This window comes from Actinoplanes sp. NPDC049548 (genome assembly GCF_040676695.1).
Lineage (GTDB): Bacteria > Actinomycetota > Actinomycetes > Mycobacteriales > Micromonosporaceae > Actinoplanes.
This window is the reverse complement of record NZ_JBFAPM010000005.1, coordinates 173,015-229,189: the sequence shown is the minus strand read 5'-3', so window position 1 is coordinate 229,189 and position 56,175 is coordinate 173,015. Positions and strand designations below refer to the sequence as shown.

The following is a 56,175-nucleotide window of genomic DNA, read 5'->3' as shown; positions in this document are numbered from 1 at the left end:
GGTCCGCCGTCATGCTTCCAGCGCTGTCCCGAGTAGCCGCGGCGTGGCCGGCCGGTCCACCGAAGGGCACGCGCGGCGACCGCCGTCCTCAGCGTCGACCCGCTCCCATGTCACGCCTGCGTTCACCGCCGTACCTCCGGCCGGCACACACCGCGGCTCTCTGCCGGAGCGGTCACCCGTTCCGGCGGGCACCGCCAGGTCCGTCCTCAACCCTGGCGATGGTTCGTGGGTGGTGCGCCCGCGGCGGCGGCCGGACCGGAGCCCGGGCCGCGTCGTCGGGGTGACCGCACCACTCGCCATGACGGAAGCGTGCCGGTGGGTAATTTCGGCCTTGCGTCCCTCATGTTTCGAGCACGCTAAGAGGCGTCCGGGTCCCGGATGGGCCACGGTGGGTGGAATCACGTCACCCGCCGTCGGCGTGCCGTCGGTCACCGCCTATCCTGGGACCGATAAGTTATGCGGTCCGTCGGCTCGACGGGCCTCCTAGCCCGTTTTGACCGCGCGCCGCGCAGCCGGGTATTGTTGCCTGCTGTTGTGCGACAGCTGCAGGCGTTCCCTCCCGGGGATGCTTGACGTTCGTTCTCGAGCGACCAGCGCGCGCCCCCAGACCGACGACGAGACAAGGTAATTCTGTGCGTACGTACAGCCCGAAGCCGGGTGAGATCGAGCGTCAGTGGCACATTATCGACGCTTCTGACGTCGTTCTGGGCCGCCTGGCCACCCACGCCGCCACTCTCCTGCGCGGCAAGCACAAGCCGACGTTCGCCCCGCACGTCGACACCGGCGACTTTGTGGTGATCATCAACGCGGGCAAGGTCGCGCTGACCGGCAACAAGCGGCAGACCAAGGTCGCCTACCGGCACTCCGGCTACCCGGGCGGCCTCAAGCAGGTCGGCTACGAGGAGCTGCTGACCAAGCGCCCCGAGCACGCGGTCGAGCTGGCCGTCAAGGGCATGCTCCCGCACAACAAGCTCGCCCGTCAGATCATCAAGAAGCTGAAGGTCTACCCGGGCGCCGAGCACCCGCACGCCGCGCAGCAGCCGGTGCCGTTCGAAATCAAGCAGATCGCGCAGTGAGCGAGGGCGAAGGAAACAGCATGTCCGACATCGTCGAGCCCGAGGTCGTCGAGACCGTCGAGGCACCCGCTGAGACCCCCGCGGAGACCGTGGTGGTCGTCGAGGCCGCGCCGGTCACCGTCCGCGCCCCGCGCCCCGGTGACCGTCCGATCCAGACCGTCGGCCGCCGCAAGGAGGCCATCGTCCGGGTCCGCCTGGTGCCCGGCTCCGGCAAGATCATCTGCAACGGCCGCGAGCTCGAGAACTACTTCCCGAGCAAGGTGCACCAGCAGCTCATCCGCGAGCCGCTGACCACCGCCGAGAAGGCCGAGCAGTTCGACGTGATCGCCAACCTCCGTGGCGGCGGCATCACCGGCCAGGCCGGCGCCCTGCGCCTCGGCATCGCCCGCGCGCTCGTCTCGAACGACGGCGACGACCGCCCGGCGCTGAAGAAGGCCGGCTTCCTCACCCGTGACGCGCGGGTCAAGGAGAGCAAGAAGTACGGCCTCAAGAAGGCCCGCAAGGCTCCGCAGTACTCGAAGCGCTGATCGCCGCGCTCGCCTTGCACCACGTCTGACCGGTACGGCCGGGTGCGCCCCCAGCGGGCGTGCCCGGCCGTTTCGCATTTCCTCCCCCGAACAACGCACCGGTTCGCCTTTACTGAGCAGGAACCGGCGAAAGGAACGACCGCCATGGGGCGACTCTTCGGCACGGACGGCGTACGCGGGCTCGCGAACGGTGACCTCCTCACCCCGGAACTGGCGCTCTCGGTCGCCGTAGCGGCCGCCCGGGTGCTCATCGAGAGCGACCGCAGCCACCAGCCGCTCGCCATCGTCGGCCGCGACCCGCGAGCCAGCGGCGAGATGCTCGAGGCCGCCGTGGTGGCCGGCCTGACCAGCGCCGGCGCCAACGTCGTCCGGGTGGGGGTGCTGCCCACGCCGGCGGTCGCCTACCTCGTCGGCCAGGCCAACGCCGACCTCGGCGTGATGCTCTCGGCCTCGCACAACCCGATGCCGGACAACGGGATCAAGCTCTTCGCCCCGGGCGGCCAGAAGCTCCCCGACGAGATCGAGGCCCGCATCGAGGAGGCGGTCGAGGACGGCCACGGACTCGTCGGCCGCCCCACCGGCGCCGGCGTGGGCCGCGTCCACGACCTCCTCGACGGCGCGGAGCACTACGTCAAGCACCTCGTCGCCGCCACCCCGCACAGCCTGGCCGGCATCAAGGTCGTGGTCGACTGCGCGAACGGCGCGGCCAGCGAGGTCGGCCCGGCCGCGTACGAGCAGGCGGGCGCGGAGGTCATCGCCATCCACGCCGAGCCGGACGGGCTCAACATCAACGACGGCTGCGGCTCCACGCACCTGGACACGGTCCGCGAGGCCGTCCTCCGCGAGGGCGCCGACCTGGGCCTCGCCCACGACGGCGACGCGGACCGCTGCCTCGCGGTCACCGCCTCCGGCGAGGTGGTCGACGGCGACCAGATCATGGCGATCCTGGCCCTGGCGATGCGCGACGCGGGCACGCTCTCCGACAACACCCTCGTGGCGACGGTCATGAGCAACCTCGGCCTGCGGCTCGCGATGAAGCAGGCGGGCATCCGCCTGCTCGAGACCAAGGTCGGCGACCGGTACGTGCTGGAGGAGCTGACGGCGGGCAACTACGCCCTCGGCGGCGAGCAGAGCGGCCACATCGTGATGCCGGCGTTCGCGACCACCGGCGACGGCGTCCTGACCGGCCTGCACCTCATGGCCACCATCGCCGCCACGGGCAAGTCCCTGGCCGACCTCGCGGCCGTGGTGCACAAGCTGCCCCAGGTCCTCATCAACGTCCAGGTGAAGGACCGCGAGGCGGGCGCCCAGGCGCCCACGGTCCAGGCCGCGGTGGCGCTGGCGGAGGACGAGCTGGGCGAGACCGGGCGGGTGCTGCTGCGGCCGTCGGGCACGGAGCCGCTGGTGCGGGTGATGGTCGAGGCGGAGACGCAGGACCAGGCACGGGCGGTGGCCGAGCGGGTGGCGGCCGAGGTGCGCGCAGCCAGCCCGGCCTGACCGCGCCCACCGAGCCGGGCGGTCCGCCCGGCTCGACCCCGTTCTCAGGCCAGCGTGCGCAGCCGGCGGGCGGCCTCGTCGATCACGTCCTCGCGCTTGCAGAAGGCGAACCGGATCAGGTGCCGCCCCTGCTCGCGGTGGTCGTAGAAGACCTGGGTGGGCACCGCCACCACCCCGCACCGCCCGGGCAGCGTACGGCAGAAGTCGACCCCGTCCGTCCCGCCCAGCGGCCGGATGTCCGCCGTCACGAAGTAGGTGCCCTCGGACGGCAGCACCCCGAAGCCCGCGTCCGTCAGCCCCGCCACGAGCCGGTCGCGCCGCGCCTGGAGCCCGTCCCGGAACGTGGTGAAGTACGCGTCCGGCAGGCCCAGGGCGACCGCCACGGCGGGCTGGAGCGGGCCGGCGTTGACGAAGGTCAGGAACTGCTTGACGCGCGTCATGGCGGAGACCAGCGGGGCCGGTCCGGTGGCCCAGCCGACCTTCCACCCGGTGCAGGAGAAGGTCTTGCCCGCCGACGAGATGCGCAGGGTGCGCTCGCGCATGCCCGGCAGGGTGGCCAGCGGTACGTGCGCAGTGGCGGCGTCGGTGTACACCAGGTGCTCGTAGACCTCGTCCGTCACGGCGTACACGTCGTGCTCCTGGCAGAGCCGCGCCACCAGCGCCAGCTCGTCGGTGGTGAACACGGTGCCGGTCGGGTTGTGCGGTGAGTTGAGCAGCACCATCCGGGTCCTCGGCCCGAACGCGGCGCGCAGCTCGGCCTCGTCGAAGCCGTACCGGCCGTCCGGCCCGGGCCGCAGCGTCACCGGTCGCCGCACGGCCCCGGCGAGCGCGATGGACGCCGCGTACGAGTCGTAGTACGGCTCGAAGCACACCACCTCGTCGCCGGCCTCGCACAGCGCGAGAATGGCCGCCGCGATCGCCTCGGTGGCGCCGGCGGTCACCACGACCTCGGTGTCCGGGTCCCGGGTGAGTCCCCAGAACCGCTCCTCGTGCGCCACCACGGCCTGGCGCAGCGCCGGGATGCCGGGCAGCGGCGGGTACTGGTTGGCGCCCGAGGCCAGCGCCTCGGCCGCAGCGGCGAGCATCTCGGGCGGGCCGTCGGTGTCGGGGAAGCCCTGTCCCAGGTTGACCGAGCCGGTCCGCGCGGCGAGCGCGGACATCTCGCTGAAGATGGTGGTGCCGAACGGGCGCATGCGGCCGACGAGCGGGTCCGCCGAGATCGACGTCGTCACGCCCGCCAGCCTACGGCCCCGCGCTAGGAGACCACCTTCATGCAGGAGGCGGTGATGAAGGAGCCGGTGCTCGTCTTCTGGGCGACTTCCTCGCCGTCGACCTTCGCGCTGCAGCTGATCGTGCCCTCCGAGATGCTGCCGCGGACGGCGACCACGGAGACGAGCGCGGAACCGTGCAGTTTCACCTTCTTGTGCCAGGGCAGGGAGACGTTTCGTTCCCGTTTGGCCTGCTTGCCCAGCTCCTCCAAGTAGATGATCTCCACCGGGCCGTCCCCGGTCACCTCGTACTCGACGGTGATCTCCTCGCCCTCGCCCGGCAGCTGCGGGATGCCCGTCGGCAGGTCGGTGGGCAGCGTCGGCAGGTCGGTCGGCAGGTCGGTGGGCAGGTCCGGAATCTCCGTCGGCACGTCGATCGGCGGGTCGGTGGGGAGGCTGTCGAGGGCCTCCTTCGCCTTGTCGGTGGCCCGGTTCACCAACAGCACCGCCGAGGTCACGCCACCCGCGCAGAGCAGCAGCGTCACCGCGATCAGCACGGCGACCAGCGGGGTGTTGCTGCGCTTCGGCGGCGGCGGAGGCGGCGCGCCGTAACCGGGCGGCGGTCCATACCCCGGGGGCGGCCCGTATCCGGGAGGAGGCGCGCCGTAGCCGGCGGGTGGCCCGTAGCCGGCGGGCGGGGCATAGCCGGGCTGCTGATACTGCGGCGGATCCACCGACGGGAACTGCGACGTCGCGGGGTGGCCCTCCGGCGGCCCGCTCACCGGATCGGACTGGGGAAGGGGTGCGTAACCGGGCTGGTACTGCGGGGGGCCCGGCGGTGGCGCAGGCTGCGCGGACAGGGGGTCGCCCGACGGTGACGACCAGGGCTGACCCGACGGCGGCTCCTCAGGCGGGAGCGGGCGCGTGGGGTCGGAAGGCGGTGGATAGCTCAATCGTCTCTCCCGAGCAGGCGTCGGCCCGACGGTACGCCCTCCCCGCCAGGAATGGATCACCCGGACGTGTCAGGGAGGGCCGGGACCTGGCCCGGAGGCGGGACACCCCTGTCCGAACGGCTGTTTCGATCACGTACGATGCGCGAAAGTATGCTTCTCGAGCACATGCCATGAGCGAAAGTCCGCTACGCTGCCCCACATGTGTGGGATCGTGGGTTACGTCGGCAATCGTCCGGCGCTGCAAATCGTCCTCGACGGGCTCCGACGCCTGGAGTACCGCGGATATGACTCGGCCGGCGTGGCGGTCATCGACGACACCGTCATCCTGACCGAGAAGCGCGCCGGAAAGCTGGCGAACTTGGAAAAGGCCCTGGCCGATCGGGCGGGCGACGGGATCGCCGCCGGGCCGACGGCGATCGGGCACACCCGGTGGGCGACGCACGGCGGACCCACCGACCGTAACGCCCACCCCCACCTGTCGGCCGACGGCCGGGTCGCGGTGATCCACAACGGGATCATCGAGAACTTCTCCCGGCTCCGCGCCGAGCTGGAGGCGACGGGGATCGAGTTCGTGAGCGACACCGACACCGAGTGCGCCGCGCACCTCTTGGCCGCCGAGATGCGGGCACTGCGCGACTCCGGCGCGGACGCCGACGGGCCGCACCTGCTGGCCGAGGGTATGCGCCGTGCCGTGCGCCGCCTCGAGGGCGCCTTCACCCTGCTGGCGATCGACGTGGACATCCCGGACGCCGTCGTGGCCGCGCGCCGCAACTCGCCGCTGGTGGTCGGCCGGGGCGACGGCGAGAACTTCCTGGCCAGTGACGTCTCGGCCTTCATCGAGCACACCCGGGAGGCCATCGAGCTGGGCCAGGACCAGGTCGTGCTGATCACGCCCGGCGCCATCGAGATCACCGACTTCGCCGGTCAGCCCGCCACCGGCAAGGAGTTCCACATCGACTGGGACGCCTCGGCCGCGGAGAAGGGCGGCTACGACTACTTCATGCTCAAGGAGATCGCCGAGCAGCCGCAGGCCATCGCCGACACCCTGCTCGGCCGCCTCTCGGAGCGCGGCGAGATCGTGCTCGACGAGGTCCGGCTCACCGACCAGGACCTGCGCGACGTCGACAAGGTGTTCATCATCGCGTGCGGCACCGCCTACCACTCCGGGATGGTCGCCAAGTACGCCATCGAGCACTGGACCCGCATCCCGTGCGAGGTGGAGCTCGCCAGCGAGTTCCGCTACCGCGACCCGGTCCTGGACCGCTCCACGCTGGTGATCGCGATCAGCCAGTCCGGCGAGACCATGGACACGTTGATGGCGCTGCGCCACGCCAAGGAGCAGAAGGCGCGGGTGCTGGCCATCTGCAACACCAACGGCTCGACCATCCCGCGGGAGTCCGACGCCGTGCTCTACACCCACGGCGGCCCGGAGATCGCCGTCGCCTCCACCAAGGCGTTCCTCACCCAGCTCGTCGCCTGCTACCTGATCGGCCTGCACCTCGCCCAGATCCGCGGCGTCATGTACGCCGACGAGGTCGCCGCCGTGGTCTCGCGCCTGCGGCGTACGCCGGACAACCTCCGCGAGCTGCTCGGTCAGATGGAGGACGTCCGCGAGCTGGCGCGCGACCTCAAGACCGCGTCGACGGTCCTCTTCATCGGCCGGCACGTCGGCTTCCCGGTGGCGCTCGAGGGCGCGCTCAAGCTCAAGGAGCTCGCCTACATGCACGCCGAGGGCTTCGCGGCCGGCGAGCTCAAGCACGGACCCATCGCCCTGATCGACGAGGGCACGCCGGTGGTGTGCGTGGTGCCGTCACCGGCGGGCCGGGGCGTGTTGCGCGACAAGGTCGTCTCGAACATCCAGGAAGTCCGCGCCCGGGGTGCCCGGACGATCGTCATCGCCGAGGAGGGCGACGACGCGGTCGGTGCCTACGCCGATCACCTGATCCGGGTGCCGCGTACGCCCACCCTGCTGGCGCCGCTGATGACCACGGTGCCGCTGCAGATCCTCGCGTGCGAGATCGCGGCGGCCCGGGGCCACGACGTCGACCAGCCGCGCAACCTGGCCAAGTCCGTCACCGTGGAATGACATCGGTCCGTCCCAGCGTGATGTTGGTGAGCGCGTCGAGCGCCGGGCCGCCCTCGTCCCAGTAGCCGAGGTGCCCGGCGCCCGCCTGGCTCGCGAACGTCCGGGCGCCGAACGCCGGCCCGGCGGGATTGCCGCCGAACCACAGGTCGTCCTCCGGCCGGCCGAACGCGAGCGCGGCCGCGGCCGGCCACACCTGGCTCACCACCACGTCCTCGGCGAGGCTGCGCGGCGACACGGCCGCCCACTGGATCACGTCGGTCACCGAGGTGGTGGCCCACACCTCGCCGGGTGGCACGGACAGATCGCGAGCGTGGTCGACACCGACGCCGGGCGAGCCGACGAAGACGACGCTGTCGGCGGCGAGCCCCGGACGGGCCGCCGCCATGCCCACGACCAGGGATCCGTAGCTGTGCCCGAGCACCGTCTGGCGGGCGGGACGTCCCTCGTGCGTGGCCCGGAGCCCGTCCTGGAAGCGGCGGAGTGCGGGCGCTCCGGCCTGCGCGGCGGCGCGACCGGACGCCTCGCCCAGGAAGTCGGGGGCGTCGTAGCCGAGCCACAGCACGGCACTGGTCGCCTCCTCCGGCGCCAGCTCGCCCGCCCGGACCGCCAGCCGTCGCGCGCGAGCCAGCTCGCCGCCGAGCGACGCCAGGTCGGCGGTCATGCCGGGCACCTGGGTGACGACGTGGTCGGCACGGTCGGGGTCGCCCAGTGCGACGACTGCGCGTCCCTCACCGGCCGGGTCGATCCGCAACAGGTACGCCCGGGGCCCTTCTCCGTCGGCGAGCCAATCCCGCAGCGAGCCCTCGATCCGCAGGCCGTCCAGCAGGAGCCGGTTGGCACGGTCGCGCGCGGCGGCCGGAACCCCGTCGAGCGACCCGATCGAACCGGGCTCCGTGACCAGCAGCCAGTCCTGCTGTGCCGGACTCAGTGCCCTCCAGCACCTGCTCACTTCGGCAGGAGAGGCGGTGCAGGCCGGGGGAGCGATGGCCGGGGGCGCCGCCGAGGTCAGGAACAACTCGTCCAGGAGGCGTGACGCCTCGGCGGCCGCCGCCATGGCCGAGGACAGGTCATCGCGCGGACGGGCGCGGGCCACGGCGGCGGCGAACTCGCTCAACGCCTGGTCCGCGGCCCAGCACCCGAGCCGGAAGAGGTCCAGCCGGCGCAGCAGCCGGCCGAGCCGGGCAGCGACCGCGTCCGCCGCGGCGCCGGTCCACACCGACCGCAGCCGGGCCGCGCACGCCCGCACGTCGGCCGCCCAGCGGCCGGCGGCGCCGGCCCAGCTCCGCCACACCGATGCCGCCTCGCGCCACCGGGCCGGATCCGTTGCTAGCAGGACTGTCAACGGAGCCTCCGCAGACCGGCCGCCGCCCGGTCGTCGGCACCGTCGTAGTCGTCCGCCGTCGTGCTCGCCGCACGTCCCGTGGCCAGGATGTCGTCGGCGATCGCGGCCAAGGTGCGGCGTGCGGCCGCTGTGGCGACCGTGACGGCGTCGGTGACCGCCCAACGCGGACCCGGAACCGGTGGCAGTGGCGGGAGATGGAAGCCGCTGCCGGCGGTCACCAGCGCCGCGGCCCAGGCACGCACGCCATCGGTGTCGACGTCGAGATCGGGCCTCATCGGCAACCTCCAGAAAGCGTCATCGGCAACCTCCAGAAAGCGTCATCGGCGGCCTCCGGAAAGCGTCACGGCAGCCCCCGGAAGGCGAAAGGAAGGGCAAGAGAAGGGGAAGGACTCGGGCCGACGACGGTAGGCAATCCGCCGGGCCCGTGGTTCCGGCCTGTGGACAACGGCCCGGCCGAGACCCCGTTGTGGATAACCGGCACCGCTAGGGTGGCGTGTGTGATCGTGTCTGTCGGGATCGACGTGGTGCTGGTCGACCGGTTCGCCAAGGCGCTGGATCGCACGCCGCTGCTGGCGGACCGGCTCTTCACCGACGCGGAGCGGATGACGGCGTCCGGCACCCCGCGCTCGGCGGAGTCGCTGGCCGCCCGGTTCGCCGCCAAGGAGGCGGTGGCCAAGGCCCTCGGCGCCCCCGCGGGGATGCGCTGGCACGACTGCGAGATCGTCTCCGATCCGGACGGGAGGCCCTGGCTGACCGTCTCCGGTACGGTCGCGGCGGTGGCGACCGAGCGGGGCATCAGCCGGTGGCACCTCTCGCTGTCCCACGACGGCGGCATCGCCTCGGCCATGGTGGTCGCCGAGGCCTGACACGACGAGGATGAGGAGCACGGATGCGGCAGGCATGGCGCGTCGCGGACGTACGCGCGGCGGAGAAGGCCCTGATGGCGACCCTGCCGGACGGCACTCTCATGCAGCGCGCGGCGGCCGGTCTCGCCCGACGCTGTGCGCTGATGCTGCGGGAGAGCGGCGGCGTCTACGGCTCCGACGTCGTGCTGCTGGTCGGCAGCGGTGACAACGGCGGCGACGCGCTCTACGCGGGTGCCCGCCTGGCCGCGAGGGGCGCCGCCGTGCAGGCCATCCTTCTGAGTCCCGACCGGGTCCACGCCGCCGGCCTCACCGCCTTGCGACGCGCCGGAGGCCGAACGGTGGTCGATCTTCCCGCGCGCGCGGACCTGGTCGTCGACGGCATCGTCGGCATCGGTGCGAGCGGTGGGCTCCGGCCGCCCGCCGCCGGCCTCGTCGGAGCCCTGCCCGGGCTGCGGACCCGTGAAGGTGCGAGAACGCCGGTCGTCGCGGTGGACGTGCCCAGCGGGGTCGCCGTGGACACCGGTGACGTCCCCGGCGACGCGGTGCACGCGGATGTCACGGTCACCTTCGGCTGCCTCAAGCCCGCGCACGTCGTGGGCCCGGCCGCGGCTCTGGCGGGCCACGTCGAGCTGGTGGACATCGGGCTGGGTGCGACGCTGCACGCCTCCGCCGCCGTGCGCGTTCCCGACGCGTCCGACATCGCCGCGTGGTGGCCGCGTCCCGGTGCGGCGTCGGACAAGTACAGCCGGGGTGTGGTCGGCCTGGCCACCGGCTCGGCGATGTATCCGGGCGCCGCGATGCTGTCGGTCGCGGGTGCGCTCGCCGGTCCGACCGGCATGGTGCGCTACGCGGGCAGCGCCGACCGCGAGGTGGTGCGGCAGCATCCGTCGGTGGTCGCCGCCAAGCGGGTCGCCGACGCCGGCCGGGTGCAGGCCTGGGTGTGCGGCTCCGGGCTGGGGACGGGGGATGAGGCGCGGACGGAGCTTCGCAGCGTACTGGCGACCTCGCTGCCGGTGCTGCTCGATGCCGACGCGCTGACCCTGCTCGTCGACGGGCAGCACGCGACCGACCTGCGTCGCGACGCCCCTCTGGTGGTCACACCGCACGACCGGGAGTTCGCCCGGCTGGCCGGAGAGGCGCCGGGCGCCGACCGGGCGGGCGCCGCCTGCCGGCTCGCGGCCTGGATCAACGCGGTCGTCCTGCTCAAGGGCGATCGGACGATCGTCGCCACTCCGGCGGGCGAGGTGTGGGCCAACCCGACGGGTAGCGCGGACCTCGCCACCGCTGGATCGGGTGATGTGCTGGCCGGCCTGCTCGGTTCGCTGCTCGCCGCCGGGCTGGCCCCGGCGCGGGCCGCGGTCGCCGCCGCGTACGTCCATGGCCTGGCCGGACGCCGCGCCGGGCGGGAGGGTCCGGCCACCTCCGCCGACGTCGCCGCCGCGCTCCGGCCGGTTCTGGCCGACCTGCTGGGACACGGTCGTGTCCAGGGGGATCAGTAGGCTGGTGACCATGTGGCAGGCCGAGGTCCGGATCGATCTGGACGCGATCCGGGACAACGTGGCGACCCTGCGCGCGGGCACGACCGCCGAGGTCATGGCGGTCGTCAAGGCCGACGGGTACGGGCACGGCATGCTGCCGGCCGCCCGCGCGGCCCTCGCGGGCGGGGCGACGTGGCTCGGCGTGGCCACCCTCGACGAGGCCCTGGCGCTGCGCCGGGCCGGACTGACCGCACCCGTGCTCGCCTGGCTGCAGACTCCCGGCCTGCCGCTGCACGAGGGCGTCGAGGCGGACGTCGACCTCAACGCGGGCAGCCTCGGGCAGCTGGGCGAGCTGATCGGTGCCGCCCGCCGGGTGCGCCGTGCGGCGCGGGTGCACCTCAAGCTCGACACCGGCCTGGCCCGCGGCGGCGCGACACCCGCGGACTGGCCGGCGCTGCTCGAGGCGGCTGCGAAGGCGCAGGCCGACGGCGAGCTGGAGGTCGTCGGCGTATGGAGCCACTTCATCTACGCCGACGCGCCGGGCCACGAGACGATCGACCATCAGCTCGCCGTCTTCGCCGAGGGCCTGGCGACGGCGGAGCGGTACGGCATCGAGCCGCGTTACCGCCACATCGCCAACTCGGCCGCGACCCTCACCCGACCCGACGCCCACTACGACCTGGTCCGCCCGGGTGTGGCGGTCTACGGGTTGTCGCCGCTGCCGGGGCCGCCGCCTCCCGGCCTGCGTCCGGCGATGACGGCCCGGGCCCGGGTCGCCCTGACCAAGCGGGTGCCCGCCGGCCAGGGCGTCTCGTACGGCCACGCCTACTTCACCACGCGCGAGACGACGCTGGCCCTCGTGCCGCTCGGCTACGGCGACGGGGTGCCGCGGCACGCCTCCAACGTGGGACCGGTGCTCCTTGGTGGCGCCGTCCGCCGGATCGCCGGCCGCGTCTGCATGGACCAGTTCGTGCTCGACTGCGGCGACGACCCGGTCGGCGCGGGCGACGTGGCGACCCTGTTCGGGCCCGGCGACGACGGCGAGCCCACGGCGACCGACTGGGCCGAGGCGATCGGCACCATCAACTACGAGATCGTGACCCGCTTCGGCGGGAGCCGCGTGCCGCGGGTCTATGACGGCACGGCCGGCGTGCCACCGATGTCGGCTACCCCTGGGGAGGTGGGATGAGCCCGGCCAAGCCGTCCGGCCCGCGCCGCCGCGCCAAACAGGTCGGCATCGCCGGTGCCGTCATCGGCGTGGCGGCCGCGGGCCTCGCCACGGCGTTCGCGGTGGAGCGGGCACTCGTCCGCAAGTCGCTGAGCGCACCCGGCGACCCGCACGCCGAGGAGGAGTTCGGCGACCAGCCGTACGACGAGCAGCTGACCGTCACCGCGGCCGACGGCACCGACCTGCACGTCGAGATCGTCGAGCCGCGGGAGCCGAGCAGCAAGCCCACGGTCGTCTTCGTGCACGGCTTCGCGCTGGACATGGGGACGTTCTACTTCCAGCGGCAGGCGCTCACCGAGCGCGGTGACCAGCGGCTCGTCTTCTACGACCAGCCCGGTCACGGCAGGTCCGGCCGGCTGCAGTCGGGCGACTACGACATCGCCGCCCTGGGGAAGTCTCTGGCCGCCGTGCTCGACGCCACCGTGCCGGAGGGGCACATCATCCTGGTCGGGCACTCGATGGGCGGCATGACGATCATGGCGTTCGCCGAGCAGTATCCGGAGTGGTTCGGCAAGCGCGTCACCGGCGTGGTCCTGATGTCCACGTCGGCGGGGCTGATCGACAAGACCAAGCTCGGGCTGCCCTCCCTGGTCGCCCGGGCCAGCGCGCCGTTCTTCCCGCTGTGGGGCGGCGCCGCCCGCATCGGCGGCCCGGCCATCGACCGGGCCCGGGTCGCCTCCTCGGATCTTGCCTGGCTGCTCACCCGCCGGTACGGCTTCGGCGACGCCAGGCCCAGCCCTTCGCTGGTCACGTTCGTGGAGCAGATGAACTCGAGGACCTCTGTCGAGACGCTCACCAGGTATCTGCGCACGCTGTACACGCACAACCGCTTCCCGGCGTTGTCGGCGCTCAAGGGCGTACCGGTGCTGGTGCTCGTCGGCACCAAGGACTACCTGACGCCGGTGACGCACTCGGAGGAGATCCTCAAGCACCTTCCCGACGCCGAGCTTTTGAAGATCGACAACAGTGGTCACGTGGTGATGCTGGAGAAGGCGGACGAGGTCAACGCCGCGCTGATCCCGTTCCTGGAGCGCATCTCGTGATCCGGCTGCCCACTGTGGACGACACGCGTGCGTTCGGCCGGCGTCTGGCGGCGGTCGTGCGTGCCGGTGATCTGCTGCTGCTGACCGGTCCGCTGGGTGCCGGGAAGACCGCGCTGGTGCAGGGGCTCGGCGACGGGCTCGGGGTGCTCGGCGCCATCACGTCACCCACGTTCGTGATCGCGCGGGTGCATCGGCCCGACCCCGCGCGCGGGGGTGAGGTGCCGTTGGTGCACGCGGACGCGTACAGGCTGGGCGATGCCGCCGACCCGCGCGCGGAGATCGACGACCTCGACCTGGACGCCTCCGCCGAGGAGGCGGTCACCGTCGTCGAGTGGGGTGCGGGGCTGGTCGAGCAGCTGAACGACGAGTATCTCGCCGTCCGTATCGACCGCCTCGACGACGACACCAGGGTGATCGACCTGGTGCCGCACGGCGGGGACTGGGCGGACCGCGTGGAGAAGCTGTGATGCGGAGATGATGTGAACCTGCCCGACCTGCTTCCGCCCGCCTGGCGCGCGGAGCTCACGCCGTTCCTCGACCCGGCCGCCACGGAGGCGCTGGGTGCGTTCGTCGGCGAGCAGTACGCCCAGCACACCGTCTACCCGCCGGTCGAGGACCTCTTCGCGGCATACCGGCTGTGCCCGCCCGAGGAGACGCGGGTGCTGATCCTCGGCCAGGACCCGTACCACGGGCCGGGGCAGGCGCACGGCCTGAGCTTCAGCGTCCGTGACGGGGTGCGGGTGCCGCCGTCGCTGCGCAACGTCTACAAGGAGCTCGCCGCGGACGTCGGTGTGCCGCCGCCGGCCGGTGGGGACCTGACCGGCTGGGCGCGGCAGGGGGTCCTGCTGCTCAACGCGGTTCTGACGGTACGGGCGGGGGCGGCGGCGTCGCACAAGGGCAAGGGCTGGGAGGTCTTCACCGACGCGACGATCCGTGCGCTGGACGCCCGGCGGGAACGGGTGGTGTTCCTGCTGTGGGGCTCGTACGCCCGCAAGAAGGCGGCGCTGGTCACCAACCCGGTCCACACGGTGATCGAGTCGGGGCACCCGAGCCCGCTGAACGGCGGCAAGGACTTCTTCGGTGCCCGCATGTTCAGCGCGGCCAACAAGGCCCTCGCCGACGCCGGCCGCCCGCCGATCGACTGGGACCCCCGAGCCTGACGGGAGCCTGCCGCTAGGGTTTGGTGGTGCTCGTACTCGCTCTGGACACCTCCACGCCCGCGGTCACCGCCGCTCTGGCCGAGGTGACCGACCGCCGGCTGACCGGTCTCGGGGAGCGGCGCGTCGTCGACCCGCGGGCCCACGGGGAGCTGCTCGCGCCTCAGGTGCGGCTCCTGCTCGCAGACGCCGGCGCGCGGCCCACCGATCTCGGTGCCATCGTCGCCGGGACCGGCCCCGGGCCCTTCACCGGGCTGCGGGTGGGGCTTGTCACCGCCGCCAGCATGGGGCAGGCGCTGGGCATCCCCGCGTACGGGACCTGCTCTCTCGACGCCTTGGGCCGCGCTGCCGGACCCGGCCGGGTGCTGGTGGCGACCGACGCCCGGCGGCGGGAGGTGTATTTCGCGACCTATCTCGACGGGAAGCGGGTGACCGATCCCGATGTCGCGAAGCCGGCCGATGTGCGGGTCGATGCCCACCGGGCCGTGGGGGAGGGCGCCGTCAAGTACAGCGACGTCTTCGGGCTCCCGATCGACGACCGGGTGGTGCATCCGCCCGGGGAGGCGTTGATCGCCCTGGCGCTCGACAAGATCCGGGCGGGGGCGCCGGGCGATCCGCTGACCCCGCTGTACCTGCGGCGCCCGGACGCGGTGGCGCCCGGTGAGCGGAAGCCAGTGCTGCCCTGATGGAGATCGCGCGGTTCCGGTGGTGGCACATCGCCGACGTGCTTCCCCTCGAGGAGGATCTCTTCGGGCCGGAGAAGTGGTCCGCGGCGATGTTCTGGAACGAGCTGGCCCAGCGGAACTTCTACGTCGTCGCCCACGAGGGCGAGGAGATCGTCGGGTATGCCGGGCTGGCGGTCGTCGACGAGACGGAGAGCTGGGTGCAGAACATCGCCGTGAAGCGGGCGGCGCAGCAGCGCGGCATCGGGCGGCGGCTGCTGGAGACTCTGCTGGAGCGGGCCGGCGACCGGAAGGTGCTGCTGGAGGTGGCCGTGGACAACCGGGCCGCGCAGCAGCTCTACGCCTCGTACGACTTCGAGCCCGTCGGGATCCGGCGGGGCTACTACCAACCGACCAACACGGACGCCCTGGTGATGATGCGCGATGCCTGACGAGCCCCTGGTCCTCGGGATCGAGACCTCCTGCGACGAGACCGGCGTCGGCATCGTGCGCGGGCACACCCTGCTGGCCGACGCGCTGGCGTCCAGTGTGGACCAGCACGCGCGGTTCGGCGGGGTGGTGCCCGAGGTCGCGAGCCGGGCGCACCTCGAGGCGATCGTCCCGACCATGCAGCGGGCGCTCGACGACGCCGGGGTGACGCTGCGGGACATCGACGCGATCGCGGTGACCGCTGGGCCCGGTCTCGCGGGCGCGCTGCTCGTCGGGGTCGCCGCCGCCAAGGGGTACGCCCTTGCCGCGGAGAAGCCGATCTACGGCGTCAACCACCTCGCCGCCCACGTGGCCGTCGACACGCTCGAGCACGGTCCACTGCCCGAGCCGGCCGTGGCGATGCTCGTCTCCGGCGGACACTCCTCGCTGCTGCTCGTCGACGACCTCACCGCCGGCGTCACGCCGCTCGGGGCCACCATCGACGACGCCGCCGGGGAGGCGTTCGACAAGGTCGCGCGGCTGCTGGGGATGGGGTTTCCGGGTGGGCCGGTGATCGACCGTACGGCGCGCGACGGTGATCCGCGGGCGATCGCCTTCCCGCGGGGGTTGACCGCGCCGAAGGATCTCGCCACGCACCGGTTCGACTTCTCGTTCTCGGGGCTGAAGACCGCCGTGGCCCGCTGGGTGGAGGCGCGGGAGCGCAGTGGTGAGCCGGTGCCGGTCGCGGACGTGGCCGCGAGCTTCCAGGACGCGGTCTGTGACGTGCTCACCGCCAAGGCGCTGGACGCGTGCCGGGAGCACGGCGTCGAGACGCTGGTCATCGGCGGCGGGGTGGCGGCCAACTCGCGGCTGCGGCTGCTGGCCGAGGAGCGGGCGGCGAAGGCGGGTGTGCGCGTACGGGTGCCGCGGCCGCAGCTGTGCACGGACAACGGGGCGATGGTGGCCGCTCTCGGCTCGCATCTCGTCGCGGCCGGTGTCGCGCCGAGTCCTCTCGATCTGCCGGCCGATTCCGCGATGTCATTGACCTCGATCGCTGTGGCGGGGTAGGAAGCCAGCATGATCGCACGCATGTGGGAGGTACGCGCCTCGCGCGGCGGCTTCGACGAGCTGCTGAGCTGGGTGTGTGACCGGGCGCTGCCCGAGCTCGAGGTGCTGCCCTCGCACGTGTCGAGCGAGGTGTATTCCTCCACGGATCTGCGCATTGTGGTCATTACGCGGTGGCGGAACAGTCCCGCTTCCCTTCCCGCGCCTCCGGAAAACCTCGTCGCCCGGTCTCCGCACGTGTGGGATTTCACGCCGGTCGACAGATAACGCGCTGGATCGTGACGGCGCCGTTACGTAACGTCGAAGGGCGATGCGTGATCTGCCCCCCGCCGATCCCGGCTCTCCCGATCACCGGTCCGCCACCCGCTACCTGGGGTGGCTCGCCCGGCGCACGGCGGTATCCGTCGGCGCCGCGATCTTCTTCGCGGTCGTGTGGATGGTCTGTCAGGCGTTCGTGCCCGCGGTCATCGGCAAGGCGATCGATGCCGGGCTGATCCATCACAACGGCCGTGAGCTGCTGCTCTGGAGCACGGTGCTGCTCGGCGTCGGCCTCGTGCAGATCGGGGCCGGGCTGCTGCGGCACCGCCGGGCCGTCTACAACTGGCTGGCGGCCGCGTACCGGACCGTGCAGGTCGCCGTCCGGCAGGCCGGCCGGCTCGGGGTCGCGTTGCCGCGCCGGCTGGATGCGGGCGAGGTCGTCGCCATCGGTACGGCGGACATCACGCACATCGGCAACGCGATCGACATCACCGCCCGTGGCGTCGGATCGATCGTCGCGGTCGTGACCGTCTCCACGATCCTGCTCGTCACGTCGGTGCCGCTGGGGCTCGTGGTGGTGCTCGGGATCCCGCTGCTGATGGCGGTCGTGGGCCTGCTCATCCGGCCGCTGCACCGCCGCCAGCAGGCGTACAGGGAACAGCAGGGCCGGCTCACCGGCCGGGCCACCGACCTGGTCGGCGGGCTGCGGGTGCTGCGCGGGGTGGGCGGCGAGCCGGTCGTGTCGCAGCGCTACCGCCGCGAGTCGCAGACGCTGCGGGCCGCCGGGCTGCACGTCGCCCGGGTCGAGGCGCTGCTCGACGCGGCGCAGGTGCTGCTGCCCGGCATCTTCCTGGTGCTGGTCACGTGGCTGGGCGCGCGCTTCGCGATCTCCGGCCGGATCACGGTGGGGCAGCTGGTCTCCTTCTACGGGTACGCCGCCTTCCTCGTCTCCCCGCTGCGCCAGCTCACCGAGACCATCGACAAGATCACTCGAGGGCACGTGTCCGGCCGCCGGGTCGTGTCGATGCTGCGGGTGCGGACGGACCTGCGCGAGCCGGTCCGCCCGGCCCGGGTGCCCGAGCGTGGCGACCTGGTCGACCCGGTGTCCGGAGTGGTCGTGCGGCCGGGGCTGGTCACCGCCATCGCCGCCGCCCTGCCCGCGGACGCGGCCGCCATCGCGGACCGGCTGGGGCACTACACCGCTGCGGGCGCCGGGACGACGCTTGCCGGCGTACCGTTGGAAGATCTTGAGGTGGAAGCCGTGCGGGAGCGGATCCTCGTCGCGGACAACGACGCCCGCCTGTTCTCCGGGCCGTTGCGCGACGACCTCGACCCGCTGGGCACGGGGCGGGCACCGGCCGCCCTCGCCGCCGCCTCCGCGACCGACGTGGTCGAGGCCGTCCCCGGCGGCCTGGACAGCGAGGTCGCCGAGCGGGGCCGCAGCTTCTCCGGCGGTCAGCAGCAGCGCCTGCGGCTGGCCCGGGCGCTGGTCGCCGACCCGGAGATCCTCGTGCTGGTCGAGCCGACCAGCGCGGTCGACGCGCACACCGAGGCCCGGATCGCCGGCCGGCTCGCGGCGGCGCGGCACGGCCGCACGACCGTCGTCTGTTCGACCAGCCCGCTGGTGCTGGACCGCGCCGACCACGTCCTCTACGTCGAGGACGGTGTGGTGGTCGCCGAGGGAACCCATCGCGAGCTGCTGGACGGCAGCTTCGCCTATGCGAGGACGGTGCTGCGCGAGTGAGCAACGCGCTCCCGGTGGCGGACACCCGCCAGGTGCGCCGGTACGCCCGCGACCTGTTCCGCCGGCATCCGCGCGCCCTCCTCACGACCGTAGCCCTGCACGCGCTGGCCGCCATGGCCGGTCTCCTGGGGCCGCGGCTGCTCGGCGACCTGGTCGAGTCGATCCAGCACGACGCCGGGGTGCGCACCGTGGACCGGATCGCCGCCACCATCGCCGTGTTCGTGGTCGTGCAGGCGGTGCTGGTGCGGTTCGCGTACCTGGCGTCGGCGCGGCTCGGTGAGCAGGTGCTGGCCGAGCTGCGGGAGGAGTTCGTCGACCGGGTGCTGACCATTCCGCTGTCGACGGTCGAGCGCGCCGGCACGGGTGATCTGCTCACGCGTACCTCCCGGGACGTCGACGCGCTGTCGCGGTGCCTGCGCTTCGCGGTGCCCGAGACGGTGATCGCGCTGATCACCGCGTCGCTCGCGGTCGGCGCCCTGGTGCTGGTCAGTCCGCTGCTCGCGGTGCCGTTGCTCATCGCCGTGCCGATCCTCACCGTGTCGACGCGGTGGTACCTGCGGCGGGCGGCCGGCGGCTATCTGCGGCAGAACGCCGCGTACTCGCAGGTCACCGACGGTCTCGCGGAGACGGTCGAGGGGGCTCGGACGGTGGACGCGCTGCGCCGGCAGCGGCAGCGCATCCGGCGTACGGACGCCGACCTGCGGCGGTCCTGGCAAGCCGAGCGGTACACGCTGTTCCTGCGTACGGTGTGGATGCCGTCGATCGAGGTGGGCTACGTGCTGCCGGTGGTCGGCACGCTGCTGCTCGGCGGCTGGTTCTACCTGCACGGCTGGGTCGACCTCGGCCAGGTCACCGCGGCGGTGCTCTACACGCAGCTGCTGGTCGACCCGATCGACCGCTTCCTCGGCTGGCTCGACGAACTGCAGGTGGGTGCCGCGTCCCTGGCCCGCCTGCTGGGCGTCTCGTTCGGCGCCGCCGCGTCCTCGGACGTGACCCCGCGCGGTGCGGAGATCGTCGCGAAGGACGTGCGGTTCTCCTACGTCGAGGGCCGCGAGGTGCTGCACGGCATCAACCTGACGATCGCCCCGGGGGAGCGCCTGGCGATCGTCGGCCCGTCCGGCGCGGGCAAGTCCACGCTGGGGCGCCTGCTCGCCGGGGTGCACGCGCCGGGCGCCGGGTCGATCACCGTCGGCGGCGCCGCGCTGACGAGCCTGCCGCTGGACCGGCTGCGCACCGAGGTCGCCCTGGTGAGCCAGGAACACCACGTCTTCATGGGTACGCTGCGCGACAACGTCGCCATGGTGCGGCCCGGCTCCTCGGCGGCGCACGTCCGCGAGGCGCTGGCCGCGGTGAACGCCCTGAAGTGGGCGGACGAGCTGCCCGACGGCCTCGACACGGTCGTGGGAGCGGGCGGGGTGAGCCTGTCGGCGGCCCAGGCGCAGCAGGTCGCGCTCGCCCGGCTGGTGCTCGCGGACCCGCACACGCTGGTGCTCGACGAGGCCACCGCGATGCTGGACCCGCGGGCCGCCCGGGATCTCGAGCAGTCGCTGGCCGCGGTGCTGCGGGGCCGGACGGTCGTCGCGATCGCGCACCGGCTGTTCTCGGCGCACGACGCGGACCGGGTGGCGGTGGTGGAGGAGGGGCGGATCACCGAGCTGGGCTCGCACGACGAGCTGGTGGCCGCGGGTGGCTCGTACGCGGCGCTGTGGGCCTCCTGGCACGGCACCCCGCCGGTCGGTTCTAGCGCAGGGCCAGGAACACACCCAGCAGAACAAGGGTGACCAGGGCGATCGCGAGCAGCAGCAGGAACTCCCGCCGCTGCCGCTCCTCGGGCTGCTCGGCGGGCAGGTCGCTGACCACGGCGGCCAGCTCGTCCAGGGTCCGGGCGTCGGCGGCCACGCCCACCCGCTGGGCGAACTCGTCGAGGGTCAGCCGCCCGGCGCCGGTGTGCCGCTCCAGGGCGGCGACGATCCGCTGCCGGTCCTCGTCGGAAGCGCGCATGCGGGCACTCTAGCTCGGGGAGCCCAGCAGCGGGTCTTCCAGGAGGCGTTCGAAGGCGAGCTCGGCCGCGCCGATCAGGGCGGCGTCGGTGCCCAGCTCCGGGGTGCGCAGCCGGATGTTCTCCCGGCACGCGGGCAGGGCCACCTCCTTGAGCCGGGAGCGGATCTGGGCCGCCGCCACGAGGTACACGTCGCGCAGCGTGCCGCCGAAGATGACCGCCTCCGGGTTGAAGATGTTGACCAGGTTGCCGACGCCGAGGCCGATCCACTCGCCGACGTGGCGGACCGCCTGCTGCGCCACCCAGTCGCCGCGCATCGCCGCCTCGACCACGCCCAGCACCGCCTCGCGGCCGCTGCGGTCCTCCCGGCCGGCCAGCTTGAGCAGCGGGTACTCGCCGATCTCGGTCTCCCAGCAGCCGCGGGAGCCGCAGCTGCACGGCCGGCCGTACGGGTTGACCACCATGTGGCCGACCTCGCCGCCGTAGCCGCCGTGGCCGGTGATGCGGCGGCCGCCGGCGATGATGCCCGCGCCGACGCCGACGTCGCCGTACAGGTAGATCACGTTGTCCCGGCCGGCCGCCGCGCCGCGGCTGTGCTCGACCAGCGCGGAGACGTCGGCGATGTTGCCGACGATCATCGGTCCGACGTCGCCGATCTCGTCGACCAGCGCCTCGCCGACCGGCTCCTCGACCCAGCCGATGGTCGGGGCCAGGCGCACCATGCCGTCGGCGCGGCGCACCATGCCGGCGATGGCCAGCCCGGCGCCGACGTAGCGGGCGTCGTCCGGCACGTGCGTCCGCATCTCGTGGATGAACCCGGCCAGCGGCTGCACCGCGTCGACGACCTGCATGCCCCGGGGGCGGGGGGCCTCGCGCCGGTCGAGGATGGTGCCGCCCAGGCCGACCCGTGCGGCGCGCAGGCGGTCCACCTCGATGTTGAGCGCGTACGCGTAGACCTTGGACGACTCGGGCCGGACGACCAGTGACGGTCGTCCGGCCCGGCCGGTCTCTCGTTGTCCCTTCTCGGTCACCAGTCCCGCGGCGGTGAGGTCCGCGGTCAGGGCGCCGATGGTGCTGCGGTTGAGGCCCAGCTTGGTGGTGAGCTCGGCCCGGGACGTAGCCCCATGAATGTGTACGTATCGGAGCAACGTGCCCAGGTTGTGCCGGCGTACCTCCTCCTGGCTGGGCCCGGCCCTCATCGGTTTCCGGTGGCGGCCGCCCTGCGGCGCGAGAGCGCGTCGACGCTGGCGGCGAGCAGCAGGATCAGGCCCGTGACCACGAACTTGGTGCCGGCGCTGTAGCCCATCAGGCCCATGCCGTTGTCGATGACCGCGATGACCGCGCCACCGATGACCGCGTCGAGCACCCGGCCCTTGCCGCCGAAGAGGCTCGTGCCGCCGATGACCGCCGCGCCCACGGCGTACAGCAGGACGTTGCTGCCGCCGGAGTTCGGGTCGACGGAGTTGGCGCGGCTCGCCGCGATGATGCCGCCGATCGAGGCCATGAACGAGCCGATGACGAACACCGAGATGCGGATCCGGTCGACCGGGATACCGGCGCGGCGCGCGGCCTCCTTGTTGCCGCCCACGGCGTAGACGTGCCGGCCGTACGTGGTCCGGGCCAGCACGAAGGTCCACACGACGAGCACCACGGCGATGATCGGGGCGACGATCGGTACGCCCTTCACCGAGATGATCAGCGGGTTGATGCTGCGCTCCTGGGTCAGTACGGCGACCGCCGCGAGCAGCAGCACGGCCAGCGCGGCGATCCGTGCGAGCACGATACCCATCGGGTCGGTGACCAGCCCACGGGCGGCCCGGCCCCGGACCCGCAGGAACTGCACCGCGGCGTACGCGATGATGGCGGCGACGGCGAGCGCCCAGCTGACCCCGACCGACATGTTGTTGTTGGCCAGGGAAAGCACGAACTCGTCGCGGATGGAGACGTTCTTGCCGCCTTCGAGCAGCATCAACAGGATGCCCTGGAATGCCAGGAAGGCCGCCAGCGTGACGACGAACGACGGGATGCCGATCTTCGACACCAGGAAGCCCAGCACGAAGCCGATCACCAGGCCGGTCAGGAGGGCGACCGGGATGGCCGCGTACCAGTTCCAGCCGTGCTTGGTGAGCAGGATGGCCATGACCGCGCCGCAGACGCCGCTGGTGAAGCCGGCGGAGAGGTCGATCTCGCCGAGCAGCAGGACGAAGACCAGGCCCATCGCGATGAAGATGACGGCCGCGCCCTGGGCGAACAGGTTGGCGAAGTTCACGGCGCTGAAGAAGGTCGGCCGGGCCACGCCGAAGATGAGGCAGAGGACGATCAGCCCGAGGATCGCAGGCAGGCTGCCGATGTCGCCGCCGCGGATCCGGCCCCAGTAGTCGTGCAGGTGACTGGCGACCGTGGGCTTGACGACCGTGACGCCGCCAACGGTGGTGGTCGTGGTTGTCATGCGTCGGCTCCCGGAGGCGTGATGTCGACGAAACCGGCGGCGGCCGGCTTCTCGGGCGGCAGGCCGAGGTTTCCGCTGCGGCCGGAGGTGATGAGTTCGACGACCTGGGAGTGGGTGACGTCGCTGGTCTTCACCTGGGCCGCCATGCGGCCGAGGTAGAGGGCGGCGATCCGGTCGGAGACGGCGAAGACGTCGTTCATGTTGTGCGAGATGAGGACGACGCCGAGGCCGTTGTCGGCGAGCCGGCGCACGAGCTCGAGGACCTGCGCCGTCTGGGCGACGCCGAGGGCCGCGGTGGGCTCGTCGAGGATCACCACCCGGCTGTTCCAGAGCACCGCCTTGGCGATGGCGACGGTCTGGCGCTGGCCGCCGGAGAGGCTGGCGACGAGCTGGCGCAGGCTCTTGACGGTGCGGACGGACAGGCTGGCGAGGGTGTCGCCGGCCATCTGCTCCATGGTCGGCTCGTCCAGGACCAGGCCCCGGACCTTCTCCCGGCCGAGGAACATGTTCTGGACGATGTCCAGGTTGTCGCAGAGGGCGAGGTCCTGGTAGACGACCTCGATGCCCAGGGTGGCGGCGTCGCGGGGGCTGTTGATGGCGACTTGGTTGCCGTCGAAGGTCACCGTGCCCGCGTCGATGGTGTAGATGCCACTGATGCACTTGACCAGGGTCGACTTGCCGGCGCCGTTGTCGCCGACGAGCGCGGTGACCTCGCCGGGATAGACGCTCAGTCCGACGTCGTGCAGGACCTGGACGGGACCGAAGCTCTTGTCGATCCCGCGCAGCTCCAGTAAAGGTGTCGCGGCCACGGATGGTTCTCCTTCTCGAATGCGGCGCCGCCCACGCCCGGAAGGCGTGGGCGGCGTCGTGCTTCAGCTTTGTTCCGCGGTCAGCTCACGCCGTTGTCGGTGCAGAGCTTGGCGAAGTCGCCCGTGCACAGCTGGTCCTTGGACACGAAGCCGTCGGCCACGACGTCCTTGACGTTCTCCTTGAAGATCGCCTTCGGGGTGAGCAGCACGGACTGTACGTCCTTGCCCGACTCCGGGTCCTTGACGCTCTGGGAGACCGACTTCTGCTCGCCCTTGGCGAGCGAGATGGCGAGGTCGGCGGCCGCGTCGGCTTCCTGCTTGATCGCCTTGTAGACGGTCATGCACTGGTCGCCGGCGAGCACGTTCTGCAGGCCCTGCACGGTTGCGTCCTGGCCGGTGACCGGGACCTTGCCGTTCAGCTTGTTCTTCTTGAGCACGGAGATGGCGGCGTTGCCCAGTCCGTCGTTGGCGGCGAGCACGCCCTTGATGTTCTTGTTCTCGGTCAGCATCTGCTCGAAGATCGTGCCGGCCTGCGCGTTGTCCCAGTCCGGAACCGACTGGTCCGGACCCTTCACGTAGTCACCGGAGTCGTACTTCGGCTTCAGCACCGAGTCGTAACCCTCCTTGAAGAGGGTCGCGTTGTTGTCCGTCGGCGAACCGTTGAGCTCGGCGACCACCGGCTTGGTGGCCTTCATGTCGGTCAGGCACTTGACCAGGCCTTCGCCCTGCAGCTTGCCGACCGCCACGTTGTCGAACGACACGTAGTACTTGGCGCCGCCGTTGAGGGTCAGACGGTCGTAGTCGATCGTCGCGATACCCGCCGACGCCGCCTTGTCGAGGACCGCCTTACCCGTACCGGAGTCCAGGTTGACGATCATGAGGACCTTGACGCCGCTCGAGATCATGCCGTCGGCGATGGTCTGGAACTGGCTCTTGTCACCCTGGGCGTTCTGGATGTCGGCCTGAACGCCGGCCGCGTCGAACGCCGCCTTCAGGAACTTCGGGTCGTCGGAGGCCCACCGCTGCGAGCTCGCGGTGTCGGGCAGGATCACGCCGATCTTCCCCACGGACGAACCGGTGGTGCCGCCGCTACCCGTCTCGGTGCCCTTGTCGCCGCCGCACGCGGCCATGCTGCCGCTGGCCAGCAGACCCGCCGCGGCAAGAGCGAACATTCCCTTACGCATTACTCGTGTCCTCTCGGATCAATCCGGATCTTGCCTCGGATTCCTCGCGCGCGCAGCGGGGATTGCCGCTCCTGTCAAGTTTGTTGTGTCGGGCAACGTATTCCCGTGGCGCGGTGCAGCACAACCGCATGGCGTACTCCACAACGTGACGCTAGGTCACTTGGCGATCCGAAATCGGCGGTTCTCCGGAGAAAGATCCGGTTTGACCGTAACGGTGTCGTAACGAGACCGGATTTATGTCCGGATCCGTGCCGTCGTGGCCCCCGTCAGCCGGATCAGGTCGGCCGGCGCCAGCGACACCTGCAGCCCCCGGCGACCGGCCGAGACGTACATCCGCTCCAGCTCCGTCGCCGAGTCGTCGATCACGGTCGGCAGGCGCTTGCGCTGACCGAGCGGGCTGATGCCGCCGCGGACGTACCCGCTGCTGCGCTCGGCGGCGGCCCGGTCGGCGAGCGTCGCCCGCTTCCCGCCGGCCGCTGCGGCCAGCGCCTTCAGATCAAGATCCCCGGTCACCGGTACGACCGCAGTCGTCAGCGCGCCGTCCACCTCGGCGATCAACGTCTTGAACAGCGACTCCGGCGGTACGCCCAGCGCCTCGGCCACGAGCGCGCCGTAGTTGGGGGCGTCCGGCGAGACGTCGTACGGGTGCAGCTCGTGCGCCACCTTCTCCGCGGACAGCAGTACGGTCGCCGGCGTACCGGCCGCCTTCTTAGCCACGATCAGCGAGGTTAACGGCACAGCACGACGGTCGGCGCGCCCGCCACCCGGGTCAGCACGATCGACACCGATCCACTGCCCCGCAGGCGCAGGTCGCGCCGGAGCTTCTCCACCTCCAGGGCCGACCCGCGCTTGCGGATCTCGGCGCGGCCCACTCCTCGTTCCCGCAGCGTCGAGCGCAGCCGCTTCAGGGAGAACGGCAGCACGTCGGTGACCTCCAGGCGGCGGGCGAACGGCGTGTCCACGGGCTCGTCGGTGTAGACGTACGCGATCTCCGGGTCGGCGAGCCGGCCACCGATTCCGGCCGCGAACTCGGCGACCAGGTGCGAGCGGACCACCGCCGGGTCCGGGTCGTACAGGAAACGGCCGACAGTCCCCACCGGCGCCGCTTCGACTCCGGAACCGTGCAGCGTCACGCCCGACGGCAATAGAGTCGCGCGTCGCGCAAATTCCGCGAGGGGTCCGCACCAGAACGCCGCCTCCACCAGCTCGCCGCCGACGCTCACCCACTCGCCCTCGGCGCCCGGTGGCAGCAGGGCGTGGTCGATGCCGGGCGCCAGCTTGAGCACCGTCCGCGGCACCCGGGCAGGCAGGGCCGCGATGAAGTCCCACGGCGGCGACCAGGCCTGCGGATCCATGACCCGCCCGCGACCCGCCCGGCGGCGCGCCGGGTCGGCGAAGACCGCGTCGAACTTCTCCACCTCGACGCCGGTGGCGTCGGCGCACTCCACGGTCACCAGCTCGGCGAGGCCGGCGGCAGCCGCGTTCGCCTCGGCCACGGCGGCGGTCAGCGGGTCGGCGTCCACCGCGTACACCCGGATGCCGTGACGGGCCGCCGCCAGCGCGTCCGAGCCCAGCCCGCAGCCCAGGTCGGCCAGGGTCTCGACGCCGGCCGCGCGCAGCCGCGCGGCGCGGCGGTCCGCCACCACCGCGCGGGTGGCCTGCTCGAAGCCCGGCCGGGTGAAGAACATCGCCGCCGCGGCCGCGCCGAACTTGCCCTCGGCACGTCGCCGCAGGTCGGTCTGGGTGAGCGCGGCTGCGGCGAGCGGCGCGGCGATGCCGCGGGAACGCAGGGCCGAGGCCGCCGTCAGCGGATCTCCGTCGGCCACCTCGGCCGCGGCGGCGAGGGCCGCGGACCCTTCCGGGGTACGCAGGCAGGCAAGCAGTTCGAGGTCCACGCGGAGTCATTCTGCCGTGTTGGCACTCTCCTTGACGGAGTGCTAGTTCCGGCATAATCTCCGATTAGCACTCTCAACCCGAGGGTGCCAGCGCGCGCCCCGTCCGGGGGAGTGCGCTTGCGCCAGGCGGACCGGCACCCGCGACGACGGCCCCGCCCGGTGGCATGAGGCATGAGATCGGCCGACCCAGGCCGGCGAAACCTGTACCCAGGAGGGTATGCCCGTGACTACCGCGACCAAGGTTGCGATCAAGCCGCTCGAGGACCGGATCGTGGTCCAGGCGAACGAGGCTGAGACGACCACGGCGTCGGGCATCGTGATCCCCGACACCGCCAAGGAGAAGCCGCAGGAGGGCACCGTCCTCGCTGTCGGCCCGGGCCGCATCGACGACAAGGGCAACCGCATCCCGGTTGACGTCAAGGTCGGCGAGACGGTCCTCTACTCGAAGTACGGCGGCACCGAGGTCAAGTACGCCGGCGAGGAGTACCTGGTGCTCTCCGCCCGCGACGTCCTCGCGGTCATCGAGAAGTGACCTACTGACAGTGCTTCCCGCCCTGGCCCGGCACCTCGGGTCAGGGCGGTGGTGCGTGAAGGGACCTACACATGGCGAAGATCCTCAGTTTCTCTGACGACGCCCGGCACCTGCTGGAGCACGGCGTCAACACGCTCGCCGACACGGTCAAGGTCACCCTCGGCCCCCGCGGCCGCAACGTCGTCCTGGACAAGAAGTTCGGCGCGCCCACGATCACCAACGACGGTGTCACCATCGCCAAGGAGATCGAGCTCAAGGACCCGTACGAGAACCTCGGCGCCCAGCTCGTCAAGGAAGTGGCGACCAAGACCAACGACGTCGCCGGCGACGGCACCACCACGGCCACCGTGCTCGCCCAGGCGCTGGTCCGCGAGGGCCTGCGCAACGTGACCGCCGGCGCCAACCCCATCGCCCTCAAGCGGGGCATGGACCAGGCCGCCGAGGCCGTCTCGAAGGCGCTGCTGGCCAAGGCGGTCGAGGTCGGCGACCACAAGTCGGTCGCCAACGTGGCCACCATCTCGGCCCAGGACGCCACCATCGGCGAGCTGATCGCCGAGGCGATGGACCGGGTCGGCCGCGACGGTGTCATCACCGTCGAGGAGGGCTCCGCGCTCAGCACCGAGCTCGTGGTCACCGAAGGTCTGCAGTTCGACAAGGGCTTCATCTCGCCGAACTTCGTGACCGACGCCGAGGCGCAGGAGGCCGTGCTCGAGGACGCGTACATCCTCATCACGACCCAGAAGATCTCCAGCGTCGAGGAGCTGCTGCCGCTGCTGGAGAAGGTGCTCCAGGCCGGCAAGCCGCTGCTCATCATCGCCGAGGACGTCGAGGGCCAGGCCCTGTCGACCCTCGTGGTGAACGCCCTGCGCAAGACCTTCAAGGTCGCCGCGGTGAAGGCCCCCGGCTTCGGGGACCGGCGCAAGGCGATGCTGCAGGACATGGCGATCGCCACCGGCGGCGAGCTCATCGCCCCCGAGCTCGGCTACAAGCTCGACCAGGTCACCGTCGACATGCTGGGCACCGCCCGGCGCGTCGTGGTGGACAAGGAGAACACCACCATCGTCGACGGTGGTGGCAAGAAGTCCGAGATCGAGGACCGCGTCGCGCAGATCCGCAAGGAGATCGAGGCGTCGGACTCCGACTGGGACCGCGAGAAGCTCTCCGAGCGGCTGGCCAAGCTCTCCGGCGGCATCGCCGTGATCCAGGCCGGCGCCGCGACCGAGGTCGAGATGAAGGAGCGCAAGCACCGCATCGAGGACGCCATCGCGGCGACCAAGGCCGCGGTCGAGGAGGGCACCGTGCCCGGCGGCGGCGCCGCCCTGGCACAGGTCGTCTCGTCGCTCGACGGCGACCTGGGCCTCACCGGCGAGGAGGCGATCGGCGTCTCGATCGTCCGCAAGGCGCTGGTGGAGCCGCTGCGCTGGATCGCGCAGAACGCCGGCCACGACGGCTACGTCGTCGTGGGCAAGGTGGCCGAGCTCGGATGGGGCCACGGCCTCGACGCGTCCACGGACGAGTACGTCGACCTCGCCGCCGCCGGCATCATCGACCCGGTCAAGGTGACCCGCAACGCGGTTTCCAACGCCGTGTCGATCGCCGGCCTGCTGCTCACCACGGAGAGCCTCGTGGTGGAGAAGCCGGCCGAGCCGGAGCCCGCTGCCGCCGGCGGCCACGGGCACAGCCACGGTGGCCACGGCCACCAGCACGGCCCGGGTTTCTGACCGGTAGTTTCTGGAAAGGGCGCGTCGCTTCCGCGGCGCGCCCTTTCTCGTGTGTGATGCAGAGTCGGCGGGGAAAGGTGCGCGGATGATCGTCGTCGTGGAGGGACCCACCGCGGCCGGGAAGACGTCCTGGTGCCGCCGGTACGTCGGCAGGTTCGTGCCCGAGGCGGCGGCGACCGGCCGCGAACCGGCGGACGGGGTCGCCGCCGCCCGTCACTGGGTACGGACCGGCGTGCAGCGCTGGTCGGCGGCCCTGGAGCTGGAACGCCAGGACGGGATCGCGTTCTGCGACACCGACCCGGTGAAGCTGCACTACGCGTGGGGGATGGCGGCGCTCGGCCTCGCGCCACGGGCCCAGTTCGACCGCGAGCTGGCGGTCACGCGCGAGGCTTTCCGCAGCAGGCGGCTGGGATTCGCCGACGCGGTTCTCGTGAGCCTTCCTGACGTGGAGACGCTGCGGCAGCGCCGCGACGGTGACGCGACCCGCCGACGACGCAACTTCGCCGCCCATGTGCAGCTGAGGGAGCCGCTGCAGCAGTGGTACGCCACCCTCTCCACGTTGTCGCCGGGACGGGTGGTGTGGGACCTGCCCTTCGAGGGCGTGCCGAAGCTGCCGGAACCGCGGACCGACCGGTGTGCGGTCGAGCTGCTGGACTCGCTGGTCGCGGCCTTGCCGCCGCTGCGGACACCCGTCATAACTTCGTAAGAACCATCCGGCCCCTACCCCGGGCAGGATAGATGCCGTGACCTCCTCCACCCACCCGCCTCGCTCATCCACCGTGCGTGCCGGCCTGGCCGGCGTTGCGGCGGCTGCGGTCGCGGTGGGTCTCGCGGAGGTGGTGGCCGCCTTCACCGGTCCGCAGTCGTCCCCGCTGCTGGCGGTCGGCGCGGTCGTCGTGGACACCGTTCCCGGGCCGGTCAAGGACCTCGCCATAGCCGTCTTCGGCACCCACGACAAGACCGCGCTCATCACGGGCACCGTCGTCCTGCTCGCCGGCTATGCCGCCGCGGTGGGCATCCTTGCCCTGCGCTCGTGGCGTCTCGCCCTCGGCGGCGTCGCGCTCTTCACCGCGATCGGCGTCGTCGCCGCGCTGACCCGGCACGACGCCGGGCCCGCCGCGGCCCTGCCCTCCGTTGTCGCCGGGGTCGTCGCGGCCGCCGCGCTGCGCTATCTGGTCGATCGGGCCACGTTCGCCGACCCGGTCGATGACGGTCGGCGCCGCTTCCTCATCGCGGCGGGCGTCGCAGCGGCCGCGGGCGTGGCGGGCGGCGTCGTCGGTCGCTACCTGACCTCGCGCCGCGCGGTCACCGCCGCCCGGAAGGCCGTCGTGCTGCCACAGCCCGCACAGGCGGTTCCCACCGTCCCGCCCGGCGCCCAGGTGGAGGGTGCAACCGCCTACGTCACCTCGACCAGGGACTTCTACCGCATCGACACCTCGCTGTATCCACCCCAGATCGACCCGTCCACCTGGCAGCTGCGCATCCACGGCATGGTCCGCAACCCGCTGACCATCACGTGGGAGCAGCTGCTGCAGCGCCCGATGATCTCCCGGTACGTCACGCTGGCCTGCGTCTCCAACGAGGTGGGCGGCGACCTCATCGGCAACGCGCTGTGGCTCGGCACCCCCGTCCAGGCCCTCCTCGACGAGGCCCAGCCGCTGCCGGAGGCGGATCAGGTGGTGTCCCGCTCGGCCGACGGCTGGACCTGCGGCACCCCGACCTCCGTCCTGCGCGACGGCCGCGACGCCCTCCTCGCCGTCGGCATGAACGGCCGGCCCCTCACCGTGCCCCACGGCTTCCCCGTGCGCATGGTCGTCCCAGGCCTGTACGGCTACGTCTCCGCCTGCAAGTGGATCACCGAGATCGAGCTGACCCGATTCGCGGACTTCGACGCGTACTGGGTCCCCCGAGGCTGGGCGGCCCGAGGGCCCATCAAGACCCAGTCCCGGATCGACACGCCCCGAGACGGCGCCCGCCGAGGACCCGGAACCGTGACGGTCGCCGGCGTGGCCTGGGCCCAGCACCGCGGCATCACCAAGGTGGAGCTCCAGGTCGACGACCAACCCTGGGCCCCGGCAACCCTGGCCCCGGCGGTGTCCGCGGACACGTGGGTCCAGTGGTCCTACCAGTGGCAGGCGCCGCCGGGCGACCACACCCTGCGAGTCCGCGCCACGGACACCGACGGCCAGACCCAAACCAGCACGCCCGCCCCACCCGCCCCGGACGGCGCAACCGGCTGGCACACCGTCCAGCTCACCATCGATTGATCTCGCGACAGGAGGCCGGGCGGCGGCACTGCAAACGTAGGCCTGCTCCGGGGCCGGGTGGCGGCACGTCACGGCGGAAGGCTCAGGGAGCCGTCTCCATGTCCGCGATGCTCGGCTGGGAAGGATCCGCCGGGGGCGAAGGGGGACGCCGGTTCGTGAGCTTCTTGGTGACGAAGATGCCGATGATCGTCCCACTTGCGATGAAGACCGAGGCGCCTTGGGTGGCATGGTCCTGGTCGACGAAGTATTTGGTGAGCCAGACGACCAAGCCGAGAGCTACCAGACCGCAGAAGGAGTTGGCCAGGTGATGGACCCAGTCCATCCGTCGCAGGTGCCGTTCCTTGATCTCCATCTGGTCGAGCACGCGCTGCCCGTAGGCCGGATCGACCTTTGCCCACATGGCGGCCTGCTCCCATGGAGCGAGGCTCTCCCAAGCCTTCTGGCGCTTTGTAGGCATGAACCGACGGTCAGTCGTCGCCGAAGCCCGGCGGAGGGCCGATGCGGTTGAACCCGCGGCGCAGCTGTTCATTGATCTGCCAGGCGGCCAGCCGCTCGTATTCAGCGTCACGGCGTCGCCGGTGAAAACGCCGTTGCGCGACGAGGTGGTTCCACCACCGGCCGAGGCTCATGCCGTCGTGCCTCGACTTGACGGGCCGGTGAACAGACGGCGGTGCGAGCGGATGGCTGAGCGTCGGCATCGGTACTCCGTCTCTCGCGAGAGCAGCGGGGTGTCGCTTCTGCCGCATGAGGTCGGGTGCCGGTGCATGCCCTCTTTGTCGGAGGTGAGCAGCCCGGCTTGAGGTTTCGAAGGCGACGTTACTTCTCGTTGGTTGCGAGGTGAGGGGAGCGGCGGAACTCGTCGGCTTGTTGACGGCAGACAACGTCGACTTTCGGCTGGTATGAGTCATCTACGCAGTTCATGGTGACGAGGGTCGCCTCCTTATCCCTCCGGATCTACGGAACTGTGCAGCCATCCGACAGCGCTGCCGGGGCGATGTGCCAAACCGGCCGCTCGTCAAGCCCGCCGTCTGTGGCTTGTGCCCGCGCTATCCGGACTGCGCCGGCCGCGGCGCCGCGCTGACCAGGCAGGATGCATTATCGGCGGCCCGTGGTGGGGATCCCGGTGAGTGAAACGGGTGTCACGCGAAAGCCGCACTTTTCGTCCGACGTCAAGGGCAAGTTCGCTCATACGGTGGCTTGCATGTTCACCGATGCGGCTGACATGCCGTTACAGACGCCGACGCGGCTCCCCGGTGGGAACCGCGTCGTCAGGTGTGTGGTGGTGCCGCGCCTCGGGCGGCGTCACGCCGCCGGTGCCTGCCGTTGTGCCGGCACCGTGGACTTGTGGGGCCGGCCGAGGCGTGCCTCGAGCCGGGCAAGGTCGACCCGTCCGTGATGCCGATCGGCAAGGTCCTCCCAGCCGACCGCGAGCAGCCGCAGCCGCTCCGCTTCGCTGAAACCTCCCCAGACGCCGTACGGCTCACGGACAGCCAGCGCGTGGGCGGCGCACTCGGCCCGGACCGGGCATGCGCCGCACATCGTCTTGGCCTTCGCCTCCCGGCGATTGCGGGAAGATCCGCGCTCGCCGTCGGGGTGGAAGAACTGGGCGCTGTCGCGCCCCCTGCACAGGCCGAGTCGCTGCCAGTCCCACAGGTCGGCGATGGGCCCGGGCAGTCTGCGAACGTTCGACATCAACACCCTCCTCCCGCGCGGCACCGCGGAGTGTTGTCATGAGGGGCCTGGCTCAGGCCTGCCGCCCGTGTACCCCGGCACACGCCGGATCACACACGACTTGTCGATGTCTTCGTCGGCCGTATCTCACCGGTGCCGAAACCCGTACCGATCTTTCCCATTTTTTCCATCTAAAGCGCGTAATGCTGCGGCCCTCGCGTGATCTCCTCTGAGAGAGAAGGAGGATCACTGTGCGTACCGTCCTCGTGTGCGTCCGTACCCCACTGGCGGCCCAGACCGTCGCGTCCACCGCGGCCCGGCTCGGCATGACCGGGGTGGTTCGGACAGCGGTGAGCGAGACCGAGGCCATGATCCGTCTGGCTGAAAGGCCGGCCGAGGTCGTTCTGGCCGACACCGCCGTGACCCGTCCCGACAGCGTCGGTTTCACCCGGCGCGTCCTCGCCCGCGCCCCGCAGGCGCAGGTCGTCCTCTTCGGCGCGGAAGACCCCCGGGTCGCCGCCGCCACGGTCGCCGCCGGCGCCCGTGGCGTCATCCGCGGCGTCGAGCACGACCTGGTCAGCGTGGTCGCCAAGGCGCTCCTGCTCCTGCTGTTGCCGGTACGCCCGCAGGGCATGCCGATCAACGGCGCGAACGCCCAGCCCGCGGCCGTGGGCGGAGTAGGACGCAACAACAACTCGGCAGCCGCCCGCGGGCTGCACCGTGACGGCATGGCCATGGCCGGCACCCCCAACTCCGCGGGGATCCCGGCCATGGTGCCGAACTCGCCGATGGTTCCCGCCCAGCGCGGGGACGGCTCGGAGATCGACCCGGCGACCGGGCGACCCCTGGTCTGGCCGGGCAACGACGCCCGGGTCGGCGACGGGGCTCCGGCCGGCCGCCGCCTGACGCTCACCGAACGGGAGCTTCAGGTGCTGCGGGGGATGGCCGACGGCAAGAGCAATGCCGAGATCGGCCGGGAGCTGTTCGTGTCCGAGGACACGGTGAAGACCCACGCCCGCCGGCTCTTCCGCAAGCTCGGCGCCCGCGACCGCGCCCACGCGGTGGCGGCCGGCTTCCGCGCCGGCCTGGTGGCCTGAGGGGCCTGACAGGGAAGCGACGGACGGCCGGGCGGGGTGGCCCGGTCACCGCAAGAGGCCCGGACGACGAACGGCGGGTCGCCCCTCGGGGCGGCCCGCCGTCGGCGTCGGCGAAATCTCAGGACGTCGGTTCGTCGTCCGTTCCCTCGGTCAGCGTGTCGTGTACGCCATCCGCATAACCCCGCGCGTACTCCCACGTGACGTAGTGATCGGGATCCGGGTCGTAGGCCGGCTCGTGCACCCGCGGCCGCCCGCTCGACAGCAGATGGCGCAGATTGCCGCGCAGCAGATCCCAGTCGAAGTAGTGCGGTTCGTGGCAGTCCTCGCACTCGATCACCAGGCCGCGGATGCCGGTGGGGCTCAGCAGTGCCTGGTAGATCTCCAGGTCAGACAGGTCCTCCAGCACGTCCTGCCGCTCGGCGTCGGTCAGCGGATCCTGCTCGGCGTCCTCGGTGAGGTCGTCGAGTCCCGCGGCCGGGTCGGCGGGGTCGCCGTTGAACGGGTCGATCGGCTCTTCTTGCACGCTGTATACCGTACCCATCAAGGGGCACTGTGTGCTGGCCCGCACGTGCTGTCCGCCCCGTCGGGTACGCCCTGGCCGATGAGTAGGATGTAACACTCCGCCTCTTCTCTAGGGATGATCTGTGGAAACTGACTCCGCGCGCACGGTTCCCCTCGGCCTGACGTTCGACGACGTCCTGCTCCAGCCCGGCGAATCGGACGTGGTGCCGAGCCGGGTCAACACGATCACACGGCTGACCCGCAACGTGGAGCTGTCCATCCCGTTGCTGTCCGCGGCCATGGACACGGTCACCGAGGCGCGGATGGCGATCGCGATGGCCCGCGAGGGCGGCATCGGCGTGCTGCACCGCAACCTCTCCGCCGAGGACCAGGCCGCCCAGGTCGATCTGGTGAAGCGGTCGGAGTCCGGGATGATCACGCATCCGGTCACGTGCAGCCCGAACGACACGTTGCGCGAGGTCGACGCGCTCTGCGGCAAGTACCGCATCTCCGGTGTGCCGGTGGTCGACGCGGACGGCACGCTCGTCGGTATCGTCACCAACCGTGACATGAGGTTCGTCACCGACGACAGCGCCAAGGTGCGCGACGTCATGACGAAGTCGCCGCTGATCACCGCTCCGGTGGGCGTCTCCAAGGACGACGCGCTGGCGCTGCTGCAGCGGCACAAGGTGGAGAAGCTTCCCCTCGTGGACGACAGTGGCCGGCTGCGCGGACTGATCACCGTCAAGGACTTCACGAAGAGCGAGCAGTTCCCGAACGCGACGAAGGATGCGCAGGGCCGGCTCCGGGTCGCCGCCGCGATCGGCGTGGGCGACGAGTCGTACAAGCGGGCGCGGGGCCTGATCGACGCGGGCGTGGACGTGATCATCGTCGACACGTCGCACGGTCACCAGCGCCAGGTGCTCGACATGATCGCGCGGCTGAAGAAGGACACCGTCACCGACATCGTGGGCGGCAACGTCGCCACGTACGCGGGGGCCAAGGCGATGGTCGAGGCCGGCGCCGACGCGGTGAAGGTCGGTGTCGGTCCCGGCGCGATCTGCACCACCCGGATCGTCGCCGGCGTCGGCGTACCGCAGATCACCGCCGTGATGGAAGCGGCCCGGGCCTGCCGGCCGGCCGGGGTGCCGGTGATCGCGGACGGCGGCATCCAGTATTCCGGCGACATCGCGAAGGCGATCGTGGCCGGCGCCGAGACGGTGATGCTCGGCGGTCTGCTCGCCGGTTCCGAGGAGAGCCCGGGCGACCTGATCTTCGTCAACGGCAAGCAGTTCAAGTCCTACCGTGGCATGGGCTCGCTGGGCGCCATGCAGTCGCGCGGGCAGGCGAAGTCGTATTCCAAGGACCGCTACTTCCAGCACGACGTGCCGGAGGAGAAGCTGGTGCCGGAGGGTGTCGAGGGCCAGGTGCCCTACCGTGGCCCGCTGTCGCGGGTGATGGCGCAACTCGTCGGCGGGCTGCGCCTGTCGATGGGCTACGCCGGCGCGGAGACCATTGCGGACTTGCAGGAGCGCGGTCAGCTCATCAGGATTACCGCTGCGGGTCTCAAGGAGAGCCACCCGCACGACATCCAGATGACCGTCGAGGCCCCGAACTACCACTCCCGGTAACCTCCAACCGCCCCACCCACCGCCCACACAACGAATGAAGGTTGCTGCCATGCGCGACGTGGTGGAGATCGGTCTCGGCAAGACCGCCCAGCGCGGCTACCACCTGGACGACATCGCGATCGTCCCGAGCCGCCGCACCCGGGACGTGGACGACGTGTCCACCGACTGGAAGGTGGATGCGTACCCGTTCCGCATCCCCTGCGTCGCGCATCCGTCGGACGCCACCATGAGCCCCGCGTCGGCGATCGCCCTGGGCCGCCTCGGCGGTCTCGGGGTGCTCAACGCCGAGGGCCTGTGGACCCGCTACGAGGATCCGACCAAGATCCTGGAGGAGCTCGCCTCGCTCGACGAGGAGGCCGACGCGACCAAGCGTCTCCAGGAGGTCTACTCCGAGCCGATCCGCCCCGAGCTGATCGCCGAGCGGGTCAAGACCATCCGTGAGGGCGGCGTCACCGTCGCCGTCCGGGTCTCCCCGCAGCACACCCTGGCGCTCGCCCCGGTGATCCTCGACGCCGGCGTGGACCTGCTGGTCATCCAGGGCACCCTGGTCAGCGCCGAGCACGTGTCCACAACGGACGAGCCGCTCAACCTCAAGGAGTTCATCGCCGACCTCGACCTGCCGGTCATCGTGGGCGGGTGCACGGACTACAAGACCGCACTGCATCTGATGCGTACGGGCGCAGCCGGCGTGATCGTCGGCGTCGGCGCGGACGAGTGGTCCACAACGGACACGGTGCTGGGCATCCGGGTGCCGATGGCGTCCGCGATCGCCGACGCTGCCGCGGCCCGCCGCGACTACCTCGACGAGACCGGCGGGCGCTACGTCCACCTGATCGCGGACGGGGGCATCCAGACGTCCGGTGACATCGCCAAGGCGATCGGCTGCGGTGCCGACGCGGTGATGCTGGGCGAGCCGCTCTCGCTGGCGGAGGGCGCCCCGGCGGGTGGCGCCTGGTGGCACTCGGCGGCCAGCCACCCGAGCCTGCCGCGCGGCGGCTTCTGCATCGCGGGCGAGCCGGACGGCACCCTCGAGGAGATCCTCTACGGGCCCGCCGACCGCCCGGACGGTCAGCTCAACCTCTTCGGCGGACTCAAGCGTGCCATGGCGAAGTGCGGCTACCACGACGTCAAGGAATTCCAGAAGGTCGGCCTCGTCCTCGACAAGTGAGGCGGCCGTCCCCCGTAGGGTCGTGGCTACGGGCACGGGGGGAGTGGCGATGCGGGTGGTGATCGCGGCGGCGGCAGTCGCTGTGCTGATGCTGAGCGGCTGCAGCGACGACAAGGGGCAGCCGCCCACACAGAAGGACAGCTTCGCGCCGGGTGCGGACGGTGCCGGTGACCCGTACTTCCCGACGTACGGCAACGGTGGCTACGACGTCGCCGGGTACGACCTGAAGCTGCGGTACGACCCGGCGAGCGGGAAGCTCGCCGGCAGCGCGACCGTGACGGCGACCGCGACGCAGGATCTGTCCAGCCTCAACTTCGACCTGGCCCACCTCGCCGCCGGCAAGGTCACCGTGGACGGGCAGGCCGCCACCGGCCGGGCGGAGAAGAACGAGCTGGTCGTCACCCCCGCCGCCGGCATCGCGAAGGGCAAGGCGTTCACCGTCGTGGTCGAGTATTCCGGCGTACCGGAGGCGCTGAACAACGACGCGCTCGGCGTCGGCGGCTGGCTGCGCACCGACGGCGGGGGCTTCGCGCTGGGCCAGCCGGAGTCCGCGAGCACCTGGTTCCCGGTCAACGACCATCCGAAGGACAAGGCGACCTTCAAGCTGGCGATGACGGTCCCCGAGGGCGTCGAGGCGATCAGCAACGGGGTGCCGGGGGAGCGCGCGACGGCCGGCGGCTGGACAACGTGGCGCTGGAGCGAGCAGAAGCCGATGGCCAGCTATCTGGCCACAGTGGTCATCGGCCAGTACCGCATCACGAGCAGCACCCACGCCGGCAAGCCGATGATCATCGCGATTCCCGAGTCGCTGCCCGCGAACGGTCCCGCTGCCCGGTCCCTGGCCCGGACCGGCGAGATCGCCGACTTCCTGGCCACGCAGTTCGGACCGTATCCGTTCGACGCGTACGGCGGGGTGGTGATCGACGACGCCCGGGTCGGGTACGCGCTGGAGACCCAGTCCCGCCCGGTCTACGGCAACGTCTTCTTCCGCACCAGCCGCAACCCCACGGTCGTCGCGCACGAGCTGGCCCACCAGTGGTACGGCGACAGCGTGGCCCTCGAGCGCTGGCAGGACATCTGGCTGAACGAGGGCTTCGCCACGTACGCGGAATGGCTCTGGCAGGAACACACCGGTGAGCGGACCGCCCAGCAGGCGTTCGACCGGGCCTACCGGGGTTTCGACTGGCAGGTGCCGACCGGCGACCCGGGCGCGGACCGGATCTTCGGCGAGGCCGTCTACCAGCGCGGTGCGATGGTGGTGCACGCCCTGCGCAGGACGATCGGCGACGAGGCGTTCTTCGCCTTGCTGAAGAAGTTCCCGGCAGACCACCGCGACGGCAACGCCACCACCGACGATCTGATCACGGCGGCCGAGCAGGTCTCCGGTAAGGATCTCGGCGACTTCTTCCAGACCTGGCTGTTCAGCACGACCGCCCCGCCGCAACCCTGAGGTGTGTGATCGCGGCCGCCGCGACCAGCACCAGGAGGCCGACGCCGATCCCGGTCGGTACCAGGCCCGCGGGGAGTCGGCTGCTGAGACTGTCCACGATGTACGCTCCCGCACCGCTGTCGTACGACAGGACCTGGTACATGCCGTCGTAGAGGGCGACCGCGGGACCGGCCGCCGCGGCGAGCGCTGTCGCCCCCAGCAGGGCGACCATCCGCCGGGTGGCCAGGCGGCCGTGCCGGATCCGGTCGGCGAGGGCGGCCGTGATGAGCCAGCCGGTGAGCAGGCCGGCCAGCAGCCCGGCGATCGTCAGGGGGCGCACGGCCGCGGGCTCGACCGCCCACAGGCCCACTCGTGCGTCGGTCTGGTCGTCGTCCCCGCCGATCGTGGTCCAGCTGTCGCCCTCCAGCGACAGCCCGTCCTTCTCGGCGGCGAACCCGATGCGCTTCAGGGGAGTCCATGCGCCGAAGGGGTCGTCGGCGGTTCCGGCGGTGACTGCACCGGTCTCCTCGGCGAACCTGGTGATACGCCAGCCGTCGGAGGTCAAGGCGGCTCGGAGGCGCTCTGCGGAGTAGGGCGTCGCAACGGTCGTCCGCAGGGCCGTGCTCGGGCCCTTCATCGCCGTCTGCGAGGGGTAGGCCGCGACCCTGGAGGGGTCGGTGCCGGCCGCGGCTGCGGCGAGGGCGCGCAGGTCGCCGTCGGAGGGCAGGGGTGTGGCCGTCCGCCATCCCAGCCAGGTGCCGCCGGCGGTGCCCAGCGCGCCGACCGCGATCGCGGTGAGCACGGCCGCGAGGACGGCGAACGGCCGCCGGGCGGGCAGCCGGAACCGCTGCCGGATGCCGCACAGCACCAGATGCAGCATCTGGGCCCTGGCGGGCCGGCCATCCCCGGACTCTGCCATCTCGAGCAGCGTCGTGACGATCTCCACGCCGTGCCGGCGGCGGTAGGGGCCGGGGTACGCCCACATCAGCCGGCGGTACCGTCGCGCGTCCCCGGCGGTCACCGCGTCGCTCCCAGGATCTCCTGCATGGCCGGAGACACTACGTCCGCTGACATATAACGTCAACCGTAGTATCGAGCCGGCTACTTGCTGATCAGGTCCGGGTGCTTCGCGAGGTACGAGGCCGGGTCGCCCGTCGCCACCGCCTTGAGGAACGCCCGCCCGCTCGCGTCGAGCTGCTCGCCGATGTACCCGCCGTTGAAGACGGATCGGCCGGGCAGGCTCACCGAGGTCAGCTGCGACGGCCTCAGCTCGCGCAGCGCGTACGCGTACTCGAGCGGCGTGCGCTCCCCGGAGAAGACCAGGGTGTCGCCCAGCGCCGTGAGCACCGACTCGAGCTTGCTCCGGTCGGTCGCCAGACCGGCGTCCTCCGCCTTGGTGAGCAGGGCCTTGACGAGCTGCCGCTGGTGCCGCTGCCGGGTGTAGTCGCCGCCTGCGGTGTAGCGCTGCCGCGCGTAGTCGATCGCCTGCCAGCCGACCAGCCGCCGGGTGCCGGGAAGGTAGGTGGCCTGCGGTCCCACATAGCCGCCGCCACCCGGGCGCAGGGTGCGGGCGGTCCCGTCGGGGCGGCGGTGCTGGGACACCACCTTCTGGTCGATCGTCATGGTGACGCCGCCGAGGGCGTCGGTCAGCTTGCTGAGGCCGTTGAACGTGAGGATCGCGCCGGCGTCGAACTTCTCGATGCCGGTGTACCGGGAGATCGTCCGGGCCAGCAGCTCGTACCCCTGCGCGACGTTCGCTTTGTCCGTTCCGGGGACCTTCGCGCCGTAGCTCATCGCCTCGGTGAGCTTGTGCCGGCCGCCGCGGTAGCCGTTGCGCGCGAACGCGGGAACGTCGACCCGCAGGTCGCGCGGCAGCGAGTACAGATAGCCGCTCCGCAGGTCCGCGCCGACGTGCAGCAGCATGATGGCGTCGGCGTGCGGCTGCCAGTCCGGGATGCTGATGCGGGTGTCGACGCCGATCAGCAACAGGTCCAACGGGCCGGTGATGTCGGCGCCGGCCGGCGGGGCCGTGCTGGCCGACGGGGCGGCCGCGCTCGGTGCGGGAGTGCTCGGCGCCGGGGCCGCCGTGGGCTCGCCGGAGTCGCTGCGGAGGGTGAGAACGAACCCGGTTCCGGCCGCCAGGAGCACCGCCACGGCGGCCACGATGATCCACACGCCCCGTTTAGTCCGCATGTTGGAACAGTAGGCGACGGTAACGAGCTGCTCAATGACGCAGGGTTCTCGTCTTTTGGAACGGGGCATGGACAAAAACAAGATCGCCCGTACGCTGACCGGCGCGATTCGCCGAGGCGGCGGTCGATCCACGGGGAGGCATGTCCTACATGAAGCTCGTCTCACGACGCGTCGTCGTCGGAGCGCTCTCGGCCACGGTCGTCGCCGCGACCGCCGGAGTGTCGACCTGGGCCCTCGCAGAGGAGGCGCCGGCCGAGCCCGTCCGGCTCGTCGTCGGCCTCAAGGCCGACGCGGACACCGAGGCCCCGCTGCGCACCGTCTCGACGATGGGCGTCCGCTCGGTCGACGCCTCGGGCCCGGCCCAGCACGCCATGTCGGAGCTGCGCGCGCGGACCCTCGAGGTCTCGCCGGGGCGCAAGGACCGGGTGATCGCCGCGCTGCAGAGCGACCCCAACGTCAAGTACGTGCAGGTCGACCACGTGCGCAAGGCGTACGACCTGACGCCGGACGACCCGTTCTACACCGAGGGTCACCAGCCCGAGGTCGACCAGGTCAAGCTCCCGGCCGCGTGGGAGACCACGACCGGCGCCGCGAGCGTCAAGATCGCCGTCCTCGACACCGGTGTGGCCAAGACCGGCGACCTGACCGGCGCCGTTCTCGCCGGCTACAACTACGTCAGCAACAACACCAACACCGCCGACGACTACGGCCACGGCACCACGGTCGCCTCGCTCGTCGCCGGCCGCGGCAACAACGGCCAAGGCATGGCGGGCGGCTGCTGGAGCTGCGCGATCATCCCGGTCAAGGTGCTGGACAAGAACGGCGGCGGCTACGACAGCAACATCGCCAAGGGCATCGTGTACGCGACGAACGCCGGCGCGAAGATCATCAACATGTCGCTGGGCGGCACCGCCTCCAGCAAGGTCCTCGCCGACGCGGTCTCGTACGCGAACCTGAAGGGCGTCCTCGTCGTCGCGGCGGCCGGCAACGCGGGCCGCACGTCGCAGGCGACCACGAAGCAGTACCCGGCGGCGTACCCGGACGTGGTCGCCGTGGGTGCCACCGCTCGCGAGTCGGACGCGCGTGCCGACTTCTCCAGCTACAACAAGAGCGGCGACAGCTGGGTCGACATGGCAGCCCCCGGCATCGTGTCCGGTATGGACCGTTTCGGCAACTACCACACCGGCGAGGCCGGGACGTCGTTCGCGGCGCCCATGGTCGCCGGGGCGGCAGGCCTCATCAAGACGGTCCACCCGTCGTACACCGGCTGGTCGCTGCAGCGCGCGCTGCTCACCTCGGCGCGGCCGCTGGCCGGCAACACCGGCTGGACCAAGTACGGCATGCTCGACGCCGCCAAGGCGCTGACCATCGGCACGGACGCCACGCCGCCGACGATCGGCGGAATCTCCAGCCCGGGTGAGAACTGGCGCGTGCGCGGCAAGGTGACCGTCAAGACCACCGGGATCGGCGACGCCTGGTCCGGTGTGCGTAACGTCGACCTGTACGTCGACGGTAAGTACAAGACCCAGGACCGCACCGCGCCGTACGAGCTGGTCTGGGACACCGCGGGCCGCAACGGCAAGGCTGAGCTGGAGCTCCGGGCGTACGACAAGGCCGGTAACCGGACGGTCTTCAAGCGCTCGGTCATCGCCGACAACACCCCGCCCACGGTGAAGATCACCAGCGGGCCGGCGAACGGCGCCAAGGTCTCCGGCACGGTGAAGCTGACCGCGACCGCGTCGGACACCTACGGGCTCCGCCGGGTCGAGATGCTGATCAACGGCAAGGTCAGGCAGACCGACACCACCGCGCCTTACAACTTCAGCTTCAAGGCCTCCAGCTACGCCTCCGGCATGAAGGTCCAGGTCCGGGCGACCGACCTGGCCGGCAACATCAAGTACGACGCCACGCGCACCTACAAGCGCTGAACCACCCCGAGAAGCCCCCGCCGTGCGCTGCCGGCGGGGGCTTCTCGCTACCCGAATGCAACCTGGCCGATCCGGCTTCCGCCAACGGTCGCGCCGACGGTGGGGTCATGCTTCTGCGTTTCGTCACCGTGGGCCTGCTGGCGGGCGGCATCGCCCTGACCGGAGGCGGCGCCGCAGCCGCCGCCGATACGCCGGTCTCGCTCGTCGTCGGCCTGCGCGTGGGCGCCGACCCGGCGAAGGAAGCCCAGGTCGTCGACAAGCTCGAGGACTCCGTCGACGTGGTGGCGAGCGAGTCGCTGACCGGTGCCGTCGCGGTCGACGTACCCGCCGGGCAGGTGGCCGAGGCCGCGGACGCGCTGCGGGCCGACCCGTCGGTCGCGTACGTGGAGCAGGACCACCTCGCCAGCATCGCCGCGACCACGCCCGACGACCCGGCGTACAGCGGGCAGTGGGGTATCACGAAGACGCGCGTCGACGCCGCCTGGGACCGTACCCGCGGACGCGGCGGTGTCGTCGTCGCCGTGGTCGACACCGGGGTGAAGGCCCTGCCGGACCTCTCCGGCCGCCTCCTGGCCGGCTACGACTTCGTCAACGACGACAGCAACGCCACCGACGACAACGGTCACGGCACCATGACCGCGGGCGTCATCGCCGGCTCCGGCAACAACGGCGTCGGGATCGCGGGCATCTGCTGGTACTGCAAGGTCCTGCCGGTGAAGGTGCTGAACGCGAAGGGCATGGGCACCTACAGCGACATCGCCGAGGGCATCCGCTGGGCGGCCGACAAGGGTGCCGACATCATCAACCTCTCGCTCGGCGGTGCCGACGACAGCCGGGTGCTGCGGGACGCCGTCGCGTACGCCGCCGGCAAGGGCGTGGTCGTCCTCGCCGCCGCCGGCAACGAGGGCAGCGCGGCACCGCACTACCCGGCGGCGATCCCGGCGGTCATCGCCGTCGGCGCCTCGACGCCGGGCGACACCCGCTACGAGTGGTCCAACTACGGCAGCAGCTGGGTCGACATCGCCGCGCCGGGCTGCAACCCGGCTCAGGGACTGGACGGCGTCGTCGGCCAGTTCTGCGGCACGTCCTCGGCGACGCCGTTCGCCTCGGGCGTCGCGGCCCTGCTCGCCTCGTCGACCCCCGCGCCGACCAGCGCGGTCATCCGCTCCGCGCTCGTCTCCTCCGCGGACCGGATCGCCGGATCCTGGGTCCCCACGTCGTCCGGCCGGGTCGACGCGGTGGCCGCCCTCGCCTCGCTGCCGGTCGCGGACGACAAGGTGGTGCCGGCCACCTCCTTCCTGACCCCGTCCGGCTCGGCGCTGGTGCGAGGCACCGTCTCGGTGTCCGCCCGCGCCGCCGACGACCAGGGCATCGCGAAGGTCGAGCTCCTCGCCGACGGCGTCGTGGTGGGGATCGACCGGACCGCCCCCTATGCGTTCTCCTGGCGGTCGGCGGGCCGCGGCGGCAACGTGGCGCTGGGCCTACGGGCGTACGACCGCGCCGGCAACGTGGCGACCGCCACGCGCCGGGTCACGGTCGACAACTGGGGCCCGGCCGTGAGGATCACCTCGGCCCGGCTCGGCCAGCTCACCGCCGTGTCCACCGACCGCAACGGCATCCGCCGCATGGAACTGCTGGTCAACGGCAAGGTGGTGCGGAGCTCGGGGGCGTCGCGGCACACGTTCGCGGTCCCGGCGCCGAGGTTCGGCAGGACCATCTCGGTGCGGGTCCGCGCGTACGACCGGGCCGGCAACGTCTCGTACGCCCCCACGCGGACGTGGTCCCGCTGACAGCGGCCGCCCCACCCCCGGAGGTGAGGCCGGGACGCCGGTAAACTCGCCGTCCATGACCGAGCAACGCGAGGGAATCATCAGATACAGCGCACTCGTGCCTCGCGGCGTCGGGGAGCGAAGCGAGGCGACGTCGTGAGCACACCGCGCCCCGTTCTCGTCGTCGACTTCGGCGCCCAGTACGCCCAGCTGATCGCCCGGCGGGTCCGCGAGGCGCGGGTCTACTCGGAGATCGTGCCGCACTCGATGCCGGTCGCCGAGATGCTCGCCAAGAACCCCGCAGCGATCATCCTGTCCGGCGGACCGTCCAGTGTGTACGAGCCCGGCGCCCCGGTGCTCGACCCGGCGCTCTTCGCCAACGAGGTGCCCGTCTTCGGCATCTGTTACGGCTTCCAGGCGATGGCACAGGCGCTCGGTGGCACGGTCGCGCACACCGGCGCGCGTGAGTACGGGCGTACCGTGCTCTCCCCGGCCTCCGAGGCCGGAACCCTGCTCCGGGAGCTGCCCGCCGACCTGCCGGTCTGGATGTCCCACGGTGACTCGGTCACCGAGGCCCCGAGCGGCTTCGCGGTCACGGCGTCGTCGGCCGGCGCGCCCGTGGCGGCGTTCGAGGACCTCGTGTCCCGGCGCGCGGGTGTGCAGTTCCACCCCGAGGTGGCGCACACCCAGCAGGGCCAGGAGATGCTTCAGCGGTTCCTGTACGACATCGCCGGCATCGAGCCCACCTGGACGCCCACGAACATCATCGAGGACCAGGTCGCCGCGATCCGTGAGCAGGTCGGCGACAAGCAGGTCATCTGCGGTCTCTCCGGCGGCGTCGACTCGGCGGTGGCGGCGGCGCTGGTGCACAAGGCCGTCGGCGACCAGCTGACCTGCATCTTCGTCGACCACGGGCTGCTGCGCGCGGGCGAGGCCGAGCAGGTCGAGAAGGACTACGTCGCGGCCACCGGCATCCGCCTCAAGGTGGTCGACGCGTCCGACCAGTTCCTCGGCCACCTCGCCGGCGTCACGGATCCCGAGCAGAAGCGGAAGATCATCGGGCGGGAGTTCATCCGTACGTTCGAAGCGGCCGCCCGGGAGCTCGACGCCGAACGCCACATCGAGTTCCTGGTGCAGGGCACGCTCTACCCCGACGTGGTGGAGTCGGGCGGCGGCACGGGCACGGCCAACATCAAGTCGCATCACAACGTGGGCGGCCTTCCCGAGGACCTGCAGTTCGCCCTCATCGAGCCGCTCCGGACACTCTTCAAGGACGAGGTACGGGCGCTCGGCGCGGAGCTCGGCCTGCCCGAGGAGATCGTCCAGCGCCACCCGTTCCCGGGGCCCGGCCTGGCGATCCGCATCATCGGCGCGGTCGACCGGCACCGCCTCGACGTGCTTCGCGCGGCCGACCTGATCGCCCGCGAGGAGCTGACGGCGGCGGGACTGGACCGCGACGTGTGGCAGTTCCCGGTCGTGCTGCTCGCGGACGTCCGCAGCGTCGGCGTCCAGGGCGACGGCCGCACGTACGGCCACCCGGTGGTGCTGCGGCCGGTCTCCAGCGAGGACGCGATGACCGCGGACTGGTCCCGGCTGCCGTACGACGTCATCGCCAGGATCTCCACCCGGATCACGAACGAGGTGCGCGAGGTGAACCGGGTCGTCCTCGACGTGACCAGCAAGCCGCCGGGCACCATCGAGTGGGAATGATCCCGCAGTCGCATCGCTGGGCCGCAGCCGATCGGGCTGCGGCCCAGCGGCGTTCCCGGGTCTGTCTGCGGTCGGGGGCCGAGGAGCCCGGGCCGGCCGCTGTCATGCGGCCGGCGGCGTGCTTGTCGGTGCGGCCGGGGCCGGGGACCAGTCGGAGGCGGTGGCGGCGTAGGACGGGCCGGCGGGCGGGTGGGCCTGACCCCATGCGGGGTCGGCGGGGTCGCGCCAAGGCGGGACGGCCGGGCCCGGCTCCTCCGGCATGAGGAACCACATGACCGGGTACGCGAGCAGCGCGGTGCCCCAGGTCAGCACGGCGGCGACGGCGAAGCCGACCCGGATGAGCACCGGGTCGACGGAGAGGTAGCGGCCGAGGCCGCTGCAGACGCCCGCCACGATGCGGTCGTCGAGGGGACGGCGGAGTTGCCGGTACGGGGCGACGGTCGGATCAGTCATGTCTCCAGAGTCGGCTTTTCCGCGTCCCGTGGCCTCGGTGAACGCCCGGAGTCCGACCCTGATTCCGGTCCCGGGGTCCCGTCCGGGGCCGTTCACACTCGTCGATGGGTCGAGATTGCTGTGTGTTACATACTTGCTGCGCTCAGTGCGGAGAATGGCCCTGAACTGCGGTTACTGACCGCTATCGCCCTGTCAGGAATCCGACAGTCGTTTCCTGGAGTTAACATAAACCGGGCAAGATGCCGCCCGTGACCCCCGCACTGGAACCGCTCCGCAGGATTGCGGCCTATGCCGTCGCGGCCGATCCCCACGGCCGCGTCCTCCTCGTCCGTGCCTCGACCCGCTCGGGCACCCCCGGCGTGTGGTCGCTGCCCGGCGGCGCCGTCGACCACGGCGAGGACCCGAACCACACCGTCGTCCGCGAGACCGCCGCGGAGACCGGCCTGTCCGTCGCCGTCACCGGGCTGCGCGACGTCCTGGCCGACATGCGATCCCTGCCCCACCGTGGCGTCACGATCCACACCGACCGCCTCATCTACGAGGTCTCGGTCCGCGGTGGCAACCTCATCGACCGGGTGGGCCAGCCGACCGACATCGCCCGGTGGCACACCCTCGAGGAGGCCCAGGAGCTGCGGCTGCGGCCCTTCACGGCGGCCGCGCTGGGGCTGCCCGCGGCCAGCGCCGACCTGCGCCCCGAGGAGGTCCCCGACTTCCCGTCCTTCTACGCCTATCCCGGCCCGGACGGGCTGCATCGCGCGCAGCGCTTCGCCGCGTACGCGATAGCCACCGACCCCCACGACCGCCTGCTGCTGACCCGCATCGCCCCGGGCTATCCGGGCGAGGGTTGCTGGCACCTGCCCGGCGGCGGGACGGACTACGGCGAGCAGCCGGGCCCCGCCCTGATCCGCGAGCTGGTCGAGGAGACCGGCCAGGAGGGCCGGCTCGTCGAGCTCCTCGGTGTGGCCAGCCACCGCGACGCGGCCTCGCTGGGCCCGGAGGGCTACCCGATCGACTGGCACGGCGTGCGGGCCTTCTACCGGGTCCTCGTCGACGCGCCCACCGAGGTGACCGTCAAGGACGTCGGCGGCTCCACCTCCGAGGCGTGCTGGATGGCGCTCAAGGACGTCGCCGCCCTCCCGGCGGACCGGCTCACCGAGGTGACCGCCGAGGCCCTTCAGGCGGCCGGGCTGCTCTGAGGTCCCTAACCTGGTAGCCGTGAAGGTCAGACGAATCGGAGCGTACGGGCTCTGCCGCGATACCGCCGGACGGGCTCTGCTCGCCCACAACTCCCCGCTGTCGGCGTTCCCGGGCCTGTGGACCCTGCCCGGGGGCGGCGTGGAGCAGGGCGAGGACCCGGACGACACCGTCGTCCGGGAGTTCGCCGAGGAGACCGGCCTGCAGGTGCGCATCACGGGCCTCCACTCGGTGACCGCCGACGTCTTCCGCCTTCCGCACACCGATACGTGGGAACACACCGATCGGATCATCTACGACGTCGAGATCGTCGGGGGAGACCTGCGCGACGAGGCCTCGGGTACGACCGACCGCGTGGCCTGGGTCGTGCCCGGCGAGCAGCCGCTCATGCCGTTCACCGCCGGTGTGCTCGGGCTGCCCGCCGAGACCTCCGCGGTGCATCCCGACCCGGCGGAGCCGGCTGTGCGCGGCAACCAGCGCTTCGGGGCGTACGGGATCGTGACGGACCCGGACGGCCGCATCCTGCTCACCCGGATCGCGAACGGCTATCCGGGAGCCGGGCTCTGGCACCTGCCCGGTGGCGGCACCGACCACGGTGAGCTGCCCGAGGTCGCGCTCGCCCGCGAGCTGGTCGAGGAAACCGGACAACACGGACGGGTGACGGGCCTGGTGGGGACCTCGCACCGGCACGACCCGGCGGCCGTCGGCCCGGAGGGTGTGCCCGTCGACTGGCACGTCGTCCGCGTCCTGTTCAGGGTTTCGGTGGATCGGCCGACAGAACCTGTGGTGACGGAGGACGCGGGGGGTTCCACGGCGGCGGCGGGCTGGTTCGACCAGATCACTGCGGGTGACCTTCCTCTGACCGAGGTCGCCGCGTCGGCGCTGCGACGGCTCGCGGAGGAAGGGGCTCATCAGTGATCGGGTTGCCCGGCCTCGGTTAGACTCGTCACAGGGCCAGGCAGTGTGCGTGCCTCCTCGCCCCGGCGGAGGAATGAAAACTCCAGAGAACGATGTTGCACACGACGGTCGATTCGCATCTCGCCAAGAGGGCGCGGCTGTGCGATCGTGTAACCCGCCTTAATCACGGTCCGTAGACGTACGGGCGATGGGCAGCACCCCGCGACGGCCGAAGCCGGCGGGCATACCGACCCCAAGATGGAGGAGCACGTGCCGAGAACCCCTTGGCGCCGGCGTCGTACGACGGATAGTCCCCGTCCCGCCGGACGTCGTTGGGCAGGCCGGCTGCGCCGCGGCGGAAGTCTCGCCCGGCAGGCCCTGTTGGTGCGGGTGGGACGCCGATCCGCCGACGCGGGCCGGGCGGCCACCGCTACCCGGGCAGAGGTGATCTACACCGGCACGGAGCTCGTCCCGTACGCCGGGCGCGGCCGTACGGTGGCGACCTCGGGCAGCCACGGCCCGGCCGCCGCGGCCCCGGTGGCCGTCGTCGAGGCCGTCTCCGACTCCCTGCTGCCGGGCGAGCACACGGTCCGCCGCCGGATCAGCTTCGCCCTGGTCAACTCGTGCACCCTGGCCAGCCTGGGCCTCGGCCTGCTGGCCATCTTCCTGGCGATGCACGGCGACACCCGGCTGGCCGCGGGCTGCCTGGTCGCCTGCGTGGCCTTCGACGGCCTCGACGGCGCCCTGGCCCGCCGGCTGGGCGTCTCCAGCCCGTTCGGCGCCCAGATGGACTCGCTGGCCGACATGTGCTCGTTCGGCCTCGCCGCGCCGGTCGTGGTCTACGCGTCCCTGGCGCACACCGTCCCGACGGCCGCGGCCGCCGTGGCGTGCATGCTCGTCGCGGGCTGCGCGGCCATCCGGCTGGCACGGTTCAACGTCTCACCCAAGGACGGCAAGTTCTTCTCCGGCGTGCCGACGACGATGGCCGCCGCGGTGCTGGCGCTGACGGTGCTGATCGGGCTGCCGCTGCCGGGCGTCGTGATGCTCGGCGGGGTGGCGGTGCTCGGCTTCGCGATGGTGTCCAGCTTCCCGTATGCCAAGCTCGCCCGGGTCGTGAAGCTGCCGCCGTGGCTGTGGCTGCTGCCGATCGTGGGTGCGCTGGTCGACGCTCGGCTGACCTTCGTGCTGGTCGTGGGCGCCTACCTGTGCAGCGGGCCGGTCATGTGGCTGCGCGCCAAGCGCGTCTGACTCGGAACGTCCGAAAGCCCCCACCTGCGCCGGGTGGGGGTTTTCGTCGTCTTCGCGGGCGTCAGCGCCAGCGGGCGATCACCGAGCTGGCGCCGATGACCTTCTCACCCACGGTGACCGTGGCGTCCGCCTTGTCGGCGGGCAGGTAGACGTCGGTGCGGGAGCCGAAGCGGATCAGACCCATCCGCTCGCCCCGCGCCACCAGGGTGCCGACGGGCGTGCGCTGGACGATGCGGCGGGCGATCAGCCCGGTGCGCTGCACGACGCCCACCGTGCCGTGGTCGGTGTCGAGCACCGTGTACGCCGCGACGTTGTGCTCGGCCGCCGCGGTCATGGCGTTGGCGTAGCCACCGTCGATCACGAAGTAGTCCGTCACCCGGCCCGCCACGGGAACCCTGTTCACGTGCACGTCGAGCACCGACAGGAACACGGCGATGCGCAGGAACTCGCCCTCGCCGAGGCGCTCGTCGGTGAGGCGCTCCACGGACAGCACCTTGCCGTCGCTGGCCGCCACGACCGCCTTCGGGTCGTCCGGGGTGTCGCGCTCCGGGTCGCGGAAGAAGGCGGCGACGGGCGCGGCCGCCAGGGCCGGTACCAGCCACAGCTTGGACGAGGGGCGGACCGACCGGGCCAGCGCGGCCAGGCCGAGCGCGATGCCGGCGGCGGCCACCCCGTTGGAGTCGATGTGCATGCTGCGCGTCACCGGCACGCTCGACGGGCGGTACGCCGGGGCCAGCCGGGCCGCCTTCGCGGTGTCCGCCTGGGTGAACCGCAGCTTGTGGATGCGCAGCGGCGGCTGGTTGCGCACGACGAGGTCCGAGCCGACTCCGAACAGAGCGCTCTGCCGGAACAGCTCGGCGGCCGCCCCGCCCGTACGCCCGGGAGCCGCCGGCGTGGCCACGGAGACGACCGCGCCGTCCGCCAGGTACTTGCTCAGGCCGTCCAGGACGGCGCGGGTCTCCTCGGCCGTACCGGTCAGCGGCTCGCCCAGGACGACCACGTCGGCGGGCTCCGCGTCGGCGAGCGAGTCGACGATCCGCACCCGGTCGGCGACCCAGCTGCCCAGGCCGGTGATGTGGTCGCGGAGCAGGTCGGCCGTGCTGCGCTCGCCCGCCACCAGGATCAGCGTGTCGCCCGGGAGCAGGGCCTCGACCGCCGCGGCCACCACGGCCGAGGAGTGGTCGGCGCCGATCACCAGCGCGGTCGTCGCCTCGTTGTGGCGGGCGAACTCGGCGGTGAGGCTGCGCGCGGCGCGGGGGCCGACGCCGGTCACAGGGGCGGTGGACACGGAGGGAAACGGCGTCATGGGCAAGAGCATATTGCCCGGTCCGGTCAGTCCTGCGGCCGGAGGACGTCCGGCTTGGTGTCCGTGTGCGTGGCGGCCGGGGGCGCCGGCGGCAGGTCGATCCGTTCCGCCGGGTTGTCCAGCAGCTCCCGGACGATGTCGGCGTGCAGGTCCGGCGGCAGGTCGCCGGGCGTCTCGACCTGGGCCTCCGCGACGACCGGCCCGGGCACCTCGGCGCGGCGCCCGGAGCGGATCGCCCCGAGGAGCCCGACGGCCCCGAAGAAGATCAGCAGGCCCGCGACCAGCCAGCCCAAGGCCGGCAGGCGGAGCTCGACCACCTGCGAGATCGCCCACCAGAGCGCCACCAGCGCGAAGATGAGGCCGAAGCTCAGCGAGATGCCGTCGGTACGGTGCGGCTTCATCGGGTCACCTCCACGTTGCCCGTGTTCATCTGGATCGTCAGCTGCAGCGTGCCGCCGCCCTTGCCGTCCGGGCCGAGGTCGGAGACGCCCTGCATGTTCAGGTTGCCGGTCATCTCGCGGCCGTAGAGCACCGCCCGGCCGTCGTCCATGGTGACGCTCGTCGTGGCGTCGACGGCGTCCGGGAGCAGGACCCTGACCTGGCCGTACCTCATCGCGATGGTGACCGCCTGGTTCTGCCCGGTGAAGTCGAGGGCGCGCAGGTCGAGTGTGGCGTTGCCGACCGAGAAGTCGTACCGGTCGGCCACGGCGGCGATCGTCTGCGGCCGGTACGTGTTGTTGGCGAACTCCCCGCCGAAGCGTTCCACGCCGGTGGAGATGCCCAGGCCGATCGTGGCGAGGATCGCGAGGAAGATGAGCCCGCGGGCCCGGCCGAACCACGCCCCGACGAGCAGGCCCAGCGCGATCGTGGCCAGGGCGGCGGCGAAGTAGCCCGACACCGGGACGAACCCGCCCGCCACGTCGACCATGGCCAGCACGCCCATCACCACGACGAGCGCGAAGAAGGTGATCCGGCCGAGCTTGGAGCGCTCGCGCGGCGGCTTCGGCGGCCGGGGCGGCTTCGCCCCGTGCGGCGGCTGCCCGGCGGCCTGCTGCCAGGGGGTGCCCTGGTGCCACGGGCCGTGCGGTTGCCCGGCCCAGGGGCCGTGCGGGGCGAACGGCGGCCGGTAACCACCCTTCGGGGGCTCGAACTTCGGCGGTGCCGGCGGCCAGGGCGGCGCCGGGGGCGCGGACGAGGTGGACGGGGCCGGCGGCATGGGGGGCAGCGGCGCGGTCACCGGTTCGCCGGCCGGTGCCGCGGCGGGCGCCGGACCGCCCGCGGGCGCCTGAGCCGGCTGCGGGCCCGGAGCCGTCGGGGGCGGCTGGGGAAAGGTCGCGGTGGCGGCCCAGGGATCCGTGGCCGGAACCGGGCCGGGCTTGTTCGACTTCCGGAGCACGAGAGCCCCGCAGACCAGGACGACGGCCGCGAGCAGCGCCGCCCGGAAGCCGTCCTGCACGACGAAGGCGAACGACAGCGCTGCGGCGGCACCGAGCAGGACCACCGACATCGGCGCCATCCCCGAGCGGCCCCGGCCGAGCAGGGACTCCACCGGGGAGGCGGTGTCGCCCTCGGCGGGGATCAGCAACCAGCCGGCCAGGTAGATCAACACGCCGACGCCGCCGAAGAAGCCGAGGACGGCCAGCAGCACGCGCCAGAGCACGGGGTCGGTGTTGGTCGCCCGGCCGATCGCGCCGCACACGCCGGCGACGTAGCGGCCGCTGCGGGGCCGGACCAGCTTCTCGCGGGAGAAGGACGGCCCGTCCGGAGCGCCGAACCACGGCGGCGGGGGCGCGCCGGGAGGAACGTCGTCCGGGGGAGGCGGCGGCGGGCCGTATCCCGGCGGCATGTCGCCGGCCGGCGGCATCTCACTGGCCGGCGGCATCTCACTGGCCGGCGGCATCTCGCTTGCCGGCGGGGGAGCGGTCGAAGGTGCCGGTGCGTCCTGCGACGACCCGGCAGCTTCGCGGGACTGGGCAGCTTCGTCGGTCATGGCTTCGATACTGGCGGTACGGACACCCGGCCCGCCTCAGGCACCGACCCTGAGGCCACCCTGAGATCCCGGGGCGCCCGCCATGGGGGACTTTCCCCGTAGCAGGGCACACGGCGGACGTGTGACGATCGAACCGGCCCACTAGCGGGCCCCGAGCCGAGGAGCAGAGCGATCACCGCCACCGCCGTACCACCGCCGACGCGCCGCCTGTACCGGCCGCGCGACCACCGCGTGATCGCCGGTGTCGCGTCCGGGATCGCGCGCCACCTCGGCGTCTCCGTGACGGTGGTCCGGATCGCCCTGGTCCTGCTGCTCGCCTTCAACGGGCTGGGCCTGCTGCTCTACGCCGTGTTCTGGGCCGTGCTGCCGCAGCAGCTGCCCACCGGCGCGGCCAAGCCGCACCGGGACCTGGCCCTGCTGCTGCCGTTCGGCGCGATCGGCCTCGGCGTCGTGCTGCTGCAGGGCCTGCTCTTCCAGGACAACGGCGGCGCCGGTACGGCCGGCTGGCTGGTCGCCGTGATCGCGGTCGGTGCCGGCGTGATCTGGCACCAGTCCGACCCCACCCGCCGGGGCAACTGGACGGACGGCTCGCAGGCCCCGTGGCTGGCCGCCGTGGTGGCGGAGAGTGACCGGCGCTCGTTCGTGTTCCGGTTCATCGGCGGCGGCGTCCTGGTCGCCGTCGGGGTCATCGGCGTGCTGTTCGTCTTCCTGCCGAAGGGCAACCTCGCGACCGTCTTCAACGGCGTGATCTTCGCCTTCGTGGGCCTGCTCGGCGTCGGGGTGGTGGTGGCGCCGCTGCTGTGGCGTACGTTCAGCCAGCTCCGCAGCGAGCGCGAGGGCCGCATCCGGGAGCAGGAGCGCGCCGAGGTGGCGGCCATGATCCACGATCAGGTGCTGCACACGCTCGCCCTCATCCAGCGCAACTCCACGGACATCAAGGAGGTCCAGCGCCTCGCCCGTGGGCAGGAGCGCTCGTTGCGCAACTGGCTCTACAAGCCGACGGCGTCGCCGACCGAGCGGTTCGGCGCGGCGCTCGAGCAGGCGGCCGCGGAGGTCGAGGACACGTACGCGATCTCCGTCGAGGCCGTCATCGTCGGCGACACGCAGTGTGACGAGCGGGTGGCGGCGCTCGTGGCCGCGGCCCGTGAGGCGCTCGTCAACGCGGCCCGGCACGCGGGGGTGAATACCGTCTCGCTGTATGCCGAGGTCGAGGACGCCGAGCTGAGCGTCTTCGTGCGGGACCGCGGCGCGGGCTTCGATCCGAACGGGGTGGAAGATACCCGGCATGGCGTACGCGGCTCGATCATCGGGCGCATGCAGCGGCACGGCGGCAAGGCCGTGATCCGCAGCGCGCCCGGGGACGGCACCGAGGTACGCCTGACGCTGCCCGCCTCGCGCGAGAGCGTCTCCGCCGGAAAGGAGAACGCACGATGACCGAGCCCGTGACCGACGAGGGCCGCCGCCTCACCGTCTTCCTCGTGGACGACCATGCGATGTTCCGGGCCGGCGTGCGTGCCGAGCTGGGCGCCCACGTGGAGGTGGTGGGCGAGGCGAGCTCCGTGTCCGAGGCGGTGAGCCGGATCGCCGCGACCACCCCTGACGTCGTCCTGCTCGACGTGCACATGCCGGAGGGCGGGGGACGGGCCGTGCTGGAGGCGATGCGGCGTACCCACCCGCAGGTGAAGTTCCTGGCGCTGTCGGTGTCCGACGCTGCGGAGGACGTGATCGGCCTGATCCGGGCCGGCGCCCGCGGGTACGTCACGAAGACCATCAGCCCGGACGAGCTCGCCGCGGCGGTCAAGCGGGTGGCCGACGGCGACGCGGTGTTCAGCCCTCGGCTGGCCGGCTTCGTGCTGGACGCCTTCGCGGCCCGTCCGGACGTCCCGGTGGCCGATCCGGAGCTCGATCAGCTCACCAACCGGGAGCGGGAGGTGCTGCGCCTGCTCGCGCGCGGGTACGCGTACAAGGAGATCGCCAAGGAGCTGTACATCTCCATCAAGACGGTGGAGACCCACGTGTCGAACGTGTTGCGCAAGCTGCAGATGTCGAACCGCTACGAGTTGTCGAGATGGGCGGCGGACCGACGGCTGGTCTGACGGTCGCTGCAGGGCCATCCGACCGGGTGGCAAGATGGGGCCCTTCGCGTCGAAGGGAGAGTTGTCCATGCGCCGCAGAGGTTCACGGACTGCCTGGTCGGTGATGGCGTTCGTGCTTCTGGTGACCTCCGGGTGCACCGGGGGGTCGGACGATGCGCCCGGCGACGACGTGGTGATCGGCATCGGTGCGCCGCGGAGCCTGCTTCCCACGGACACGCTCGACGTGAGCGGCAGCCAGGTCCTGGACGCGCTCTTCTATCCGCTGGTCACGTTCGACGAGAAGGGCGCACCGGTGCCCGCAGCCGCCGAGTCGGTCACCCCCGACGCGGCCGCCCGGGTGTGGACGATCAAGCTGAAGCCGGGCTTCCGCTTCCACAACGACGAGCCCGTGACGGCGGACAACTACATCGACGCCTGGA

Annotated in this window: 55 protein-coding genes (2 of these 55 only partly in view); 33 read left to right on the top strand and 22 right to left on the bottom strand. The window is 71.9% G+C overall.

Annotation, left to right across the window (positions count from 1 at the left end; translation table 11 throughout):
- Positions 1-13 carry the start of a uroporphyrinogen-III synthase gene (locus AB0J80_RS12910; protein WP_364704207.1) on the bottom strand. The gene continues 1,124 nt to the left of window position 1, outside the view, so 13 of the gene's 1,137 nt are visible here — the first part of the coding sequence; it begins with the start codon at positions 11-13; the stop codon falls past the left edge of the window.
- Between the two features lie 619 nt (positions 14-632).
- On the opposite strand from AB0J80_RS12910, the gene rplM reads away from it, so the two are divergent.
- From rplM to glmM, 3 genes are all read left to right on the top strand, one after another.
- Positions 633-1,076 (top strand): 50S ribosomal protein L13, encoded by a 444-nt coding sequence (rplM, locus tag AB0J80_RS12905; protein ID WP_015619048.1) that lies wholly within the window; start codon positions 633-635, stop codon positions 1,074-1,076.
- Positions 1,077-1,096: 20 nt separating this feature from the next.
- Positions 1,097-1,603, top strand: coding sequence for a 30S ribosomal protein S9 (gene rpsI, locus AB0J80_RS12900; RefSeq protein WP_364704204.1), 507 nt, complete (start codon positions 1,097-1,099; stop codon positions 1,601-1,603).
- 144 nt (positions 1,604-1,747) lie between these two features.
- On the top strand, positions 1,748-3,100 hold the full coding sequence (gene glmM / locus AB0J80_RS12895) for a phosphoglucosamine mutase (RefSeq protein WP_364704201.1): 1,353 nt from the start codon (positions 1,748-1,750) through the stop codon (positions 3,098-3,100).
- 44 nt (positions 3,101-3,144) lie between these two features.
- On the opposite strand, the gene AB0J80_RS12890 is transcribed toward glmM, so the two are convergent.
- Together AB0J80_RS12890 and AB0J80_RS12885 are read right to left on the bottom strand one after the other, a co-directional pair.
- The gene (locus AB0J80_RS12890; RefSeq protein WP_364704479.1) at positions 3,145-4,320 is read right to left on the bottom strand and encodes a pyridoxal phosphate-dependent aminotransferase; all 1,176 of its coding nucleotides are present in this window, start codon (positions 4,318-4,320) and stop codon (positions 3,145-3,147) included.
- Positions 4,321-4,355: 35 nt separating this feature from the next.
- Positions 4,356-5,090 carry an MmpS family transport accessory protein gene (locus AB0J80_RS12885; protein WP_364704198.1) on the bottom strand — a complete coding sequence of 245 codons (735 nt, stop codon included), beginning with the start codon at positions 5,088-5,090 and terminating at the stop codon, positions 4,356-4,358.
- Between the two features lie 370 nt (positions 5,091-5,460).
- On the opposite strand from AB0J80_RS12885, the gene glmS reads away from it, so the two are divergent.
- A complete protein-coding gene (glmS, locus tag AB0J80_RS12880) occupies positions 5,461-7,347 on the top strand; it encodes a glutamine--fructose-6-phosphate transaminase (isomerizing) (protein ID WP_364704195.1) in 1,887 nt (628 codons plus the stop codon).
- Here glmS and AB0J80_RS12875 read toward each other — a convergent pair.
- Both AB0J80_RS12875 and AB0J80_RS12870 read right to left on the bottom strand, forming a co-directional pair.
- A complete protein-coding gene (locus tag AB0J80_RS12875) occupies positions 7,334-8,689 on the bottom strand; it encodes an alpha/beta hydrolase (protein ID WP_364704194.1) in 1,356 nt (451 codons plus the stop codon). The genes glmS and AB0J80_RS12875 overlap by 14 nt on opposite strands.
- A complete protein-coding gene (locus AB0J80_RS12870) occupies positions 8,686-8,964 on the bottom strand; it encodes a hypothetical protein (protein WP_364704192.1) in 279 nt (92 codons plus the stop codon). The genes AB0J80_RS12875 and AB0J80_RS12870 overlap by 4 nt, the downstream gene beginning before the upstream one ends.
- A 222-nt stretch (positions 8,965-9,186) precedes the next feature.
- Here AB0J80_RS12870 and AB0J80_RS12865 point away from each other — a divergent pair, with 222 nt between their 5' ends.
- The 12 genes from AB0J80_RS12865 to AB0J80_RS12810 are packed head-to-tail and all read left to right on the top strand — an operon-like array spanning position 9,187 to position 20,400.
- Positions 9,187-9,555 (top strand): holo-ACP synthase, encoded by a 369-nt coding sequence (locus tag AB0J80_RS12865; RefSeq protein ID WP_364704190.1) that lies wholly within the window; start codon positions 9,187-9,189, stop codon positions 9,553-9,555.
- 23 nt (positions 9,556-9,578) lie between these two features.
- A complete protein-coding gene (locus tag AB0J80_RS12860; protein ID WP_364704187.1) occupies positions 9,579-11,054 on the top strand; it encodes an NAD(P)H-hydrate dehydratase in 1,476 nt (491 codons plus the stop codon).
- A 10-nt stretch (positions 11,055-11,064) separates the two neighbouring features.
- A complete protein-coding gene (alr, locus tag AB0J80_RS12855; protein ID WP_364704184.1) occupies positions 11,065-12,222 on the top strand; it encodes an alanine racemase in 1,158 nt (385 codons plus the stop codon).
- The gene (locus AB0J80_RS12850; RefSeq protein WP_364704181.1) at positions 12,219-13,304 is read left to right on the top strand and encodes an alpha/beta hydrolase; all 1,086 of its coding nucleotides are present in this window, start codon (positions 12,219-12,221) and stop codon (positions 13,302-13,304) included. The genes alr and AB0J80_RS12850 overlap by 4 nt, the downstream gene beginning before the upstream one ends.
- Complete coding sequence (gene tsaE, locus AB0J80_RS12845) at positions 13,304-13,771, top strand: tRNA (adenosine(37)-N6)-threonylcarbamoyltransferase complex ATPase subunit type 1 TsaE (RefSeq protein WP_364704477.1); 468 nt, start codon at positions 13,304-13,306, stop codon at positions 13,769-13,771. Before AB0J80_RS12850 ends, tsaE begins: the two co-directional genes overlap by 1 nt.
- A 12-nt stretch (positions 13,772-13,783) precedes the next feature.
- Positions 13,784-14,464 carry a uracil-DNA glycosylase gene (ung, locus tag AB0J80_RS12840; protein ID WP_364704178.1) on the top strand — a complete coding sequence of 227 codons (681 nt, stop codon included), beginning with the start codon at positions 13,784-13,786 and terminating at the stop codon, positions 14,462-14,464.
- Positions 14,465-14,490: 26 nt separating this feature from the next.
- Positions 14,491-15,147, top strand: a complete 657-nt coding sequence (tsaB, locus tag AB0J80_RS12835; protein ID WP_364704176.1) for a tRNA (adenosine(37)-N6)-threonylcarbamoyltransferase complex dimerization subunit type 1 TsaB — start codon at positions 14,491-14,493, stop codon at positions 15,145-15,147.
- Positions 15,147-15,575 carry a ribosomal protein S18-alanine N-acetyltransferase gene (gene rimI / locus AB0J80_RS12830; protein WP_364704173.1) on the top strand — a complete coding sequence of 143 codons (429 nt, stop codon included), beginning with the start codon at positions 15,147-15,149 and terminating at the stop codon, positions 15,573-15,575. The genes tsaB and rimI overlap by 1 nt, the downstream gene beginning before the upstream one ends.
- A complete protein-coding gene (tsaD, locus tag AB0J80_RS12825; RefSeq protein ID WP_364704170.1) occupies positions 15,568-16,620 on the top strand; it encodes a tRNA (adenosine(37)-N6)-threonylcarbamoyltransferase complex transferase subunit TsaD in 1,053 nt (350 codons plus the stop codon). The genes rimI and tsaD overlap by 8 nt, the downstream gene beginning before the upstream one ends.
- A 9-nt stretch (positions 16,621-16,629) precedes the next feature.
- A complete protein-coding gene (locus AB0J80_RS12820; RefSeq protein ID WP_364704167.1) occupies positions 16,630-16,884 on the top strand; it encodes a hypothetical protein in 255 nt (84 codons plus the stop codon).
- A gap of 43 nt (positions 16,885-16,927) precedes the next feature.
- Positions 16,928-18,619 carry an ABC transporter ATP-binding protein gene (locus AB0J80_RS12815; RefSeq protein WP_364704164.1) on the top strand — a complete coding sequence of 564 codons (1,692 nt, stop codon included), beginning with the start codon at positions 16,928-16,930 and terminating at the stop codon, positions 18,617-18,619.
- The gene (locus tag AB0J80_RS12810; protein WP_364704161.1) at positions 18,616-20,400 is read left to right on the top strand and encodes an ABC transporter ATP-binding protein; all 1,785 of its coding nucleotides are present in this window, start codon (positions 18,616-18,618) and stop codon (positions 20,398-20,400) included. The genes AB0J80_RS12815 and AB0J80_RS12810 overlap by 4 nt, the downstream gene beginning before the upstream one ends.
- Here the strand turns inward: AB0J80_RS12810 and AB0J80_RS12805 are convergent.
- The 7 genes from AB0J80_RS12805 to AB0J80_RS12775 form a co-directional block, all read right to left on the bottom strand.
- On the bottom strand, positions 20,360-20,620 hold the full coding sequence (locus AB0J80_RS12805; protein WP_364704158.1) for a DUF1707 domain-containing protein: 261 nt from the start codon (positions 20,618-20,620) through the stop codon (positions 20,360-20,362). The genes AB0J80_RS12810 and AB0J80_RS12805 overlap by 41 nt on opposite strands.
- Before the next feature lie 9 nt (positions 20,621-20,629).
- Positions 20,630-21,817, bottom strand: a complete 1,188-nt coding sequence (locus AB0J80_RS12800) for an ROK family transcriptional regulator (protein WP_364704155.1) — start codon at positions 21,815-21,817, stop codon at positions 20,630-20,632.
- Entirely contained in the window at positions 21,814-23,067 is a 1,254-nt protein-coding gene (locus tag AB0J80_RS12795) for an ABC transporter permease (protein WP_364704153.1), read from the bottom strand. Before AB0J80_RS12795 ends, AB0J80_RS12800 begins: the two co-directional genes overlap by 4 nt.
- The gene (locus AB0J80_RS12790) at positions 23,064-23,876 is read right to left on the bottom strand and encodes an ATP-binding cassette domain-containing protein (protein ID WP_364704150.1); all 813 of its coding nucleotides are present in this window, start codon (positions 23,874-23,876) and stop codon (positions 23,064-23,066) included. The genes AB0J80_RS12795 and AB0J80_RS12790 overlap by 4 nt, the downstream gene beginning before the upstream one ends.
- Positions 23,877-23,956: 80 nt before the next feature.
- Entirely contained in the window at positions 23,957-25,060 is a 1,104-nt protein-coding gene (locus tag AB0J80_RS12785) for a substrate-binding domain-containing protein (protein ID WP_364704147.1), read from the bottom strand.
- A 234-nt stretch (positions 25,061-25,294) separates the two neighbouring features.
- The gene (gene ybaK / locus AB0J80_RS12780) at positions 25,295-25,777 is read right to left on the bottom strand and encodes a Cys-tRNA(Pro) deacylase (protein ID WP_364704144.1); all 483 of its coding nucleotides are present in this window, start codon (positions 25,775-25,777) and stop codon (positions 25,295-25,297) included.
- Between the two features lie 11 nt (positions 25,778-25,788).
- Positions 25,789-26,955, bottom strand: coding sequence for a class I SAM-dependent methyltransferase (locus AB0J80_RS12775; protein ID WP_364704141.1), 1,167 nt, complete (start codon positions 26,953-26,955; stop codon positions 25,789-25,791).
- Positions 26,956-27,172: 217 nt separating this feature from the next.
- Between AB0J80_RS12775 and groES the strand changes: the two genes are divergently transcribed.
- From groES to AB0J80_RS12755, 4 genes are all read left to right on the top strand, one after another.
- A complete protein-coding gene (gene groES, locus AB0J80_RS12770; RefSeq protein WP_082771855.1) occupies positions 27,173-27,487 on the top strand; it encodes a co-chaperone GroES in 315 nt (104 codons plus the stop codon).
- Between the two features lie 71 nt (positions 27,488-27,558).
- Positions 27,559-29,208 carry a chaperonin GroEL gene (gene groL, locus AB0J80_RS12765; protein ID WP_364704138.1) on the top strand — a complete coding sequence of 550 codons (1,650 nt, stop codon included), beginning with the start codon at positions 27,559-27,561 and terminating at the stop codon, positions 29,206-29,208.
- A gap of 85 nt (positions 29,209-29,293) precedes the next feature.
- Positions 29,294-29,914: a hypothetical protein gene (locus tag AB0J80_RS12760; RefSeq protein WP_364704136.1), complete on the top strand. Its 621-nt coding sequence runs from the start codon at positions 29,294-29,296 to the stop codon at positions 29,912-29,914.
- Between the two features lie 37 nt (positions 29,915-29,951).
- Entirely contained in the window at positions 29,952-31,475 is a 1,524-nt protein-coding gene (locus AB0J80_RS12755; RefSeq protein WP_364704134.1) for a molybdopterin-dependent oxidoreductase, read from the top strand.
- 82 nt (positions 31,476-31,557) lie between these two features.
- On the opposite strand, the gene AB0J80_RS12750 is transcribed toward AB0J80_RS12755, so the two are convergent.
- The 3 genes from AB0J80_RS12750 to AB0J80_RS12740 all read right to left on the bottom strand — a co-directional run bounded on the left by AB0J80_RS12750 (position 31,558) and on the right by AB0J80_RS12740 (position 33,167).
- Positions 31,558-31,932, bottom strand: coding sequence for a hypothetical protein (locus AB0J80_RS12750; protein ID WP_364704132.1), 375 nt, complete (start codon positions 31,930-31,932; stop codon positions 31,558-31,560).
- A 10-nt stretch (positions 31,933-31,942) separates the two neighbouring features.
- Positions 31,943-32,173 (bottom strand): hypothetical protein, encoded by a 231-nt coding sequence (locus tag AB0J80_RS12745; RefSeq protein ID WP_364704130.1) that lies wholly within the window; start codon positions 32,171-32,173, stop codon positions 31,943-31,945.
- 604 nt (positions 32,174-32,777) lie between these two features.
- Positions 32,778-33,167, bottom strand: coding sequence for a WhiB family transcriptional regulator (locus AB0J80_RS12740; protein ID WP_106131252.1), 390 nt, complete (start codon positions 33,165-33,167; stop codon positions 32,778-32,780).
- A 230-nt stretch (positions 33,168-33,397) separates the two neighbouring features.
- Here AB0J80_RS12740 and AB0J80_RS12735 point away from each other — a divergent pair, with 230 nt between their 5' ends.
- The gene (locus AB0J80_RS12735; protein ID WP_364704128.1) at positions 33,398-34,243 is read left to right on the top strand and encodes a helix-turn-helix transcriptional regulator; all 846 of its coding nucleotides are present in this window, start codon (positions 33,398-33,400) and stop codon (positions 34,241-34,243) included.
- A gap of 118 nt (positions 34,244-34,361) precedes the next feature.
- Here the strand turns inward: AB0J80_RS12735 and AB0J80_RS12730 are convergent, their stop codons facing one another.
- Positions 34,362-34,766: a DUF5319 domain-containing protein gene (locus AB0J80_RS12730; protein ID WP_364704126.1), complete on the bottom strand. Its 405-nt coding sequence runs from the start codon at positions 34,764-34,766 to the stop codon at positions 34,362-34,364.
- Positions 34,767-34,887: 121 nt separating this feature from the next.
- Here AB0J80_RS12730 and guaB point away from each other — a divergent pair, with 121 nt between their 5' ends.
- The 3 genes from guaB to AB0J80_RS12715 all read left to right on the top strand — a co-directional run bounded on the left by guaB (position 34,888) and on the right by AB0J80_RS12715 (position 38,993).
- The gene (gene guaB, locus AB0J80_RS12725; protein WP_364704124.1) at positions 34,888-36,375 is read left to right on the top strand and encodes an IMP dehydrogenase; all 1,488 of its coding nucleotides are present in this window, start codon (positions 34,888-34,890) and stop codon (positions 36,373-36,375) included.
- 49 nt (positions 36,376-36,424) lie between these two features.
- Positions 36,425-37,543, top strand: a complete 1,119-nt coding sequence (locus tag AB0J80_RS12720) for a GuaB3 family IMP dehydrogenase-related protein (protein WP_364704122.1) — start codon at positions 36,425-36,427, stop codon at positions 37,541-37,543.
- Between the two features lie 88 nt (positions 37,544-37,631).
- On the top strand, positions 37,632-38,993 hold the full coding sequence (locus AB0J80_RS12715) for a M1 family metallopeptidase (RefSeq protein WP_364704475.1): 1,362 nt from the start codon (positions 37,632-37,634) through the stop codon (positions 38,991-38,993).
- Here AB0J80_RS12715 and AB0J80_RS12710 read toward each other — a convergent pair.
- Positions 38,965-39,993, bottom strand: coding sequence for a hypothetical protein (locus tag AB0J80_RS12710; protein ID WP_364704121.1), 1,029 nt, complete (start codon positions 39,991-39,993; stop codon positions 38,965-38,967). The genes AB0J80_RS12715 and AB0J80_RS12710 overlap by 29 nt on opposite strands.
- An 80-nt stretch (positions 39,994-40,073) precedes the next feature.
- Positions 40,074-41,165 carry an LCP family protein gene (locus AB0J80_RS12705; RefSeq protein WP_364704119.1) on the bottom strand — a complete coding sequence of 364 codons (1,092 nt, stop codon included), beginning with the start codon at positions 41,163-41,165 and terminating at the stop codon, positions 40,074-40,076.
- Between the two features lie 140 nt (positions 41,166-41,305).
- Here AB0J80_RS12705 and AB0J80_RS12700 point away from each other — a divergent pair, with 140 nt between their 5' ends.
- The 3 genes from AB0J80_RS12700 to guaA all read left to right on the top strand — a co-directional run bounded on the left by AB0J80_RS12700 (position 41,306) and on the right by guaA (position 46,572).
- A complete protein-coding gene (locus AB0J80_RS12700) occupies positions 41,306-43,093 on the top strand; it encodes a S8 family serine peptidase (RefSeq protein ID WP_364704116.1) in 1,788 nt (595 codons plus the stop codon).
- Positions 43,094-43,200: 107 nt separating this feature from the next.
- Complete coding sequence (locus AB0J80_RS12695) at positions 43,201-44,883, top strand: S8 family serine peptidase (RefSeq protein ID WP_364704114.1); 1,683 nt, start codon at positions 43,201-43,203, stop codon at positions 44,881-44,883.
- A gap of 135 nt (positions 44,884-45,018) precedes the next feature.
- Positions 45,019-46,572 (top strand): glutamine-hydrolyzing GMP synthase, encoded by a 1,554-nt coding sequence (gene guaA / locus AB0J80_RS12690; protein ID WP_364704111.1) that lies wholly within the window; start codon positions 45,019-45,021, stop codon positions 46,570-46,572.
- A gap of 102 nt (positions 46,573-46,674) precedes the next feature.
- Here the strand turns inward: guaA and AB0J80_RS12685 are convergent, their stop codons facing one another.
- Positions 46,675-47,025 (bottom strand): PspC domain-containing protein, encoded by a 351-nt coding sequence (locus tag AB0J80_RS12685; protein ID WP_364704108.1) that lies wholly within the window; start codon positions 47,023-47,025, stop codon positions 46,675-46,677.
- Between the two features lie 248 nt (positions 47,026-47,273).
- Between AB0J80_RS12685 and AB0J80_RS12680 the strand changes: the two genes are divergently transcribed.
- From AB0J80_RS12680 to AB0J80_RS12670, 3 genes are all read left to right on the top strand, one after another.
- Positions 47,274-48,221 (top strand): NUDIX domain-containing protein, encoded by a 948-nt coding sequence (locus AB0J80_RS12680; protein ID WP_364704106.1) that lies wholly within the window; start codon positions 47,274-47,276, stop codon positions 48,219-48,221.
- Positions 48,222-48,240: 19 nt separating this feature from the next.
- Entirely contained in the window at positions 48,241-49,137 is an 897-nt protein-coding gene (locus tag AB0J80_RS12675) for an NUDIX domain-containing protein (protein WP_364704103.1), read from the top strand.
- 324 nt (positions 49,138-49,461) lie between these two features.
- Entirely contained in the window at positions 49,462-50,364 is a 903-nt protein-coding gene (locus tag AB0J80_RS12670; protein WP_364704474.1) for a CDP-alcohol phosphatidyltransferase family protein, read from the top strand.
- Between the two features lie 61 nt (positions 50,365-50,425).
- Here AB0J80_RS12670 and AB0J80_RS12665 read toward each other — a convergent pair whose 3' ends face one another.
- The 3 genes from AB0J80_RS12665 to AB0J80_RS12655 are packed head-to-tail and all read right to left on the bottom strand — an operon-like array spanning position 50,426 to position 53,660.
- Complete coding sequence (locus AB0J80_RS12665; protein ID WP_364704101.1) at positions 50,426-51,670, bottom strand: phosphatidylserine decarboxylase; 1,245 nt, start codon at positions 51,668-51,670, stop codon at positions 50,426-50,428.
- 26 nt (positions 51,671-51,696) lie between these two features.
- The gene (locus tag AB0J80_RS12660; RefSeq protein ID WP_364704099.1) at positions 51,697-52,071 is read right to left on the bottom strand and encodes a hypothetical protein; all 375 of its coding nucleotides are present in this window, start codon (positions 52,069-52,071) and stop codon (positions 51,697-51,699) included.
- Positions 52,068-53,660: a PspC domain-containing protein gene (locus AB0J80_RS12655; protein WP_364704098.1), complete on the bottom strand. Its 1,593-nt coding sequence runs from the start codon at positions 53,658-53,660 to the stop codon at positions 52,068-52,070. The genes AB0J80_RS12660 and AB0J80_RS12655 overlap by 4 nt, the downstream gene beginning before the upstream one ends.
- A 207-nt stretch (positions 53,661-53,867) precedes the next feature.
- Between AB0J80_RS12655 and AB0J80_RS12650 the strand changes: the two genes are divergently transcribed.
- The 3 genes from AB0J80_RS12650 to AB0J80_RS12640 form a co-directional block, all read left to right on the top strand.
- On the top strand, positions 53,868-55,094 hold the full coding sequence (locus AB0J80_RS12650) for a PspC domain-containing protein (RefSeq protein ID WP_364704471.1): 1,227 nt from the start codon (positions 53,868-53,870) through the stop codon (positions 55,092-55,094).
- Complete coding sequence (locus tag AB0J80_RS12645) at positions 55,091-55,756, top strand: response regulator transcription factor (RefSeq protein ID WP_364704095.1); 666 nt, start codon at positions 55,091-55,093, stop codon at positions 55,754-55,756. The genes AB0J80_RS12650 and AB0J80_RS12645 overlap by 4 nt, the downstream gene beginning before the upstream one ends.
- Positions 55,757-55,823: 67 nt before the next feature.
- Positions 55,824-56,175 carry the 5' portion of an ABC transporter substrate-binding protein gene (locus AB0J80_RS12640; protein ID WP_364704093.1) on the top strand. Its footprint extends 1,268 nt past the window's final position, so 352 of the gene's 1,620 nt are visible here — the first part of the coding sequence; its start codon is at positions 55,824-55,826; the stop codon falls past the right edge of the window.

Excerpts from the sequence above, each read along its gene's own strand:
- AB0J80_RS12720 (WP_364704122.1), top strand. The coding sequence starts at position 36,425 with ATGCGCGACGTGGTGGAGATCGGTCTCGGCAAGACCGCCCAGCGCGGC.
- AB0J80_RS12805 (WP_364704158.1), bottom strand. The coding sequence starts at position 20,620 with ATGCGCGCTTCCGACGAGGACCGGCAGCGGATCGTCGCCGCCCTGGAG.
- AB0J80_RS12815 (WP_364704164.1), top strand. The coding sequence starts at position 16,928 with ATGCGTGATCTGCCCCCCGCCGATCCCGGCTCTCCCGATCACCGGTCC.
- AB0J80_RS12785 (WP_364704147.1), bottom strand. The coding sequence starts at position 25,060 with ATGCGTAAGGGAATGTTCGCTCTTGCCGCGGCGGGTCTGCTGGCCAGC.
- AB0J80_RS12685 (WP_364704108.1), bottom strand. The coding sequence starts at position 47,025 with ATGACTGATCCGACCGTCGCCCCGTACCGGCAACTCCGCCGTCCCCTC.
- AB0J80_RS12700 (WP_364704116.1), top strand. The coding sequence starts at position 41,306 with ATGTCCTACATGAAGCTCGTCTCACGACGCGTCGTCGTCGGAGCGCTC.
- alr (WP_364704184.1), top strand. The coding sequence starts at position 11,065 with ATGTGGCAGGCCGAGGTCCGGATCGATCTGGACGCGATCCGGGACAAC.
- tsaD (WP_364704170.1), top strand. The coding sequence starts at position 15,568 with ATGCCTGACGAGCCCCTGGTCCTCGGGATCGAGACCTCCTGCGACGAG.
- AB0J80_RS12850 (WP_364704181.1), top strand. The coding sequence starts at position 12,219 with ATGAGCCCGGCCAAGCCGTCCGGCCCGCGCCGCCGCGCCAAACAGGTC.
- rpsI (WP_364704204.1), top strand. The coding sequence starts at position 1,097 with ATGTCCGACATCGTCGAGCCCGAGGTCGTCGAGACCGTCGAGGCACCC.
- glmS (WP_364704195.1), top strand. The coding sequence starts at position 5,461 with ATGTGTGGGATCGTGGGTTACGTCGGCAATCGTCCGGCGCTGCAAATC.
- AB0J80_RS12655 (WP_364704098.1), bottom strand. The coding sequence starts at position 53,660 with ATGACCGACGAAGCTGCCCAGTCCCGCGAAGCTGCCGGGTCGTCGCAG.
- AB0J80_RS12745 (WP_364704130.1), bottom strand. The coding sequence starts at position 32,173 with ATGCCGACGCTCAGCCATCCGCTCGCACCGCCGTCTGTTCACCGGCCC.
- AB0J80_RS12870 (WP_364704192.1), bottom strand. The coding sequence starts at position 8,964 with ATGAGGCCCGATCTCGACGTCGACACCGATGGCGTGCGTGCCTGGGCC.
- rimI (WP_364704173.1), top strand. The coding sequence starts at position 15,147 with ATGGAGATCGCGCGGTTCCGGTGGTGGCACATCGCCGACGTGCTTCCC.
- AB0J80_RS12860 (WP_364704187.1), top strand. The coding sequence starts at position 9,579 with ATGCGGCAGGCATGGCGCGTCGCGGACGTACGCGCGGCGGAGAAGGCC.
- AB0J80_RS12740 (WP_106131252.1), bottom strand. The coding sequence starts at position 33,167 with ATGTCGAACGTTCGCAGACTGCCCGGGCCCATCGCCGACCTGTGGGAC.
- AB0J80_RS12695 (WP_364704114.1), top strand. The coding sequence starts at position 43,201 with ATGCTTCTGCGTTTCGTCACCGTGGGCCTGCTGGCGGGCGGCATCGCC.
- AB0J80_RS12760 (WP_364704136.1), top strand. The coding sequence starts at position 29,294 with ATGATCGTCGTCGTGGAGGGACCCACCGCGGCCGGGAAGACGTCCTGG.
- AB0J80_RS12665 (WP_364704101.1), bottom strand. The coding sequence starts at position 51,670 with ATGACGCCGTTTCCCTCCGTGTCCACCGCCCCTGTGACCGGCGTCGGC.
- glmM (WP_364704201.1), top strand. The coding sequence starts at position 1,748 with ATGGGGCGACTCTTCGGCACGGACGGCGTACGCGGGCTCGCGAACGGT.
- AB0J80_RS12750 (WP_364704132.1), bottom strand. The coding sequence starts at position 31,932 with ATGCCTACAAAGCGCCAGAAGGCTTGGGAGAGCCTCGCTCCATGGGAG.
- AB0J80_RS12800 (WP_364704155.1), bottom strand. The coding sequence starts at position 21,817 with ATGAGGGCCGGGCCCAGCCAGGAGGAGGTACGCCGGCACAACCTGGGC.
- groL (WP_364704138.1), top strand. The coding sequence starts at position 27,559 with ATGGCGAAGATCCTCAGTTTCTCTGACGACGCCCGGCACCTGCTGGAG.
- AB0J80_RS12795 (WP_364704153.1), bottom strand. The coding sequence starts at position 23,067 with ATGACAACCACGACCACCACCGTTGGCGGCGTCACGGTCGTCAAGCCC.
- AB0J80_RS12705 (WP_364704119.1), bottom strand. The coding sequence starts at position 41,165 with ATGCGGACTAAACGGGGCGTGTGGATCATCGTGGCCGCCGTGGCGGTG.
- AB0J80_RS12820 (WP_364704167.1), top strand. The coding sequence starts at position 16,630 with ATGATCGCACGCATGTGGGAGGTACGCGCCTCGCGCGGCGGCTTCGAC.
- AB0J80_RS12645 (WP_364704095.1), top strand. The coding sequence starts at position 55,091 with ATGACCGAGCCCGTGACCGACGAGGGCCGCCGCCTCACCGTCTTCCTC.
- AB0J80_RS12660 (WP_364704099.1), bottom strand. The coding sequence starts at position 52,071 with ATGAAGCCGCACCGTACCGACGGCATCTCGCTGAGCTTCGGCCTCATC.
- AB0J80_RS12715 (WP_364704475.1), top strand. The coding sequence starts at position 37,632 with ATGCTGAGCGGCTGCAGCGACGACAAGGGGCAGCCGCCCACACAGAAG.
- groES (WP_082771855.1), top strand. The coding sequence starts at position 27,173 with ATGCCCGTGACTACCGCGACCAAGGTTGCGATCAAGCCGCTCGAGGAC.